The 57,671-nt window shown below is 42.2% G+C and carries 31 protein-coding genes (1 of these 31 only partly in view); 13 read left to right on the top strand and 18 right to left on the bottom strand.

All coding sequences use genetic code 11. From position 1 onward, the window contains the following. On the top strand, nucleotides 1–683 hold the 3' portion of the coding sequence (glsB, locus tag BACCELL_RS06375; RefSeq protein WP_007210815.1) for a glycine N(alpha)-acyltransferase GlsB. It extends 304 nt beyond the left edge of the window; 683 of the gene's 987 nt are visible here — the last part of the coding sequence; its start codon lies off the left edge, out of view; it ends in the stop codon at nucleotides 681–683. A gap of 21 nt (nucleotides 684–704) precedes the next feature. Here glsB and BACCELL_RS06370 read toward each other — a convergent pair whose 3' ends face one another. After that, nucleotides 705–2,030, bottom strand: a complete 1,326-nt coding sequence (locus BACCELL_RS06370; protein WP_022208470.1) for a deoxyguanosinetriphosphate triphosphohydrolase — start codon at nucleotides 2,028–2,030, stop codon at nucleotides 705–707. Between the two features lie 202 nt (nucleotides 2,031–2,232). Here BACCELL_RS06370 and dut point away from each other — a divergent pair, with 202 nt between their 5' ends. From dut to BACCELL_RS06350, 4 genes are all read left to right on the top strand, one after another. Next, nucleotides 2,233–2,667: a dUTP diphosphatase gene (gene dut, locus BACCELL_RS06365; protein ID WP_007210811.1), complete on the top strand. Its 435-nt coding sequence runs from the start codon at nucleotides 2,233–2,235 to the stop codon at nucleotides 2,665–2,667. A 65-nt stretch (nucleotides 2,668–2,732) separates the two neighbouring features. After that, entirely contained in the window at nucleotides 2,733–4,484 is a 1,752-nt protein-coding gene (locus BACCELL_RS06360; protein ID WP_081450803.1) for a tetratricopeptide repeat protein, read from the top strand. Then, nucleotides 4,481–5,077, top strand: coding sequence for a lipoprotein insertase outer membrane protein LolB1 (lolB1, locus tag BACCELL_RS06355; protein ID WP_007210809.1), 597 nt, complete (start codon nucleotides 4,481–4,483; stop codon nucleotides 5,075–5,077). The genes BACCELL_RS06360 and lolB1 overlap by 4 nt, the downstream gene beginning before the upstream one ends. Continuing rightward, nucleotides 5,074–6,387 (top strand): murein hydrolase activator EnvC family protein, encoded by a 1,314-nt coding sequence (locus BACCELL_RS06350; RefSeq protein ID WP_007210808.1) that lies wholly within the window; start codon nucleotides 5,074–5,076, stop codon nucleotides 6,385–6,387. The genes lolB1 and BACCELL_RS06350 overlap by 4 nt, the downstream gene beginning before the upstream one ends. Before the next feature lie 389 nt (nucleotides 6,388–6,776). Here BACCELL_RS06350 and BACCELL_RS06345 read toward each other — a convergent pair whose 3' ends face one another. The 12 genes from BACCELL_RS06345 to BACCELL_RS06290 all read right to left on the bottom strand — a co-directional run bounded on the left by BACCELL_RS06345 (nucleotide 6,777) and on the right by BACCELL_RS06290 (nucleotide 29,233). Further along, nucleotides 6,777–9,356: an alpha-amylase family glycosyl hydrolase gene (locus BACCELL_RS06345; protein WP_007210807.1), complete on the bottom strand. Its 2,580-nt coding sequence runs from the start codon at nucleotides 9,354–9,356 to the stop codon at nucleotides 6,777–6,779. A 102-nt stretch (nucleotides 9,357–9,458) separates the two neighbouring features. Beyond that, nucleotides 9,459–10,691: a SusE domain-containing protein gene (locus tag BACCELL_RS06340; RefSeq protein ID WP_007210806.1), complete on the bottom strand. Its 1,233-nt coding sequence runs from the start codon at nucleotides 10,689–10,691 to the stop codon at nucleotides 9,459–9,461. Between the two features lie 20 nt (nucleotides 10,692–10,711). After that, nucleotides 10,712–12,445: a RagB/SusD family nutrient uptake outer membrane protein gene (locus tag BACCELL_RS06335; RefSeq protein ID WP_007210805.1), complete on the bottom strand. Its 1,734-nt coding sequence runs from the start codon at nucleotides 12,443–12,445 to the stop codon at nucleotides 10,712–10,714. A 13-nt stretch (nucleotides 12,446–12,458) separates the two neighbouring features. Further along, on the bottom strand, nucleotides 12,459–15,587 hold the full coding sequence (locus BACCELL_RS06330; protein ID WP_236100757.1) for a SusC/RagA family TonB-linked outer membrane protein: 3,129 nt from the start codon (nucleotides 15,585–15,587) through the stop codon (nucleotides 12,459–12,461). A gap of 38 nt (nucleotides 15,588–15,625) precedes the next feature. Beyond that, nucleotides 15,626–18,379, bottom strand: a complete 2,754-nt coding sequence (locus tag BACCELL_RS06325) for an MGH1-like glycoside hydrolase domain-containing protein (protein ID WP_007210803.1) — start codon at nucleotides 18,377–18,379, stop codon at nucleotides 15,626–15,628. Between the two features lie 27 nt (nucleotides 18,380–18,406). Continuing rightward, a complete protein-coding gene (locus BACCELL_RS06320) occupies nucleotides 18,407–19,795 on the bottom strand; it encodes a glycoside hydrolase family 28 protein (protein ID WP_007210802.1) in 1,389 nt (462 codons plus the stop codon). Further along, the gene (locus BACCELL_RS06315; RefSeq protein ID WP_007210801.1) at nucleotides 19,795–20,658 is read right to left on the bottom strand and encodes a sugar phosphate isomerase/epimerase family protein; all 864 of its coding nucleotides are present in this window, start codon (nucleotides 20,656–20,658) and stop codon (nucleotides 19,795–19,797) included. Before BACCELL_RS06315 ends, BACCELL_RS06320 begins: the two co-directional genes overlap by 1 nt. A gap of 14 nt (nucleotides 20,659–20,672) precedes the next feature. Continuing rightward, entirely contained in the window at nucleotides 20,673–22,250 is a 1,578-nt protein-coding gene (locus tag BACCELL_RS06310) for a glycoside hydrolase family 28 protein (protein ID WP_007210800.1), read from the bottom strand. 169 nt (nucleotides 22,251–22,419) lie between these two features. After that, nucleotides 22,420–26,490: a two-component regulator propeller domain-containing protein gene (locus tag BACCELL_RS06305; protein ID WP_007210799.1), complete on the bottom strand. Its 4,071-nt coding sequence runs from the start codon at nucleotides 26,488–26,490 to the stop codon at nucleotides 22,420–22,422. 196 nt (nucleotides 26,491–26,686) lie between these two features. After that, nucleotides 26,687–27,757: a M20 family metallo-hydrolase gene (locus BACCELL_RS06300; protein ID WP_007210798.1), complete on the bottom strand. Its 1,071-nt coding sequence runs from the start codon at nucleotides 27,755–27,757 to the stop codon at nucleotides 26,687–26,689. A 148-nt stretch (nucleotides 27,758–27,905) separates the two neighbouring features. Beyond that, complete coding sequence (locus BACCELL_RS06295) at nucleotides 27,906–28,511, bottom strand: porin family protein (RefSeq protein WP_007210797.1); 606 nt, start codon at nucleotides 28,509–28,511, stop codon at nucleotides 27,906–27,908. 98 nt (nucleotides 28,512–28,609) lie between these two features. Next, complete coding sequence (locus BACCELL_RS06290) at nucleotides 28,610–29,233, bottom strand: porin family protein (RefSeq protein WP_007210796.1); 624 nt, start codon at nucleotides 29,231–29,233, stop codon at nucleotides 28,610–28,612. A gap of 226 nt (nucleotides 29,234–29,459) precedes the next feature. Between BACCELL_RS06290 and BACCELL_RS06285 the strand changes: the two genes are divergently transcribed. Both BACCELL_RS06285 and BACCELL_RS06280 read left to right on the top strand, forming a co-directional pair. After that, nucleotides 29,460–31,265 (top strand): AMP-dependent synthetase/ligase, encoded by a 1,806-nt coding sequence (locus tag BACCELL_RS06285; protein WP_044153650.1) that lies wholly within the window; start codon nucleotides 29,460–29,462, stop codon nucleotides 31,263–31,265. A 179-nt stretch (nucleotides 31,266–31,444) separates the two neighbouring features. Continuing rightward, nucleotides 31,445–33,463, top strand: coding sequence for a family 43 glycosylhydrolase (locus BACCELL_RS06280; RefSeq protein ID WP_007210794.1), 2,019 nt, complete (start codon nucleotides 31,445–31,447; stop codon nucleotides 33,461–33,463). On the opposite strand, the gene BACCELL_RS06275 is transcribed toward BACCELL_RS06280, so the two are convergent. Further along, nucleotides 33,457–37,815 (bottom strand): hybrid sensor histidine kinase/response regulator transcription factor, encoded by a 4,359-nt coding sequence (locus tag BACCELL_RS06275; protein ID WP_044153648.1) that lies wholly within the window; start codon nucleotides 37,813–37,815, stop codon nucleotides 33,457–33,459. The genes BACCELL_RS06280 and BACCELL_RS06275 overlap by 7 nt on opposite strands. Before the next feature lie 279 nt (nucleotides 37,816–38,094). Between BACCELL_RS06275 and BACCELL_RS06270 the strand changes: the two genes are divergently transcribed. The 3 genes from BACCELL_RS06270 to xyl3A all read left to right on the top strand — a co-directional run bounded on the left by BACCELL_RS06270 (nucleotide 38,095) and on the right by xyl3A (nucleotide 46,136). After that, a complete protein-coding gene (locus tag BACCELL_RS06270) occupies nucleotides 38,095–41,373 on the top strand; it encodes a SusC/RagA family TonB-linked outer membrane protein (RefSeq protein ID WP_118402094.1) in 3,279 nt (1,092 codons plus the stop codon). Nucleotides 41,374–41,396: 23 nt separating this feature from the next. Further along, nucleotides 41,397–43,421, top strand: a complete 2,025-nt coding sequence (locus BACCELL_RS06265; protein WP_007210791.1) for a RagB/SusD family nutrient uptake outer membrane protein — start codon at nucleotides 41,397–41,399, stop codon at nucleotides 43,419–43,421. 126 nt (nucleotides 43,422–43,547) lie between these two features. Beyond that, a complete protein-coding gene (gene xyl3A, locus BACCELL_RS06260) occupies nucleotides 43,548–46,136 on the top strand; it encodes a xylan 1,4-beta-xylosidase (RefSeq protein ID WP_044153646.1) in 2,589 nt (862 codons plus the stop codon). A gap of 465 nt (nucleotides 46,137–46,601) precedes the next feature. Here the strand turns inward: xyl3A and BACCELL_RS06255 are convergent, their stop codons facing one another. The 3 genes from BACCELL_RS06255 to BACCELL_RS06245 form a co-directional block, all read right to left on the bottom strand. Further along, the gene (locus BACCELL_RS06255) at nucleotides 46,602–49,037 is read right to left on the bottom strand and encodes a glycoside hydrolase family 95 protein (protein ID WP_007210788.1); all 2,436 of its coding nucleotides are present in this window, start codon (nucleotides 49,035–49,037) and stop codon (nucleotides 46,602–46,604) included. Between the two features lie 77 nt (nucleotides 49,038–49,114). Further along, the gene (locus BACCELL_RS06250) at nucleotides 49,115–50,590 is read right to left on the bottom strand and encodes a glycoside hydrolase family 28 protein (protein WP_007210787.1); all 1,476 of its coding nucleotides are present in this window, start codon (nucleotides 50,588–50,590) and stop codon (nucleotides 49,115–49,117) included. A 189-nt stretch (nucleotides 50,591–50,779) separates the two neighbouring features. Next, complete coding sequence (locus BACCELL_RS06245) at nucleotides 50,780–53,698, bottom strand: M16 family metallopeptidase (RefSeq protein ID WP_044153645.1); 2,919 nt, start codon at nucleotides 53,696–53,698, stop codon at nucleotides 50,780–50,782. A gap of 103 nt (nucleotides 53,699–53,801) precedes the next feature. Here BACCELL_RS06245 and prfB point away from each other — a divergent pair, with 103 nt between their 5' ends. Next, a complete protein-coding gene (gene prfB, locus BACCELL_RS06240; protein ID WP_007210785.1) occupies nucleotides 53,802–54,917 on the top strand; it encodes a peptide chain release factor 2 in 1,116 nt (371 codons plus the stop codon). A 212-nt stretch (nucleotides 54,918–55,129) separates the two neighbouring features. Beyond that, on the top strand, nucleotides 55,130–55,558 hold the full coding sequence (locus BACCELL_RS06235; RefSeq protein WP_007210784.1) for a hypothetical protein: 429 nt from the start codon (nucleotides 55,130–55,132) through the stop codon (nucleotides 55,556–55,558). Nucleotides 55,559–55,723: 165 nt separating this feature from the next. On the opposite strand, the gene BACCELL_RS06230 is transcribed toward BACCELL_RS06235, so the two are convergent. Then, nucleotides 55,724–56,134 (bottom strand): HU family DNA-binding protein, encoded by a 411-nt coding sequence (locus tag BACCELL_RS06230; RefSeq protein WP_007210783.1) that lies wholly within the window; start codon nucleotides 56,132–56,134, stop codon nucleotides 55,724–55,726. A gap of 285 nt (nucleotides 56,135–56,419) precedes the next feature. Between BACCELL_RS06230 and BACCELL_RS06225 the strand changes: the two genes are divergently transcribed. Next, on the top strand, nucleotides 56,420–57,671 hold a 1,252-nt coding region (locus tag BACCELL_RS06225), incomplete at its 3' end, for a beta-L-arabinofuranosidase domain-containing protein (protein ID WP_007210782.1).

Below are 57,671 nucleotides of genomic sequence, written 5' to 3'. Positions count from 1 at the left end.
CGGACGTTCGGTTCGATGAACAGGGTGCCCCTATTCTGGCTACAGCCCACATGTTCAATTTCTCTGAAAAGTTCCTGAAAGAGTACCTTCCCACTACAATTGAGTTAGGACGTTCATTTGTTACGGTAGAGTATCAGTCCACCCGTGCCGGTAGCAAAGGCTTGTTTGCGCTGGATAACCTATGGGATGGTTTGGGTGCGTTAACGGTAGTTATGCCGAATGTGAAGTATTTTTTCGGTAAAGTGACTATGTATCCGAGCTATCATCGTCAGGGACGCGACATGATTCTTTATTTCTTGAAGAAGCACTTTGAGGATAAAGATAATCTGATTACTCCGATGAAACCGCTTGAAATGGAAGCTAAAGAGGCCGATTTGGCTGCTTTGTTTTGTAAGAAGACATTTAAGGAGGACTATAAGATACTGAATTGCGAGATACGTAAGTTAGGCTATAATATTCCGCCGTTGGTAAATGCTTATATGAGTTTGAGTCCGACGATGCGTATGTTCGGTACTGCCATTAACTATGGTTTTGGCGATGTGGAAGAAACGGGAATTCTGATTGCTGTGGATGAGATTCTGGCAGAAAAGCGTATCCGCCATATCCAGTCATTCATCGAGAATGAGCCGGAGGCTTGCAAACTTACCTCCGGAGCTAATAAAGTGTTCTTTCCGAGTAGATGATAATTGTGCCTGAAGCACAACTTATACTGCCGGCAAACTGTTTCCGTTGATCTTTCTATAGAGATCAAGTGCATAAACGTCTGTCATGCCGGAGATATAATCCAATACCGCCTGTATTCTTTCGTAGAGTACGGGCGCTTTTATATTGTATTGGCCGGATACCCGGTTGATGAGCAACTGTGAATAAGCTTTTTCCGGTGAGCAGACGGCATCGATCATCAGATCGAGCAAAGTACTGATGATGCGGAAACCGGCAAGTTCGATGTCCAGTACATCACGCGAGCGATAGATTTTCTTTAACGAAATATCTGCACTGTGCTTATAAGCACCGGCTGGCAATTCGGAAATATGCTTGATGAGGCTTCCTTCAAATTCCCCCTTTAATATCTTTTCCTCATTATTCAGAAAGGCTTGGGTACATTCTTGGATGAGCAGTCCTATGACGCAGGAACGCAGATAGGCAATCTGCTCATTGACATCACTGACAAGCTTCAGTGTTTTGAGCATATGCGTTTTACGTTCTTCGGGGAAATAGGAAAGAAGTAAATCTTGTGTTTCCTGTGTGGTAAGTATCTTCAGCTTGTGGGCATCTTCAATATCCATCATCTGATAGCAAATGTCATCTGCCGCCTCTACCAGGTAAACCAACGGATGACGGGCATATTTCAGTGGAGTTTCATTCAGCTTTTTCATACCCAGTTCTTCAGCTATCCGGTGGAAACTATCTTCCTCCGTGGTGAAGAAGCCGAACTTTGATTTCTTACCAGCTAAACTCGATGAAAAGGGGTATTTTACGATGCTGGCCAGGGTGGAATAGGTTAATACGAATCCTCCTTTGCGTCTTCCTTCAAACTGATGGGTAAGCAATCTGAAAGCATTGGCATTTCCTTCGAAGTGTATCAGGTCCTCCCACTGCTCTGCGGACAGTTGTCCTTTTAGAGGCATACCTTTTCCTTCGGAGAAGAAAGTGGAGATGGCTCGTTCTCCGGAGTGACCGAAGGGAGGATTCCCTAAGTCGTGTGCCAGGCAGGCTGCCGATACGATAGACCCAATTTCGGGTAAATACGAATCTTTCAATTCAGGCTGACGGGTAAGAATGGCTTTAGCGACATCATTTCCCAACGAACGACCTACGCAGGAAACTTCCAGACTATGCGTTAGGCGGTTGTGTACGAAGATACTACCCGGCAAGGGAAAAACTTGTGTTTTGTTCTGCAAGCGGCGGAAGGGGGCGGAGAAGACGAGACGGTCATAATCCCGCTGAAATTCCGAACGGTTTTCGTGACGCTCCTGGTGAAACTCTTCAAGCCCGAAGCGTTTGGCAGATATGAGGGTGTTCCAATTCATGGCGATAATTACGAATTATGAATTACAAATTATAAATGGCAAAAAAGAGGGGACATTTGCCCTTTGTTATTATTTAACTGCAAATGTATCACTATTTTGCTTTAAAAGCTGTATTTTCGCCCAATTAAAAAAGAAGAACTGCTATTAAATACTGAAATAGCTGCAGTTCGTAATTTATAATTCGTAATTTGTAATTAATGTCATGAACGTACAAATCATTAATAAATCGAAACATCCGCTTCCGGCTTATGCCACCGAATTGTCCGCAGGAATGGATATCCGTGCTAATCTTTCAGAACCTATTTCTTTAGCTCCAATGCAGCGTTGCCTGGTGCCTACAGGATTATATATTGCCCTGCCGCCGGGGTTTGAGGCACAAGTGCGCCCTCGCAGTGGTCTTGCTATCAAGAAAGGTATCACGGTGCTGAATTCTCCGGGAACGATTGATGCCGATTATCGTGGAGAGGTTTGTATTATCCTTGTAAATCTTTCATCGGAGACTTTTGTGATAGAAGACGGAGAACGCATTGCGCAGATGGTAATAGCACGCCACGAACAAGCTACATGGCAGGAAGTGGAAGTGCTGGATGATACGGAGCGTGGTGCAGGCGGCTTCGGTCATACAGGAAAGAGTTGAGGAATTAAAAATCAAAGAATTTAAAAACTAAAAGGGGCTGAGTTCTACTAACTGACTGAATGAAAATGAAATTTAAAATAGTATCTCTTTTCGTATTGTGCGCGATACTTATATCGTGTGGTACTTCCCGTCAGGGAGGAAAAAAACAGCGGAAAGGAACCAAGGCGCAGGTTGTGCTTACGCCCGAGCAACAGCGTAAATACGATTACTTCTTCCTGGAAGCTTCCCGCTTGAAGATGAAAGACGATTATAGTGCTGCCTTTGACTTATTGCAGCATTGTCTGACCATTAATCCGAATGCTTCATCGGCTTTGTACGAGATTTCGCAGTACTATATGTACCTTAAACAAGTTCCGCAAGGACAGGCAGCATTGGAAAAGGCTGTGGAAAATGATCCGGATAATTATTGGTATAGCCAGGGATTGGCCAGCTTATATCAGCAACAGAATGAGATGCAGAAAGCCACGAATCTGCTGGAAAGCATGGCAACTCGTTTCTCGGATAGGATGGATCCTCTGTACAGCTTGTTGGATATATATAACCGTCTGGAAGAGTACGATAATGTGATTACCACCTTGAATCGTTTGGAAGAAAAGATGGGAAAGAACGAGCAACTCAGTATGGAGAAATTTCGTATCTATTTACAGAAGAAAGATAATCAGAGCGCTTTCCGTGAGATAGAGAGTCTGGTGGAAGAGTATCCGATGGATATGCGATATCAGGTGATACTGGGTGATGTTTATATGCAGAACGACAAGAAGGACGAAGCCTATAACATATACAAGAAAGTGCTTGCCACCGAACCGGATAATGCCATGGCGATGTATTCATTGGCCTCTTATTACGAACAAACCGGACAGAAAGAACTCTACGAGCAACAACTGGATACCCTTTTACTGAATAAGAAAGTGCCTTCTGATACAAAGTTGAACGTGATGCGTCAGTTTGTGGTTGAAAATGAACGGGCAGGTAGAGACAGTACCCGCGTGATCAATCTTTTTGACCGTATTATGGAACAAGATCAGGATGATGCACAGATGCCGATGCTTTATGCCCAATATCTCCTTGCCAAGAAAATGAATAAAGAGACCATGCCCGTACTGGAACGAGTGCTGGACATTGATCCGACGAATACGGCTGCCCGTATGACACTTCTCGGTGAAGCAATACGGAAAGAAGATTATAAAGAAGTAATCCGTCTTTGCGAGGCCGGTATCGAGTCTAATCCCGATATGCTGGAGTTCTATTTCTATCTTTCCATAGCCTATAATCAGGCTGACCGCACTGACGATGCACTTGCCATTTGCAAGAAAGGATTGGAAAATATCCCGGAAAAGAGTGATAAAGAATTCGTTTCGAACTTCTATGCCATCATGGGCGATATCTATCATACCAAGAAAATGAATACGGAAGCCTATGCAGCCTATGACTCTGCATTGGTTTACAATTCGGCAAATCTGGGAGCATTGAATAACTATGCCTATTACCTCTCGCTGGAACGCCGTGACTTGGACAAAGCGGAGGAAATGAGTTATAAAACGGTGAAATCCGAACCGAAGAACCCCACTTATCTGGATACCTACGCCTGGATTCTGTTTGAGAAAGGCAACTATGCCGAAGCCCGCCTCTACATAGACGATGCAATAAAGAATGATAAAGACCAAAGTGATACCATTCTTGAACATGGGGGTGATATCTATTATATGACCGGTGATGTGGATGGTGCTTTGAAGTATTGGAAGCAAGCTCAGGAAGTGGGCAGTGAGTCCAAGACATTGAAAAAGAAGATCGAGAAAAAGAAATATATACCCGAATGAGAACGTTACACAGCAAATACAGAACGGTAGGCAGTATTCGTATGCTGCCTTTCATGCTTCTCCTGACCCTGGTAATAGGTCTTTCCGGTTGTAAGACTTCCCGGAAAGTGACTTCTTCGTTGGGAGAACCGCGCTTTTTATCTTCTAAAGTACAGTTGACCATTCCTAACAAGGGGGGCACAATTACAGTGAACGGTACCATGAAGCTTGTAAGCGGTGAACGTATGCAGCTTTCCCTTCTGATGCCTATCCTCCGCAGTGAAGTGGCACGATTGGAGATTACTCCTGACGATGTGTTGGTAGTGGACCGCATGGGAAAACGTTATGTACAGGCTACCCGTAAGGAATTGAAAGACGTTTTGCCCAAGAAGGCCGACTTTGCCCATTTGGAGAAGATGCTTTTTGAGGCTGCCAAACCCGGTGGCAAAGCTTCTTTGACAGGTAAGGAGTTGGGGATTCCTTCTTTGGAAAAAGGAAAAATCGTTCTTACCGACTTTTCGGACAAAGAGATATCGCTGACCCCGACTCAGGTGTCTTCCAGATATACTAAGGTTGAATGGACTGAATTTTTAGAGATGCTGGCTAAGTTATGAGACAGTTTCTTTGTATTTTCATAAGTTGTTTCTGTCTGGCTCTGCCACTTTGCGCCCAATCCAACAAGATGATTAAGGAGTTGGAAAGCAAACGGGGCGCTTTGCAAAAGCAGATAGCCGAGTCGGAAACACTTCTGAACACTACAAAGAAAGATGTCGGTAGCCAGTTGAATGGTCTTGCCGCCCTTACCGGGCAGATTGAGGAACGAAAACGGTATATCCTCGCCATTAATAATGATATGGAGACTATAGATCGTGAACTTTCCAAACTGGAACGTCAGTTAGTCCGCCTCGAAAATGATCTGAAGGATAAGAAGAAGAAATATGAGTCTTCAGTTCAATATCTGTATAAGAACCGTTCCGTCCAAGACAAACTTTTGTTTATTCTTTCCGCCAAGACATTATCGCAAACTTATCGCCGTTTGCGCTATGTGCGTGAGTATGCCGACTATCAGCGCCTGCAAGGCGAAGAGATTTTGAAGAAACAAGAGCAGGTCAATCAAAAGAAGACGGAACTTCAACAGGTAAAGAAAGCCAAAGCCAGTTTGCTGAAAGAGCGTGAAGTGGAAAAAGAAAAGTTGGAAAACCAGGAGAAGGAGAAGAAAACCTTAGTTGCCAATTTACAGAAGAAGCAGCGTGGGCTGCAAAATGAGTTGAACAAGAAGCGTAGGGAAGCCGACCAGCTGAATGCGCGTATTGATCGCCTGATAGCCGAAGAAATTGAGAAAGCCCGTAAACGTGCTGCGGAAGAGGCGCGTAAAGAAGCGGCTGCCCGCAAAAAGGCTGCTGCAAAAGAAACGAAACCGGCTGCAACTTCTTCTTCCGAAGCAGCCGCCGCCAAGAAAGCAGCACCTCTCGAAACCTATACGATGGATAAGGCAGACCGGGAATTGTCCGGTAGCTTTGTCAACAACCGTGGTAAATTGCCAATACCTATTACCGGACCATATATCATCACCAGTCGCTACGGTCAGTATTCCGTAGAGGGGCTTCGCAATGTGAAACTGGATAATAAAGGGATAGATATTCAAGGTAAGCCCGGTGCACAGGCGCGTGCTATCTTCGACGGAAAGGTAGCTGCTGTTTTCCAACTGAACGGACTTTTTAATATTCTTATCCGCCATGGAAACTATATTTCCGTTTATTGTAACCTGGCTTCTGCTTCAGTGAAGACGGGGGATACTGTTACTACCCGGCAAGCCCTCGGACAAGTATTTTCGGATGGTGCGGACAATGGACGTACGGTGCTTCACTTCCAGTTGCGCAAAGAAAAGGAGAAACTGAATCCGGAACCGTGGTTGAACCGCTGAGTCAAGTCTTCTTTGTGCTGTATTATCCTGCCGTTCTGCGCTTTCATCTCTTTCATCGTCTATAGGCCCTTGTGTGTAAGGCGTTTATACTGAAATGTCTGGTCGTGGACGGTTTTCAGTGCTTTCAGCCTGTTAGCAAGCGCAAGGTATACTCGTAAGATTACGCCTTTCCTTTTTATTTCTTCCTATTGAAACAAAAGTGCCTTGCCTATGGAACAAAAGTTTCTCGGTTAAGAAACAAACGTTTCTTAGGCAAGAAACTTTTGTGCCACAGTAAGGAAACAAATGTTCCTCTAAAGTGAAACTTACGCTTCTTCGTAATGGAACAATATCTGATTAAGGTACTCTTAATCTGCCTTCCCGGTATGCTTGCTCAAAGTAAATCGTTTCTATTGCCTGATAAGATGAGCCATTGTTTGCTTCCCGTTTTCTCCTGTCAGACGTACAAGATAGTATCCTTTATTTAATTTGCTGACATTGAAAGAACGGTTTGCGGGAGTCTGTTCGTCTACTATGATTCCATTCATTGCAATAATCTGCACTTTGACAATTCCGGATAATAAAATCCAAACATCCTCTTGGGCAATTGTAGGGGCAATAGCGATTTGCCGGTTTTCTTCCGGTATCGTTTCTATGGAAGTAATTTCTACAGGCTTGTTTATATACAGTCTGAACTCTCCGGCAGGCAAAGAGAAGGGACCTCCTGTTTCGGATTTACCGGTCATGAAATCATACCAGTCTTCTCCGTTATTCAAATTTGGGATACATATATTAGTGGCAATACCGAAGTTGCCTACTAAAACAAAGTGAAGATCCGGATGTGTTATTTCAATACGTCGGATAGGCCAGTCTGTCTCATCCACATTTCCTACGAATTCTCCGTCGGATATCACATGGGCATACTGTTCTCTGAAATTTAGTAATTTGCAATAAGTCTCAAATAAATTCTTTCGTTCCGGAACCTCCAGGAACTCCCAATGAGGAGGTTTCGTTTCACCTTCATAGCTGGAACTAAGTTCGTCCGTACCTTCTTTTGACTGAATAGAGATGTCGTACCCCATTTCGCCAAATTCCCACATCATCTTGGGACCGGGCATCATAAATAAAAAGGCTGCGGCAGTTCCACATCTTTTCATACGTACCTCTAATTCCGTTCGAATTTCTCCAATTCCATTCACTGAAGCATTGTATGCAACACGCTCTTCGTCATGGCTCTCCATATAAGTTACCCGGTTGTTTTTACTCCATCCTTTAGATGAAGCCATGGCTCCCTTAAACGAACTACCTTTCTGAACTCCATTGATCGCATTGCTGAAAGGAGAATTTTGCTTTCCCCATAGCATCAGATCGTGTTCGGCAAGTTCTTTTTCTTCTTGATCGCCAGCTAAATGCTCGTAAATGAGGTAAGCGTCACTTTTTCGCTTCCGTATTTCATCCGATAATCTCTTTATAATGCGGATCCGATCCGGATCGTATGCAGAACCATCTCCCGGAGTATTGGTAAAACCTTTGGAGAAATCGAAACGGAAACCATCCAGTTTATACTCTTTTAGCCAGAAAGCGCAAATGCTGTCTAAAAGAATCTGCGTTTCTTTACTCTCATGGTTGAAATCGGCTCCCCATGAATATTTAGTATTGGGAGAAACCATATTGAACCAGGGATTATCTGCTGCCGGCTGTGCTTTGGTATTTCCCGGAGGATCAGCATACAGTCTGACTAAGGAACAAGTACCATATGCATGATCCAATACAATATCCATGATCACTGCTATTCCACGTTTGTGGCACTCGTCTATAAATTTCTTATAATCCTCTTCTGTTCCATACACTTTTTCTGTTGCAAAGAAGAAGGTGGAGTGATATCCCCAATTGGTTATTCCGTCTATCTTGCAGAAAGGCATTAATTCGATTGCATTGATTCCCAATGATTTCAGATAATCCAGTTTCTCAAGGGCCAGTTTCAGATTTCCTTTATATTCACCGTTGCGTGTGAAATCTCGAAGCAGGAGTTCGTAAATTGTCAGTCGGTCTTGGCGTACGCCTTTAAAATCAGTCACTTCCCATGGATATTCCGGTTTTGCCGTTTGCCACACAGATACAATATCAGCTTTACATTTTTCCGGAAATTCCATGAGGTTAGGATATGCGACGGGAGATATTCCTTTGTCGAACTTCCTTTCGAGTATCTTATTGGCATAAGGGTCTGCGATATCCAAAAGACCATCGACCAGGTAATAAAAAGCATATTCTTTCCCGGGAATGAGATGATTCAGAGTAATCCAGAAGTAGTCACCGTCTCTTTTCATCCGATAATCCTCTTTCACTTCCCAGTTGCTCAGTTCGCTCATTAAATACGCAAATTGCTTTCCCGGAGCGAACAGTACTAAAGTGAGGCTTTCGTCATTGTGGTAGTTAATACCTCTTTGTACTCCTTCCGGGCGCGGATTATCTTCTCCCGGAGTTATTGTATGGGACAACAGTAATTTAATATTCGATTTTTTATCACTGGTAGCCCTCCCGTCCATGGTGCCATCCGCATTACGCAACACAAACTCGATACTCAGCAACTGTTCGTCTGCTTTAAACTCGTAAGGTGGTTCCATCTGAGTGTTTTGCATAAAGAACTCTTTGACGGACGGGGTGATTTTAAGCTGCCAGAGGTTATCTCCGACTTTCTGGAGTTTAACAGCATCAATATTACATTTGTCGGGTGTTGTCTTATCCGGCCACAAAGCAATTCTGGATTTCCATTCAGTACCACTCGGACTTTCGGAAGTGATAACTCCCATATGTGAATAAATCGGTCCTTCAAAATCGACTAAAGAAGCTTTCTGAAAGGAACACTTGGTCAGATCAAAAGTCACAGTAACTTCATCGTCACCTGTTGGCTTAGATGGTGTACAATCTACAATCTGTGCTTTTAGAGATAAAGTGCACAGAAGTGTGATAAACAATATATAAGTTCTCATAAGGATAATTTTTAATTGTTTCAATGTCAGTATTATAAAAGAATGGGCTGTATCGGAAATATACGATACAGCCCGATTCTAATCACTCAATTAACCTGAAAACTACTCATCAGCACTGGGGACCAGTTCATACCGGAAAGGATATTCCTGCAAATACACATTGAAGTCATAATATCCTTCTGCTGCAAGAAATGGAATATTCTTTGTGCCGGATATGATACCCGATTGATTACCCTTTTCCACCTTATTGTCGGTAGCTCCCATATTGGCAGCATTTGCCCAGGTTTTGCCCACTGCATTCGCTCTGAATTTGAATTCAAACTTAGAGGTATTGGGTACACCACTTCCGTCTGTCTGATATTCCGGAACATACACATGCTTGGCAGTCCATACTTTTCCTTCTGGATCGTATGTCAGAACAGCTCCTGTTCCTTCTTCAGGATTTTGAGCTGACATGGAATTTGCCCATTGAGGATAACTCATATTACGCTGTCCGCACACGAAAAACTCTTTATAGAATTTGTAAAGTGTCATGGTCTTTGCGTTCTCCGTGATTTTAACTACCATTTTATAAAATCCCGCTCCATCGAGTATTTCCTCTTTATTGGAACCCGGTGCAAAAGAACCCGGAGCAATAACGTTTCCTCCTGCCTGCAGAGCAAGGCTTGTACCCGGAGTGAATGAAGCCGGTGCTCCCCATTCAACTTCCGGTGCCAGTTCTTCAACCAATTTTATACCTTGGTCTAATTTGGGTAAATATACATATCCTTCATACTCTCCATTCCAGCCGGGAGAATATAATACTTCTGCATTATTTGTTGTAAAGTCGGTATAATCACCTATTACATAAAGCAAGTCGGGATCACTGGAAAACGTAGTCACATTGAATTCGGATATGGAGGATGTCAATGATGCATAGGCTGTGCTGATAGTGGCTTCAACGCGCATTACAATGTCTGTAGGTCGGCGTTTGATGGCTCCGGCCGACAATAAGGCGGCATTCAGATCCTTTACTTTCACCGTATATTTGTTTTCATTGGTAATTGCAAACGTTGTGTATGTCAGATCATTTACATCTACTCCTTCCTTTTTTACAGCCAGCTGAATGGCGTAGGAAATAATAGCATCGTAGCCAAATTGGGCAGGGGTCCACTCAATGACGGCCAAGTCTGTCTCGGCAGCATTCTTATCCAGAACAAACACATCGTCAAAGGTCTGTTTCCAGGAACTGGCAACAAAATTATCAGGGTCCAGTATCAGTTTCTCATCTTGTGCGCAAGACGCCAGGCAAAGAAGAGAAATTATGCTAACTATTGAATAAACTAACTTTTTCATATTTAATCTTCTTAAAGAGGTTATTGATTGGAAACGGCATTGTCATAGCCCGGATTCTGAGTCAGATTAGGATTGGCGCCTATATCTGAAGCGGGTATAGGGAACAGTTCTCTATATTTGGGAACGGCAGAACCGGGGAAAGTTCCATTCTTGAATTCCCATGTATAATCATTCCCGGAATATTTACCAAAGCGGATTAGGTCTGTGCGGCGGAATGCTTCCCAATAAAGCTCGCGGGAACGCTCACCGAAAATATAATCGAGAGTGAAAGAGCTCAGATCTTCGGCCTGTATTTTTGCGCGATGCCTCAGTTCGTTGAGCTTTTCCAGAGCCAATGCATCCGTACATGTTCCTCCGGATTTTCTCACCGCAGCTTCAGCGTAGTTCAGATAGGCTTCGGCAAGGCGCATCAAGGGATAGTCCAGACTTGGATATTCAGTCAAAGAAATCACATTCCCATTTTCATCCGTATATGAGGGCGGTATGCCTTCACGTGTCAGGTTGGTCCATTTATAGGAAGGCCAGCCATAAATGAAGGTGCTCGAACCGGCATTTTTGGACATAGGCAAATGGCAAGTCGGGGTAAAGAAAATAGCCCGGTTATCTAAGGTGTTTACATACTTTCCCAATGATCCGTTTCCGTCATCAACCACCTCATCCATTGTTCCGAGGAAATCATCAATTCCCGGGTAGAAGTGACGGACGAAAGTCAATGTAGCGCGAGAACCTTTGAAACTCTTTGAGATACCACTCGTTTGGGTAAAGTTAGGATCGTTGGGACCTCGTGAACCTGCTACCAGGAATTGTGTTGCATAAGACTGAGTCCAGCGTCCGTCAAAGTTGATCGTGAAAATCATCTCTTTACGTGCATCTGTATTTTCACCGTTGTCAGCCATGAAAAGTTCTGCATAGTTGGGACATAAATCATATCCTGCACTGATCACGTTGCGGGCATATTTCATGCACTCATCATATTTAGGTGTCTGAATATACACTTCTGCATTCAAATATAAGCGTGACAGCAACATCCAGACAGCTGCCTTGTCGGCACGCCCATACTCATTCTGTCTCGGTTCGGTCATATGCGGATCGTCTGATAATTCCAGAAGTTCGCTCTCAATGAAACTGTAGAGTTCGGCACGTGAACGTTGTGGAGGCAAATAAGTACCGATTGGATCGTTTTCTGTAATGAAAGGAGTATTCCCAAACATATCCATAGCGTGATAATACATCAAAGCACGGAGAAAACGGGTTTCGGAACGATAATACTGTATGTTAGCTCTGAGAGCATCATCTACTCCACGGTCATTCAAACGCTCGTCTGTGGTTTGTTTCAGATAATCATTGCACATGGTAATAGTGAACAAGAGGCGATAATAGAGACCTGAAATTATCGGATTGTTCAAGGTGCTGTATGTATTGTAAGAGAGTTCGGGACATCCCGGGTCGGACTGAGTGAATGTCACCTCGTCTGTAGTGAACTCCTGCATGTACCAGAATGTACGTAAGAATGGAGAGGTTCCGGCATCCACATCAGCAATTTCCGCACTGGCTGGTCCGCTTTGTCCGGAGAGGCCAAGTGCTGCATACAATTTGGCTAATCCCTGCATGTAACTTTCAGGGGTAGAATACGCTTTATCTGCCGTATACAACTTAGGATCAAGCGGGGTAGTGTTCAGGTCATCGAAGCAAGACGCAAATAGAATCGTCATTGCCGGGAACAGTATTGATAGTAAAATATATTTTAGTTTCATAACAGATCATTTTTTAGTAGTTAAGATTCAAACCTAATACAAAGATACGAGGGCGTGGCCATGCATTATTGTCAATACCACTACTTACCTCCGGATCTAATCCAGAGTATTTTGTGATAACAAATGGATTTTGGGCAGTGAATGAGACACGTCCTCCAAGTTTACTATTAAATAGTTTTTTGAAAGAATAGCCCAGGGTGATATTATCCACCTTCAGGAAAGATGCATTTTCCAGGAATAAATCACTCTTTGCCTGAGTGACGGTAATGGGATTGCGGAACTTTGAAGTTTTCACAACAAATTCAGGTATATTGCGTACTGTTTGGCCGTTGCTGAATGTATAGTCGGCTGAACAGCGTGCGGAATTGTAATCGTTGAATACCCAGTTCCCAATACTTCCATGTGCATTAAAACCGAAGTCCCAATTCTTATAACGGAATAACATATTGAATCCGAAGAATACATCCGGGCGCGATTTGTGTTTAAGTACGAGGTCTTTGTCATCGATGATGCCATCCTTATTCTGGTCGATAAATGCATCTTGAACCGGATTACCATATTCGTCGTATACCTGTTCATATACATAGAATGTATTAGGAGCATACCCTACACTATGTATCTGGATGTTATTACCCGTTCCCATGCTGATACCTCCGGTGGGCACTCCCACGTAGTCCGGATTGAAGATGGCGGTCAGTTTCGTGATTTTCGATTTGCTCCAGGTAGCGTTTACACCGATATCCCAAGAAAAGTCTTTTGTAACGATAGGAGTGGCATTGATGTTGATTTCAACACCCTTATTCTCCAAATTACCGATATTGGCGGTCATCTTATTCGTAAAATTAGAACCGGCGGGAATGGGAATGGAGTTTAATAGATCGGAGGTCTCTTTGTAGAACAAGTCGACACTCCCCGATAAACGGTTATTAAAGAATCCCCAATCCAATGCCACATTCCAGGTGGCGGTAGACTCCCACTTGATGTTTTCATTATAAGCTTCCGGTTTCAATATCTGATAGAATTTATCTCCGATCTGATATTGTGAAGTAGAAGTGATGGTTGACAAATTATAGGTTGCAATGTAAGGATAGTAATCTGAACCAATATTTTGCTGTCCCGTCACACCATAACTGGCGCGTAGCTTTAAGTTACTCAGCTTATCGAATTTCTTGAAAAAAGCTTCATCGGACATTCTCCACGCTAAAGCTACAGAAGGGAAGAGGCCCCAACGGTTAGAAGGAGAGAAACGGGAAGTTCCGTCATCACGCAATGTGAAAGTAATCAGATACTTGTCCATAAATGTATAATTCAAACGTCCAAAAAGTGAAATCAAATAATATTCTTTAGGAGCTGCACTTTCCGAAATAAATACCGATTCATAATTTTCTAACGGATTGGAGTAGGTCTGACTCTGATCATCTCTTTTAAAATGTTGCCATGAATAACCGGCCATGACATCAATCTTACTGCGAATTGCCTTTATATCTTTTACGTAATTCAAATAGAAATCCAAGAGATAGTTCTCGCGGGTCGATTTAGAATCGGTATACCTTCCTTGTCCCGGAGGTAAGATGGCATCTGTATACGAACTGTACGATCCGGGATAATTACCTTTATCACCATCATTTTTCGTGTAATCATATCCCAAGTTCAGGTTGGCACGTAATTCCGGTAAAAAATGAAAGGAATAATCAAGCTGCATATTACCGAAAGAACGGAATACTTGGGTCTCATCCCAGTAACCACTGAGTCGTGATACAGGATTCTCCGAGCCATTACGATTGATAGAACCATCCGGATTCAGCCATTGAAAATAACCGTTATATTTATTGTAATCAATCGAGCCGTCGGCATTATAAAAGTGTACCGGCTTTGTAGGATCAAATGCTGCGGCAGCGTTGATGGCTCCGGTAGATACATATTTATTCTTATTCTCCGTAGCTTTTAGATTGATACTCACACTTAAATGCTTATCGAAGAATTTAGGAGTAAATGTGACTGCCTGGGTAAAGCGCTGGAAATTGGAACCTTTCAAGGTACCATTCTGATCAGTATATCCGAGAGATACGCGGAAAGGATATTTATCACCTCCTCCGGATATTCCTATATTCTGGTCGGTAGACAGACCTATCCGGTAGATTTCCTTTTGCCAGTCTGTATTATAATATCCTATTGTACCATCCGGATAGGTATAATTGATGGCTTTGTGAACTGCTGCCCCGGATAACGTGTTTTCCGGATAATACTCGTCAATATAGGCACGGAACTCATCGGCATCAAGGACCGGTACTTTACCCGAATTTACGTTGGCGTTGTATGTGCTGCTGTATTCCACTTTCAGTGCCTTGCTTCCTCCTTTTTTCGTAGTGATGATAATGACCCCATTAGAAGCTCTGGAACCATAGATGGCTGTTGCGGAAGCATCTTTTAAAACACTGAATGATTCTATATCCTCGGGATTTAATGCTCCCAGTACGTTCGACATACCCACTCCGGCATCATCAGATGTAGTAACTCCGTCAATCACTATCAAAGGAGAATTGCTGGCAGATAGAGAGGAGCCGTTACGGATGCGGATGGTGGTACCGGACCCCGGTTGCCCATCGCCCGGAACAATCAGCAAACCCGGCACTTTTCCTGTCAGCATATCCTGAGGAGTGGTGATTGCACCTTTGTTCATGTTTCCGGCTTTCAGGGTTGCCACTGCTCCGGTTGCATCTTTTTTAGTCACCTGACCATAACCGATGACTACTACTTCTTCCAAGGATTGAGCGTCTTCGGACATTTTTACGTTGAGTACCGAACCCGTATCGACAGACAGAGTCTGTGTCTGGAATCCAATATAAGAAAAAGACAGTTTTGCACCGGCAGATACCTGTATTGAATATTTTCCGTTTACATCGGTTATGACACCCGTTTGTGTACCAACCGCTTGTACATTCACACCAATCAAAGGATCTCCATTGTCATCACGGACAATACCTGTCACTATTTTCTGACCGGTATGTTGTCCTCCAACTTGTGCTGTCTGTTTTGCCCTCGGTTGTTTTGTATTATTTTGCTGACCAAACAGCATCACTGCCGACAGGCAGAAAAGGACTGTAAACAGGCTACGAATTAAAATGATTTTTTTACTTTTCATAGGTTGTGTCTCCATAAAATTAAAAATTAACATCGATATCATTTAAGAGCACTGATGGTAAGTACTCCTGTTTTATTGCTATTCGGGAGGGTGATTTCCACCACTCCGGTATGATAAGACTTACTTTTAACCGGTCTGCCATTGAATTGTACTTCATACGTATGATCCGGATTCATACATACAATCATACAACGCTCATGAGGCAGTGTAGAATCGTCAAAAGAAATCTTGGCGCGATACTGAGAACAATCTGTATTAAAATGATTCTCGGCAATCCATATTTCAAAGCCGGTTGACACCTTGCCGGGCTTATAATAAGCAGCAAACCAATTTAGTATCGGAGAAGAAAGGCCGGAAAATTGATGCCATCCAGCTCCTCTTCCTGAGGAAATTATAAAGTGTTCGAAAGTGTAATAACTTTCCTGGCACTCTTGTTCCCATTTGTCTAAGGCGGTTTGTGCTATCTGATAGGCTTGTTCACCTTTTCCTATGTCTAAAAGAGCTTTCCATATAACCCATTGATGGGGAAACCAGACTGCTCCGTTCCAATATCCGTCTGCCTGATAATAAGGGGCCGATTGATCGACAGTTGAAAGACCGGAAGATGTCCACAATTCTTTCGGTGAAAACAAATGTCCCACCAACCTGTCTACTTGCTCAGGTGTACAAATACCTGCTGCCAGCGGGGTTACTCCGTCTAATCCCTTATTGAAGTTGGACTGATCCTTGTATCGGAAAATTGCTTTGGCATCTCCGGATGCATCATGAGTCACATATCCGAAATAACCACTCTCTTCATCCCAGGCGTAGGTTTGCAGTGCTTTAGAAAGATTCTTGATAATCCGGTCGTAGCTCTTTATATCCTCTTTCAATCCCATCTCTTTAGCAGCCAAACGCAAAATTTTGGCGGCACGAAGATAATACGCTGAAGTTACTACAGGGGTTACAAACGGATATTGACTCTTATCACTGCGTAGTGCCTGCTGCGGTGGATAGTCGTCCCAGCCTCCGGAATTATAAAAATAATCCCAGGTTCGGAGCAGACCGGAGCCTTTCATGCGCGTAGTAGAGTTCGGGTTGTTTCCTAACATAAAATCAAAGTATTGTTTCAGCCTCGGATAGAGAAACTTCAGTACTTCACGCGATTGGCTATTGTTCCACAAATCATAGTAAGCATACATCTGGATAGGCAACGGAGTACCATGATGAATAAAAGCAGATTCACTTCCCACCGGTGTAGTATAAGCTCTGATACATTCGAAGGCTTTCGTTATATCCACATCAATCATGCCTAAAGCGATGAAGCCAAGGTCCCATGTATAGAGGCTATTCCAATTCTTCCCGGGTGTAAAATGCCGGATATATTCTTTCTGAGTGTAAACCGGATAAACAACATTGGAAAGTAATGCGGCCTGCAATAACTGATGCCCAAAACTATACTTCTTTCCTCCGGGTAGCAGGGCTTCCTCTGGTTTTACCGGTTGCTGAGACTGAGCTAGAGAAACAAACTTTTCAGGAGTGGAATGAAAAAGCTCTAAATCTTGTCTGACTTTCTCACGGCTGCCGGTACATACCAACATATACAGTGTTTGTTCTGAATGAGGAGCTAATACTACCGGTCGCAAAAAAGCATTTGTATAGTGCCATTGTTTGTCACCAATCAGTTTTCTGGCTAAATGATCGTGTGTTTTCTTTCGGAAAAATGACTCTAACTCACTATTCAGCACTTCCCGGATAAACGATTCTTTATAATTCCAGGCTACTCCATAGAAATTCTCACAATCTTCATATTTTAATATGAAATCCTGCTTCTCGTTTCCCACTTCAATTATTGGTGTAAAAGGTATTGCGGTGGGGGTGAACTTCAGTTTGCCCATATCTTCAGCAGTCCCGATAAAGAATCCGTCCAAACAAATCTCGGCAGTTCCTTCGGAAATAAGTTCCAGAATGTATTCACCACTCTTTCTGCCATAATAGGAGATCGGGAGAATTGTAAAATCTCCGGTTCCGGTGAATTTTACCACTTCATCAGTCAGTCCTTTCAAGCGTAAAGTTGCAGTTTTCCCTTTTTCAACTTTATATCTGAATCCTATAGCCCCATCTTCCATACCTGAAGGTATATCTATCCGGTAGCTTACCCGATCGCCCGCGTCTTTTCCAAATCCTTTTCCCAAAACGGACCCATCCAGTGAAAAACTGCTACGTTCTTCATTTCTGTACCACCCGTCATACACCAGTCCATACTGAGGAGTTTTAAAAGCAGGTTCATTCTCTGTATAATCTATCGCACTATACCATTGCAAACGAGAAGCTCCTGAAGCTTTCACCTGTGGGTGTGCTTCCGGATAATCGATATAGGCCATTTGATTCAGGGCCAGATTTTGATAAGTCTCCGTATTGTTTACACAACGTATACCTACCAGTGTGCTGCTTTCATCCAATATATAATAAGTAACATCTGTAAATACCCGGTCTTTCCACTCCAACTCATAGCGATAGGTGATGCGATTCATGGAAGGATTTATATTCCATGGATAATAGGACGATTCAAAAAGGACATGCGGAACCAACTGCCGGTTTCGGTAATAACCGGGCATTACAGAAAAGTCAAAGCGTATTCCTTTCTTTATGTCAGGTATATGCGAAATTCCTGCATAACGCTTTGAATAAGGTCCCCAGGATGTTAATGAAGTTATATCATGACTATCATTGAAACAAGATGGAGGGACGATCGCCCCCAACTGTGGAATCATTAATCCACTCATCAACAGCCCTGCTATAAATCGTTTCATGATGTGATTAGATTAAAGTTATACAGATTAAAGTACTCTAAGTTTCACCAATTCTTTGGGAGTTGGTTTTTCATCCAGCTTTTTACCGTTTACCTTTACACTTTGAAATCGAATATTTTCTCCGTTCTGGAAACAGTAGGGGGTAGGTACTTTACCGATTGTTACGTTTTTCAATACAATGTTCTGAAGAGGACGTTCTGCAAAACCGGCCATGTAAATACCACATTCATTGGATTGCTTGCAGGTTACATTCTCAATCAAGAATGAGTCAAATAACGTTGGATGGAAAGCTGAGCGTTCCCCTTTATAGTTCGGTTCAAAACGTATCAGGGCAGTACGTACTGTATCTGCTTGTACATTACGTACATATACATCCTGTATGTAAGCTCCACGGTCAAGATTCGATTTGAAATAGATGGCATTGGAGGACTTCGGAATTGTAATATTTTCAATAAAGATATTCCGGACTCCACCGGCAATCTCGCTACCAATACATACACCATTAATTTTAGAGCGGAAAGAACAATTACGTATCACAACATTTTCCGTCGGCTGACCGATGCGCCATGCGTCATTATCCCGTCCTGATTTGATGGCTATTGCATCGTCGCCTGTGGAGAAAGTACAACCTTCAATCAGTACGTTCCGGCAGGATTCCGGATCACAACCATCATTATTATAATTATGACTGTCAACTGTTACATTACGGACAATTACATTGTTACAGAAAATAGGATGAATCACCCAGAACGGAGAATCCATGATAGTGACGCCTTCTATTCTTACATTAGCACAGCCAAAAGGTTCGATAAAACCGGGACGAAGTTTATAGCCTTCGCCGAATATACGACGATAAACCGGTACATTGGTACGCCCCATCTTACGAAGCATTTCCTGTTCTACTGTCTGAATATTATTCCATGGTGAGAATTTTTTTGAGCCATTTCCATTTACGGTGCCCTCACCTGTCAGAGCTATATTCTGCACATGATATGCGTATATCAGCGGAGAATAGTTGAACAGCTCGGTACCTTCCCAACGAGTAATGACAGCCGGTAAATAGTCACTTTCATTAGTGCTGAAATCAAGTATCGCTCCTTTTTCCAGATGTACATTTACATTGCTTTTGAAGACCAGAGGCCCATTCATATAGTAAGTACCTGCAGGAACAGTGATTTTTCCTCCACCGTTGTCGCTACAAATTGTAATAGCCTTTTCAAAGGCTTCTTTACACAATGTTTTTCCGTCTCCGACTGCACCAAAGTCCGTGATGACATAAGTTTTGTCGGGAAATGTCACAGGATCTAGGCTCTGCACGATGGCATCTGCTTTATCCCAAGGTGATTGCTGAGCGCAGATATTCATAGCAAATGTCAACGCCACAGATGTGATCATTAAAGAGATTTGTTTCATCATTATTTATTTTTTAATAGGGTTATACTTTCTTGAATAGTACTTTTCAAATTCTTTTCTATCCTGTCGGGTTCTAATCCAACATAACCTTGGTAACCGACCTTTTTCAGCAATTTCATGAACTGTTGATAATTAAAGGAGTCTGTCCGGTTAAGTCCTTTCCGTTCTGGAATGCCCGCAATATGATAATGAGAAATATAAGAATGATATTTTTTTATATCACTCATTATATCACGTCCCATATCGTTCATATGCCAGACATCATATAAAAGTTTGAAATTCGGTGAGTTTAGTTTTTTACATAATGCTACTCCCCATTCCGGATTATCACACTGATAATAAGAGAAACGCTGTTTTGTGAAAATCTCTTCAGTATTACGGCTGCTGAGTAACTCCATTACCAAAGTCACATTTGCTTTTTCTGCGATATCCAATAGGGGCTTTAATCCTTCCACACATGCTTCCAAAGCCTCTTCATCCGATAAGTCTGTATTTATTCCGGAATAACATACCACTTGCTTAATTCCTTTTTCTGCTAATAGGGGAATGAAGCGTTTATAGTTTTCAATTAGTGATGAATGCCACCTCCGGTCGCAAAATCCTCGTTCGATTCCCATATCTATACCATCAGCCATGGCAACGGTTAGTCCTTTCTCTTTCACAATGTCCCATTTTTCTGGATCTACCATATCAATAGCTACAGCTCCGTTTTCTTTTGCCATATCACATAGTATAGCAGTCTGTGTACGAAAACTCCACTTTACTAAAGATATGCCTATCGGGTCCTTTCCGTAAACTTCAGTTATGGAATTTATGGATAACCAGCAGATGAATATTACTTGAATATAGCGCTTCATAATTTTCATATATACTTAAGTTTTTATTTGTTTTCAAATAGATTGCCGGCTTCTTTTACCTCTTGCTCGATTTCTTCATTGTACAACTGGGATACCTTACTGAAATCATTGCCAATCAACTTTATACCGGAAGATTTGCCGCTGTTTTCCAAAAAAGACGGTAGAGCATTTTCTGTTGAGAATCCTCTGATCATAAGATTTTCCACATTATTTGTCCTGATATAGGCAGATTCGCTCAGGTGCGAAATCGTTTTCACTTTATCTATGGTAATATCACGGCAATCGTCAAGGTACAGCGCATGCCTATCATCTTTATTGTCTAAATTAAATTGTATATCTTCTAAGGTCAGATGGCGTACATGACGGATAAAAAAGCCATATGCCGGTAAGTTTGCACCAAAAATCTTATTTTCCGGATAGCTGTTTTCCACTTCGGGGATAGTGCGCAGTGTATGTTCTTTACGCCCGCCACCAGGACAATTCAGTATTATATGGCTCAACTTTATATTTTCTGCATACTGGTCAGGAATACCTGTAATGGAACAACTCATCAGGCTATTGCTTGTGGCTGTAATGTTACTGATTATTATTCCTTTCATCATACCAACCAGCGGACTATGTCTTTGTCCGTAACGAATAAATATAGGGGTCAATGTATTGAACATGGTGATATTATTAATCACTATCTGCTCCATTGTTCCTCCATCGACCATTTCCAATGCAATGCCCGAATTGTTTGTATAATTGGCTGTTACACCAGGTATAGTATACTTTTTATAATCAAAATAATCATTTTGTTCCGGGCGCTTTATAACACAGTTGGATATGGCAATATTCTTGAATCCACCTCTGGAAGCTGTTCCCAATTTTATAGCATTACAATTACTGGAAACAATACAATTGGAAATGGCAATATTTTCACAAGGGCGTTCTTTGTAGTAGCTCTTCAAGCATATCGCATCATCAATACAATCGATTATACAATCGGATACGGTAATATTTCGCCCATCGAGATCTATTCCATCATTATTAAAATAGCTGGTAGAACGAATTGTAATCCCTCTTATTTGTACATGGTCACAATCGCTGATACGCAAAGTCCAATAAGAGGCATTGATCAGGCTTACATTACGAATATCTATTTGTGAACATCCTTCAAAATTAGCGGCATAAATACGGTCTGGGGATTTGGCACCTCCATGAAAAACAGTATCATTGCCATTCGCATCGATCACTCCACTCCCACAAATACCTGTATTATGGACATTTTCTGCATGAATAAGTCCCTTACGATGAGTTCTAAGTTCAGGATACTCATTCAGGTCCGAACTTCCTCTCAGTACGGCTCCACGATCTAAAAAGAGCATTACATTGTTTTTCAGAAATAATGTTCCACTGATATAAGTACCTGTAGGTATACATACCGTACCTCCTCCATTTGTGGAACATAAGTCAATAATTTTCTGTAAGGAAGCTGTCTCGGATCTTCCTGAATTGGCTTTCACTCCATAGTCTGTTACATTATATATAAAAGACGTAGCCTTTGACGGATGACTTATACAGACTAATAAAACCAGAATACTAAAAAGTGTCTTTTGCATATCGTATCATTTAAAGTTTCAGAATAGCCGGATTTAACTCCGATTGTTCGCTGACAAAGGTATGCGCAGAACTACTTTTTTGTTTGAAGCTATGTTACGGATATTAACACAAATGATACAAGCACATGATATAATCGCTTAATAATCGGATATTTCTGTATTTATTCAATTATTTATGCTGGTAGTCGGATGGTGAAACGCCATAGCTTTCCTTAAAAGTGCGAGTAAAATAAGAAAGGTTATTAAAGCCGACCTGATAGCAGACATCAGAAACAGAAACACCTTCCTGACGAAGCAAATCAGCTGCCACTTTAAGTCTTACATTTAGAATGAAACGGCTGGGAGATAAATTCGTAAGATACTTTATCTTACGATAGAGATGCACACGGCTTACTCCTAACTCTTTCCCGAAATCCTCAATGGTTAGTTCTGAATTAGTAAGGTTCTTTCGCAGAAAGTCATAGCATTTCTGCAAAAATTGCTCATCATAGTCAGTTACCTCTACGTTCATATCTTTCGGACTGATTCTTTTCTGGAAAGATTGTCGTAACCGTTCATTGTTATCTAATAAGTTTTGAATACGCGCCAATAATAAATCAAAATTAAACGGTTTGAATACATAATCATTGGCACCCGAAGACAATCCGTCTTTTACGTGTGTGTCCGATACATGTGCTGTCAGTAAGATTACTGGAATATGATTAATCTCAATATTACTTTTTATAGCTTTACAGAGTTCTATTCCGTCCATAACCGGCATCATTACATCACTGATGACCAAGTCGATCTCTCTCCGGTGTATGATTTCTAATGCTTCATGGCCATTATCACAATCGAATACATTGTATATAGTGGCAAGCTTACTTTTCAGATACTGTCTGATCTCATTGTTATCTTCTACAACTAACAAAGTTCTAAGCTCTTTTTCCACCTTTGGGCGTTCCATAGCAGGCTCTGTTTTGGGAGCGACTGAAGGAGTCAGAATCAAACGATGTTCCTGTTCTGTTTCATCGCATAACTCATCTTCCCGCAAATGGTCTTTACCTATTGGAATCAGGAATTTGAATACAACACCTGTGTCACCGATATTTTCAACCCAAATATCACTATGATGCAGGCGCATGATCATACGATTGAAACTTAGACCGATCCCTGTTCCCTGCTGGCTCTTTGTGTTTTTAAGCCGATAGAAAGGTTCGAAAACTTCTTCAAGTTTATCTTCCGGAATAATATCTCCTTCATTGAATACAGAAATAAGTATAGCTTCCTTTACCCGTTCATCTACCCGTTCCCGATAGGGTGACTTATTCAAAGTTATCACATCAACGTTTAGGGAGATGACACTTTCTTCATTGGAATACTTGAAAGCATTCATCAGGACATTATAAAAGACTTTCTCCAGTAGCTGAGGATTATACCAGGCTATTAGCTCTGTTTCAGGTAAATGTATCTTTAATGGATGATTTTGGATTCTGGACAATTCGCTAAAAGCAAGTATCACCTCCTTGATAAAAGGAATCAGGTGTTGTTTGGATGCTAATAATTCCATACGCCCTTCATCATGCTTGCGAAAATCCATCAACTGATTTACTAACTTCATAATTTTCATGACATTGCGTTGAACTCCCTGTAATACTCCTTTTTCCATCTGTGAAGGAGTGTTGGATGCCAATAGGTCAGTCAATGAACCGGAAATCAGTGTCAGTGGAGTACGTATCTCATGGGAAAAGTTTGTAAAAAGATCAAGTCGGAATTTATGCATCTTATCTAAATTCTTCTTTTCTATATTTTTGATCTCTAAGTCGTGTTCCAACTGCATCTTAATGCGCAGGTAGTAAAAGAACAAGGCCAACAATGCAAGTATTACAATCGTATATGCCAGATAAGCCCACCATGTACGCCATGGTGCAGGTTTAATAATGACAGAAAGCAGATTGGACGGTTCAGACCAGGTTCCATTACTGTTGCAAGCACAGACCTGGAACTGATATTCACCTGCTCCCAGGTTACTATAAGTCACCTGTCTTTGTGTACCGGCTAAATTCCATTCCTTGTCGATACCTTGTAATCGGTAACGATACAGGTTCTTGTCCGGATAGATATAGCTTAATGCAGCGAAAGCAAAAGTAAGATTATCTTGATTATACTTAAGTTCAACCCTGTGGTGGGTACGTATATTTTTACGGGATAGAGTATCTATTGACTGATTATGAACTAGAAAATCTGTCAGAACAACCTTAGGAGCCTTCTTATTAACATGCATCACATCTTTTGGAACGACTTCAACTAAACCGTTACTTCCCCCAAAGTATAGCAAATTGCGTTCTGAAACAAAACAAGACATAGACTTTACGTGCAACAATGGAAATCCATTGTAAGCATCATATCTTATAAATGTATGGTCTTCTTCATTATAATAAGCTATTTCATAAAATGAGCTGATCCAGATACGACCGTCATTATCCTCCAGTATACCGCAAATGTTGTTACCAATGTGATCGCTATTTGTATTGAATACCTGCTTCACTTCACCCGAACTGTCCATACAGACCAGTCCTTGCCCGAATGTTCCTATCCAAATACGATCTTTCTTGTCTTTATAAATGTAACTGACAGACAAGTCTTCTCTACCCATAACAGGAATAGGTGTGAAAACATTCTCTGCGATATTATAGCAGAACAGACCATTATTACGAGTACCAATCCATAGCTCATTATCGGAAGCTTCATAGATAAAATACACGTCTCTTACCTTATGAGAACTGTTTGATGGATAGAAAGTCGTAAAGCTTTCATTCTGTTCGTTGAAACGGCAAATGCCACCCGGACCGCCGTTAAAACCAATCCAAATATATCCATTGGAATCCTGCAATGCACAGTTCACTCGATTTCCGGGAATGCGTCCGGTTTGTGAAGTAGCTGTATAATGTCCGATGAGTTGTTTTGTTTTCAAATCAAAAAGGTGGATGCCATGAGATTCTGTACCAACCCATAACGCACCCTTATGAATTAACAGAGGCTTACATTCCACTAGAGGAGTCTCTCCGTTGTATAACTCATAATATTGTTGAGTCCTCGTAACCGGGTTGTAATAAGTGATTCCAAGATCATCACTTCCAAGCCATATTCCTTGCCCATCGGGTACCATTGATCCGATTATTCCAGTGGAGGCTTTACCAGTCCGTTCGATTGGGATGTGAGTGAAATGATTCATATAACGTGAATGGAGAAAGAGTCCCATATAATATGATCCCACCCAAATATTTCCATTATTATCTTTATAACCGCTGGTAAGCATGATCCTTTCTTTCACATCTGTTCCGAGAGGATTCAGAGAATAGGTATTCCGTGTTTTGAGTAATTGCCCGGTCTGTTTATTATAAAAGAAGATTCCCCGCCGTTTACTGATCAACCACAGAATCTCTTTTTGTTCTATAATACAACAGATATTCTGATCGTCGTTCATACGTACCTGTCCGAATGGAAGAAGTGAGATAACGCTTCCACCTTTGGGCACTTTAGCCAACAAAGCTAAATTGTTTCCAATCCAAGTGTCTCCTGCTGTATCTTGCCAGACAGAAAGTACATTAATATTGCCACCTCCATGCTCTAACTGGATGCGTCGTACATTTTGGGTATGAATATCATAAATGTATAATCCATTATGTGTGCCAATATATATTTCCTTGTCACCATATTTCCCTACGGTATTGGTTTCCTCATTGAAAGCTCTGTGGTTTTCCGGAGCTATAAATTTTCTGGAATCTGTATCATACCATGTAATTCCTTTATCTGTTGCAATCCACAATAAATGGGTGGAGGGATCAAAATAGAGTTCATTAATCTTATTGCTTTTTAGTGGGGAAAGTTCGTTAGGGAAGAAAGAAAGAATATGCTGGCTGAGAAGATTTATACAATTAAGGCCATTGTCGGTTCCTACCCATATATTTTTATGAGCATCTTCAGCTATGCAACGTACCTTACTGTTGGAAATAGATTCTTTAACTAATGACTCGCAGTAAACAATAAAATTATAGCCATCATACCGGCATAGTCCATCTTTAGTTGCAAACCACATATAGCCTTCGGAATCCTGAAAGATCTTTTGAACTGTATTATGAGGTAGTCCTTTAGTGATATCAATGTTTTCAAACAACGGTTCAAATGTCTCTTCTTGTGCCACCGAATTATGGATGGGCAACAACAGCAACAGGAGAAAAAGAAATCTGTGTGATATCATTCTAATTAGGATTAGTAATTCAAAGCAAAGATGATACAATATTAGAGAAAAAGTACTATATATCCAAAAAGGAAATCTTAAAAAGAAAATTCCGGCTCTCCGTACGCTTTTAAATCGATAAAGAGCATGATTAAATGGAACAGCCTAAATAGGAAAGGCTGTTCATGTGTTATGAAAGAAAGTAGAAACTGACGAATTATAAGATAGCTCCGTCCAATAGTTTCAGATATAACCCTATCGCTTCTTCTATTTCCTGAATGAAAATAAACTCATCTGCTGTATGGGAACGACTGCTTTTCCCCGGTCCCATTTTGAGAGAGGGGAATGACATCAGTGCCTGGTCGGAGAGGGTAGGAGAACCAAAAGGAACACGCCCCATTGCCACGGCACGCTGTACTATTGGGTGTCTTTCTTCTACATGAGAAGAACTTAAGCGGAACGAACGTGCTTTAGCTTCGCAAGAAATATGTTTTTGTATTTCGGCAAACAGTTCCTGATTACTATAACATTCATTACTGCGAATATCTACCACAAACGTACAACGGTCTGGGATTACATTGTGTTGCGTGCCTGCATTGATCTGCGTTACACTCATCTTTACAGGACCTAATAATGGAGATACTTTTTCAAAATGATGGTCGCGGAACCAGGCGATATCTTCCAATACTTTATATATGGCATTGTCTCCTTCATTGCGTGCGGCATGTCCGGCTTTTCCGTAAGCGGTCACGTCCAGTACCATTAATCCTTTTTCCGCAGTGGCAGGTTGCATCTCGGTAGGTTCGCCTACAATAGCAAAATGTATCGGAGGAAGTTCAGGCAATACGCATTCGATGCCTCCTTTTCCGGAAACTTCTTCTTCGCAGGAAGCGAGATAGATGAGATTATACTTCTGTGTGGTGCGGCAAAGTTGCAAAAAGACTTGCAACAGACTGACAACGCTTGCACCGGCATCATTGCTACCCAATCCGTATAGTTTTCCATTATTTTCCAGGGTTGGGGTAAACGGATCTTTCCGCCAGCCGTTCACAGCTTTCACTGTATCAATATGTGAATTCAGTAACAAGGTAGGCTTATTTAAGTCGAACATCGGACTAAGACACCATACGTTATTGCCTTTTCGTCCGGTTGCCATGCCTTGCAACTCTATATAATTCTGTAGATAATCAGCCGCTTTTTCTTCATCGCGGCTAAGAGAAGGGATAGCAATCAGAGATTTAAGAACTCCGGTCGCCTCAGAAACCATTGTCGGTATATCGTAAGCCATATCTCAATCAGTTAAATTATTGTGATGCAAACTTACGGATAAATACTGAAATATGCTTAATCGATAGGATAAAAATCCCCTTCCACTGTTGCTGCAGATAAATATAGAGAGGGGCAGAGTGCGGAAGGGGGAAGAGCATTTAATATTTTTAGAACATATAGCTCAAGGAAATCATCATGTTACGGTTCTTGTTATCTATGTGATCGGCGTTATCTATTAATCCCCAGTCATATCCGAAAGCAACCTGAATCTTTTTGCAGAATTCTACACCGAACTTCAGCCCGAGGCCGAGATCAAAACGTTTCATGCCACCACCATCTTCATCAAAAACATTATCAGAAGGATCTGATGATTCGATTCCATCTGTTTTAACTTTGCCAAAGAGACCGATAGCGACATAAGGACCTGCATTGCCGAAAACAGCGAAATTTTCATTCACTGCATATTTATAACCCATGTGTACGGGAATTTCTAAATAGCAAGGATTATACTTGATATCGTAGGAACCAAGATTGACTTTTGCACCTTTTAGTGACAATAGGGCACCTAAATCCAAATATACTCCTTCGGCAATTTGTGGCAATCCCACTTCAGCCTTGACTCCGGCATGGAATCCTATTTTACTACTGAATGCATCACCGGAAAAATTACTGGAGTTCATACCGAGAGTTGCTCCCCATTTGAGGTTCTCTTGTGCATTTACACTTGCGAAACTTACCGCTAATAATGCGAATATTACTAAAATCTTTTTCATGTAATTAAGTCTTTAATTTGGTTTATGTAATTGTAAATATAAGGATTGAGTATGTTGAAAAAGGCGTTATTCAACGCCTTTTTTTATTCTTGATATCATTAAAACATAAGTCCTAAAGAAATCATTAGGTTTCTATTCTTGCAGCCCATCAATTCCTCAGCTTCAATGAATCCGAAGTCGTAGCCGATGGAGAACTGATACTTCTTACTGATTTCTATACCTGCTTTCAGTCCCAATCCAAGGTCAAAACGTTTGAATCCGTCATCGCCAAACACGTTCTCTGATTCGGAAACCTTGGAACCTCCATCTACCAAACTGCCGTCGGCGGTAATTTTTGCTTTGCCGAACAGACCGATTGCAATGTAAGGACCTGCATTGGCAAACAAAGAGAAATTATCATTTACAGCATATTTATAGCCAATATGTACCGGAATCTCCAAATAGTACGGGTTGATCTTGAAACTAGCCATACTGCCTGCTTCAACTTTGGCGCCTTTTAGCGAAAGTAGCGCTCCGAAATCCATATAAAGACCTTCCGTAAACTGAGGCAGTCCCAATTCAGCCTTAACGCCTGCATGGAAACCTATGCGACTGTCCAATCCGGTTACGTTGAGGCTGCTTACATTCATACCTGCCGTGACACCCCATCTGAGGTTATCTTGTGCGTTGATACTCCCTAAACCTATCGCCAATATGGCGACTAATGCTAGAATCTTTTTCATGTCTGTTAAGTTATTGTATTGATATTTAAAAACTATCGGATGCAAATATATACATATATTTGTATTTCTTTGGAAAAACGAACAAAAATGTAGGGTAATCACTTCTTTTTATAGTAGGATAGTACTAGTATTGCGGAAATATATACTAAATATTTAATTCTCAATATAGAAATAGTTTCAAATGAAACCACTACCTTTGTGCCGTATTTACCAATATATGAATAATATGACTTATCATCATTTATCTGTCCTCGTACATCGACGGGCAGAGAAGTATGGCGACAAGGTGGCTCTGAAATACAGGGATTACGAAACGTCGCAGTGGATACCCATTACTTGGAATCAATTCTCACAGACAGTTCGACAAGTTGCGAATGCACTCGTAGAGTTAGGAGTGCAGGAGGAAGAAAACATAGGAATCTTTTCTCAGAATAAACCGGAATGTCTTTATGTAGATTTCGGGGCATTTGCTAATCGTGCGGTGACCATACCTCTGTATGCTACCAGTTCACCGGCACAAGCGCAGTACATTATCAATGATGCTCAGATACGTTATATCTTTGTAGGCGAGCAATTCCAGTATGATGCAGCTTTCAGTGTATTTGGCTTTTGCCAATCATTACAGCAATTGATCATTTTCGACCGTGCTGTAGTACGCGACCCTCGTGACATGACTTCTATTTATTTTGACGAATTCCTGGAAACAGGAAAAGGTTTGCCGAACAACGATATAGTGGAAGAACGTACTTCCCGTGCATCGGATGATGACCTTGCCAACATTCTTTATACATCCGGTACAACTGGTGAACCGAAGGGGGTGATGTTGCATCATTCTAACTATATGGAGGCCTTCCGTATCCATGATATCCGTCTGGTAGATATGAGTGACCAAGATGTGTCCATGAACTTCCTTCCTTTGACACATGTTTTTGAGAAAGCATGGACATATCTTTGTATCCATAAAGGTGTGCAGATTTGCATCAACCTCCGTCCGGTAGATATCCAGACTACCATTAAAGAAATCCGTCCGACATTGATGTGCAGTGTTCCCCGCTTCTGGGAAAAAGTATATGCCGGTGTGCAGGAGAAGATTGCTCAGGAAACAGGGTTGAAGAAAGCTATGATGCTAGATGCCATCAAGGTGGGTAAGATACACAACATCGATTATCTGCGTAAAGGTAAAACTCCGCCGTTGATGAATCAACTGAAATATAAATTCTACGAAAAGACGGTTTATGCTTTACTGAAAAAGACGATTGGTATTGAGAACGGTAACTTTTTCCCTACTGCTGGAGCTGCCGTACCTGATGAAATCTGTGAATTTGTTCATTCGGTAGGTATCAATATGTTGGTTGGCTATGGTCTGACCGAATCGACTGCTACTGTTTCTTGTTTCCTTAACCAGGGTTATGAAATTGGTTCCGTAGGCACCGTGATGCCTGATGTAGAAGTGAAGATCGGTGACGAGAATGAAATACTTCTGCGTGGAAAGACTATCACGAAAGGCTATTATAAGAAGGCGGAGGCTACTGCCGCTGCTATTGATAAAGATGGTTGGTTCCATACCGGTGATGCCGGCTATCTGAAGGGTGACCAACTTTATCTGACTGAGCGTATCAAGGACTTGTTCAAGACTTCCAATGGTAAGTATGTCAGTCCGCAAGCTTTAGAAACGAAACTGGCTATTGATCGTTATATCGATCAGATTGCCATTATTGCCGACCAGCGTAAATTTGTGTCTGCCCTTATTGTACCGGTCTATGGTTTTGTGAAAGATTATGCCAAGGAAAAAGGCATTGAATATAAGAATATGGAAGAACTGCTGCAACATCCTAAGATTCTCGGTCTGTTCCGTGCTCGCATAGATACCTTGCAGCAACAGTTTGCCCACTATGAGCAAGTGAAACGTTTCACACTTTTGCCCGAACCTTTCAGTATGGAACGTGGCGAACTGACTAATACTTTGAAGTTGAAGCGTCCTATAGTTGCAAAGAATTACAAGGAAGTGATAGATAAGATGTACGAAGAATAAAGATATAATAAACCTATCTATTGAAAATAAAAAGCTCCCGGTTAAGAGTCAGAACTTTTAATCGGGAGTTTTTTTATATATCCGTGTGCCTAAAAAGTGCACGTATATTACCGGTTTATCCCCTCTTGATGGCCCTGTACCGCATATATTTGCATCCTCACTTTATATATTTATGTAAGATGTATAACTTATCTATTACTACAGGAAAAATAGCGGATGGCTTTTCCGCGTTGTTAATGCTTTGTTGCATACTCATGGTACAGTCGTGCACTGTTCCCGTACAAACTACAGCTTCTTTGTCGTCTGACAATGGAGACGGTACTTATACCAATCCGGTGATTAATGCCGATTATCCCGACCCTGACATTATACGGGTAGGTGAAGACTTTTATATGGTCAGTTCCTCATTCGTTGCTATGCCGGGTATTCCTATCTGTCATTCTAAAGACCTTATAAATTGGCGTATCATAGGGCATGCCTACGACAGCATCACTTTCCGTCCTCAATATAGGATGGAGAATGAGCAGACCGCGTATAGTCGTTTGTGTTGGGCTCCTTCCATTAAATATCATGACGGCACCTATTATATAGGAGTTAATATTGCCGATGATGGTTTTGTAATGTTTAAGAGTAATAAACCGGAAGGGCCGTATTCAATGCATAAGTTTGACAAGCGTTTGTATGATCCGGGATTTTTCATTGATGATGACGGTAAGAAATATGTCACACATGGAAAGACGAAAATATACCTGACACGTTTGAAAGATGATGGAACCGGTGTACTGGATCCTAACGATGAGGGTACCCTGATTATAACAGCTCCCAAGGGATATGAATATCTTTTTGAAGGATGTCACACTTATAAAAGGAATGGCTGGTATTATATTTTTAATCCGGCATTGGGATACAATGGGGTGCAGATGATCAGTCGCTCCCGTAATCTTTACGGTCCGTATGAAACAAAGGTCCTTATTGATGATGATATCAACTATGCTGATGCCGGTGTACATCAGGGCGGATATGTGGAGACACTTGAAGGCGAGTCGTGGGCTTATACTTTCCAGGACAGGGATTATATGGGTAGGTGTGTGATGCTGTATCCGATGAAATGGGAAGAGGATTGGCCGGTGGTAGGCCCGGAAGGTAAACCGGGAAAAGGAGTGGTAACTTATAGAAAACCGGCAGTCAAGGCCAAGCAAGAGATTACATTTCCCCAACATTCGGATGATTTCAGTTCTTCGAAACTGGCTCATGTGTGGGAATTCAATCATGTACCCCGGAAAGATAAATGGAGCCTGACGGATCGTCCCGGCTATTTTAGGATTTATGCGCAGTATGCAAAGGGATTTGAATGGGCGCGTAATTCTCTGACACAGAAAGTGTCTGGGCCTTATAGTACCGGAACTGTTTCATTAGATTTGACCGGACTCCGTGAAGGGGATTTTGCCGGAAATGGCATAATGGGGAGAGTCATGTACCAACTGGGAGTACGGAAGAAAGCGGATGGCTTTTGGCTTGAAATGAGGCAGGGAGGAAGAGAAGGAGAGACTGTTGTCGATAGTCTTCCTGTCAAAACTGATAAGATATACCTGCGCACTGAAGTGACAAAGCAAGGATCTTTACTGTTTTATTATAGTCTGGATAATCTTGAATATAACCGTTTGGGTCCGGAAGGAGTTTCTAACTTCTGGGGATTTCTGGGTATCCGTCATGCTTTATGTTGTTATAACTTGAATAAAGGTGCTACTGGCGGCTATGCCGATTTTGATTATTTTGAATTAGAAAGTAATCGCAGGGGAAATCACTACGATGCATTTACCGAGATAGACTTTTCTCAGTATGACGATCGTGAAGGAATGAAATTAGTACGTCCGGTAGCAAAACGCCCTATGCAGTTTATTTCCGGAGTACGGGATGGAAACTGGCTCGTATTCAATAATATGTACTTTAAGCAGAGCCCTCAAAAAGTAACTATCGAACTTCAGGCGGAAACTCCCGGAACAGTGATTGAGATAAGGGAGGGAAGTCTCGATGGGAAGTTGATAGCCACTTGTCCGATAAATCAGAACCAGACTCCGGGAGAATGGGAGAAGCAAGCCTTTGAGGTCAGTGGAGCAGTGAAAGATAAGTCCAAAATTTATTTCCTGTTCCGTGGACAGAGTCAGGGACTTGCTATAAAGAACTTTGTCTTTTACTGATCCGGATTATTCTCCTCGTTATTAATGGAGTTTTTATACTCACTTGGAGTAACTCCCATGTGTTTTTTGAAGCATCTGCTGAAATACTTCGGATCGCTGAAACCGGTCATATAAGCTATTTGAGAGAAGTTGTATACATCACTTCTGATCAGCTGGGCGGCTCTTTTTACACGAATTTCCCTGATAAAATCTACCGGAGGCATTCCTACAATGGACTTAAGCTTCCGGTAGAAAATACTCCGGCTTAGCAGTAGCTTGTTGGCGAAATCGTCGATCACCAGATCCGGATTATCTATTTGCTCTTCCAGGAAATCCATCACTTCTTTCATGAATAACTTATCATGCGGCATCACTTCGGGTTCCGAAGGAGTCCATTCCTTAGAATTATCGGTTTCATTGTTTGCTGATAACTGCTTCATGAATATTTCCTGTAACTGCTTACGCTTGGTAAACAGAGAAGCAATACGGGCTTTGAGGTACGAAGAACTGAATGGTTTCGTAATGTAATCATCGATACCTTGTTCCAAAGCGGTGATACGGTCATCCAATGATGCTTTTGCTGATAGAAGAATGATTGGAACATAGCAGATATCTTTGTTTTCCTTGATACGTTTAATCATTTCCAATCCATCCATGACAGGCATCATTACATCACTGATTATCATATCGGGTATGGCTTCCGATGCAAGTTTCAAACCTTCTTCTCCGTTTGCTGCTTCCAGGATAGTGTATTTCTTTGATAGTATATTTCTGAGCAGGCTTCTCAGCTCACGATTATCTTCTACGATTAAAATGGATAAAAAATCCTCTTCCGAGCTATTCCCAGATTCAGCTATGCCGTTCTCTACAGTTGTGGTAATATATTCTGTATTGTCCGAACTATCAGCAAGGATTAATTCGGCCTGTGCATCTTTCTCAAACACTTCACGTTCCAAAGGTAAAGTTACACTAAATTCGCTACCCGTTCCCGGTTGGCTCTTGACCTCTATATCTCCGTGATGCATATCCACCAATTCTTTGACGAGTGATAAACCTATGCCTGATGAAGGTTGCAGAATATTGTTGTTCTTGCTTAGTGTCTCAAAGCGTTTGAAAAGAGAACCTATCTTATCAGGAGCAATACCGATACCTTCATCAATAATGGAAATGTGGATATGCTGATCCGACTTCTGTACTGTAATCTTTACGGTTTTCCCAGGTAGAGTATATTTGAATGCATTGGATAACAGATTGAATACTATTTTTTCCACTTTGTCCCTGTCTATCCATATATATACTTCTTCTTGATCAGCTTTGAATGTGAAGTCTATTTGTTTCTCTTCAGCTATCAGACGGAAATTTTCTGTAATTTTCATCAGGAACGCAATCAATTCTGTTTGTTCAACCATTACTTTCATCTTCTTATTCTGTATCTTCCGAAAATCGAGTATCTGATTGACAAGACGCAACATACGTTCTGTATTTTTATGTACAACGGTCAGGTGTTCCCGCACGGAAGGAGAAATGGTCTGGTCCTCCAGAACTTCACTGACCGGACTGGAGATAAGAGTCAATGGTGTGCGTAGCTCGTGTGAAATATCGGTAAAGAATTTCAGTTTGATATTTGATAATTGCTGTTCCATATTCACTTGGTGACGCAGTCGATAGATGTAAGAGAAGATATACAGAATTAATCCTGTGAGAAGGATGAATGCTGCAAGATATGCCAGTAAAGCCCAAGGAGTCTCCCAAAAGGTAGGAATGACCTTGATGGAAAGTGTACGGATATTGTTTACCCATACTCCGTCACTGTTTGTTGATTTCACTTGGAGACGATATTCGCCTGCGGGTAGATTGATGTAGCTTGCTGATTTGTTTTTATCGCTATAATTCCATTCTTTTTCAAGACCTTCCAGGCGATAGGCATAGCGTATGTCATCCGGTCTTGTGAAGTCTAATGCTGAAAATTGTACATTAATATTTCGTTCCGAAGGATGTAAGGCTATCTCTTTCAAATCATCGGTGGAGACAGTTGATTTCTTTCCGTTGACTTTCAGATCTGTAAAGACGATAGGAGGTACATAATCACTCTTCTTCATTTGTTCCGGAACAATTTCCAGAAAGCCCATATCTGTGCCGAAAATCAATTGTTGCCGGGCGTTTATGGTGGGTATCGCTTCGCTAAAGTTCATCTTTTGTCTGAGAAATCCTGTACTATAGTTTTCGAATGCCTCTGTTTCCGGATTAAATTTGGATAAAGCATTTTCTGATGCTATCCACAGATTCTTTTGGGAATCTTCTATCATGGATAGGACCATATCGGATCCTAGCCCTTCCTGCTCGGTGTAATACTGAAATTCAATGTTTTCGCTAAGTAGGGTTCTGGATGTGATTTTGTTGACTCCTCCGGTGAATGTCAATATATAGATGTCTTTATGGCTATTTTTGTATATATGCATAATGTCATTTCCTGTCAGACTAAAAGGATTGTTCCTGTTTTGTATATTTCTGTAGAACTTGATTTCTTCCGGTTGTGCAAAGTCATTTGAGAATGTAACTAAACCAAAGGTGGTTCCTACCAACAGGATACCATTTTCCGTACCTGTAATATAGCGGATATTATGGCAGGTGCTGAACGGATAGTTTTGTAGCTTATTCCTGTGGTTGATAAAATACACTTTTCCCTCAGGTGTTTGTTGTAGCAGATTTAATCCACCACCGTAACATCCTACCCAGATGTTGTCATGATTATCGGAATATATGGTAAATATGTCATTGTAACTCAAACTATATAGGTCTTCAGAGTCATACACATAATTTTGTATGTTGTAATTTCCATCGGCTTTCTTTGTGAGTTGGAATAGGCCGTTTCCTTTGGTTCCTATCCAGATTGTTCCGTTCTTTCCTTCGCAGATGCTGTAAACACTGGCATTGAATGATACTTTATCTTTACTTATCTTTCCCTGTGAAGACAAGTAACCGGCCAGGCTGCCATCAGGGTGGTATATCCTGACATATTCGCTTTTGGAAGCTACCCACAATCGTTGTGAACTATCCAAAAGGAAAGCACGGATTTCGAATCCCCTGTCTATTCCTTTCAGATTATAAATTTGTGGATAGAAAGACATTTTCTTTATTCCTCTGGCGCTGGCTAGCCAGTAGTTTCCTTGTCTGTCCTGATAATGGTAGCGAACAAGCGGGGCAAATAGCGATTGAGGATTGTCCGGGTCTGTATAAAAAGCTTTCAATTCTTTACTTTTCCTATCATAATAACAGAAGTTTCCATTATGGGGAATCAGCCATAAAGTACCTTGTTTATCTTCAAATATGGTATTTTTGTTCTCTCTGCCATAATTCACGACCTCTTTTGGGGGTGTAAAGAGGTATTGCTTTTCACCTGTTGCCGGATTAAAGCGTATCACTCCGGGAGTAGTGGGGAATATCCATAGCTCTCCCTCTTTATCTTCATAAATGGAGATAGCTTCATTGGAGGATTGCATGGGAGTACGGATATCAATTAGCTGAGAAGTCTTATTTTCCGGATTGAACAGGATGACACCATTATCAGTGGATATGGTGAGTAGCCCGTGGTTGGTTATGTCTAAAGAGCTTATTTTGTTGATGGGGTAAGGAAACTCTATAAATTTTATGCTTTCAGTTTGTTGGTTATAATAGGCTATCTTTTCAGAAGCGGAAGCAAGGTAAATTGTACCGTTGTATTCCTGAATAAACTGGAAAGGAAAATCACTGTCGATCTTTTTGTTGCCTATAATGGATATACCTTTGTCTGTCAATATCCACTCATCCTTATCGGAATCCTGGAAGATAGTGAAGATGTGCTCGCCTTTTAAAAAGCCATTGAATGTGCTATAGAGTGTAATTCCGTCTTTTTCTTTATATCTCTTTTCATCGATTCTGTAACAATAACCCTTGTCGCATGTTACCCAGGCTATGCCTTCTTTTAGGGGAAATATTTTCTGAACAAAGTTTCTTCTTTGCATATCTTTATCTACTGTTTGCAGAACATCATAGAAGATTTCAAGATGCGTGTCGAATATATAAGCCTTGCTGTCATACGTCTGGCACCAGATATCGCCATATGCGGTTTCTGAAATAAAGGTTATCCGATTGTTGGATAGTGTATATTCTTTATGTGGCGCGGATTTGTAGTTCTTGAATGTATATCCGTCGAACTTATTGAGTCCGTTACGGGTACAGATCCAGATAAAGCCTTTCTGATCTTGTAAAACTGCTGATGCGATATCTTGGGGTAGTCCGTTCTCTGCTGTAAAATCAGTAATCTGGCAGATGGGCTGCGCCGATGAAAACATCGGTATCATTAAGTATAAGAAGTAGATAATCAGTCGTCTCATAGTACTGTTTTGAATAGTGCAGAACAAATGTATAGAAAAAAGGGAATAAATGAAAAGTATAGGATTTGTTTGACCGAAAAAAACGATATTTCGCCCGAATAGTCCACCTCCTTTTTGTTCCATTTTGAAAAAGTACACTCTTGTTACCTGATTTTATTCCGTTGCTATGACACAGGTTGGCTACTTTTGCGGAGTGAATCATTTTAATCATTAACTATTAAAAACACATTACTTATGAATTTTGAAAGACTTGTTCAAAGGACAGCTGCTACTCTCTTGATGAGTATGATCTGCCTTATCTCTCTTGCACAGAGTCGTACTGTTTCAGGTGTTGTGCTCGATAGCAGAGGTGATCCTGTTATTGGTGCTAATATCAGAGTAGTAAGCGACGCTTCTATCGGTACAATTACAGACCTGGATGGTAAATTCTCCCTTGCCGTGCCGGGTACAGCCAAACAATTGGAAATAAGTTTTATCGGAATGCAGACGCAAACAGTATCTATTGTTGCAGGGCAGCCGGTTCATGTGACATTGGCTGAAGATGCTGAGATTCTGGATGAAGTTGTAGTAATCGGTTATCAGACGGTAAAACGTAAAGATCTTACCGGATCGGTAGCCTCTGTTTCGGGTGAGCAAATTGCAGCTATGCCTGTTGCCAATGCAGCTCAGGCTTTGCAGGGTAAGCTGGCTGGTGTAAATGTAACAACGCAGGATGGACGTCCCGATGCCGCTGTTTCTATTCGTGTACGTGGTGGCGGTTCTATCTCACAGAGCAATGATCCGTTGGTGTTGATTGATGGAGTCAGTGGTTCGTTGAGTGATATTCCGGGCGATCAGATTGAGTCGATTGACGTTTTGAAAGATGCCTCATCAACGGCTATTTATGGTGCCCGTGGTGCTAATGGTGTAATTCTTGTTACCACAAAGGGGGCTAAAGAAGGACGTGTTGTTGTTAGCTACAATGGTTATGCGAAGTTCAATACACCGACTAAGTATATGGATGCGCTCAATCCTTATGACTACCTGGCATATAGCTGGGCAAGTGCGGCTTCGGTTGGTGGTAACAGCTATATGGAACCATTGGAGAAACTGTATGGAATAGGACGTTATACGACTACCAATCCCGGTGGTATAGAAAGCTATCGTAATGTAAAGACGGATAATATCCAGAAAAAGATTTATGGAGATTCTTTTTCTCATAATCATGACCTTTCTGTTACGGGTGGTACTGAAAAGACCAAAGTATTGTTTGGTGTTAACTACATGGATGAGGATGGTATGAAACTCGCTTCTTACTACAGACGTGCCAATGTTTCGTTGAAAGTGAACCAGAAGATTGCCAAGAATCTAGATTTGAGTCTTGATACCCGTTATACCAATATTAAAAAGATGGGTGATGAAGGTGTTACGAATGGTAGCGGGTCTATCCTGTCGTCTTCTTATCGCTTCCGTCCAATTGCAACAGAAGATATTTTGGGTGATCTATCCGCAATGAATGAAGGTATGATTGAGAACTATGCCAAACAGAGTCAGTGGGACAGATATAATCCGGTAAACCGTATCAATGATAAGTATGCACCGAATGCTCAGCAGTCATTGCGTGGTATTCTTTCGCTGAACTGGGGAATTGTGAAAGGATTAACCTATCATACTGACCTGTCTCTCAGCCAGACTTGGAATCAGAATAAGGAATGGACGGGAGCCATCATAAATAACTATCTGGATGATAATACCGGTGAGGTCCTATATGCAGGTAACGCGAATCTGGAGAAAAAGAATAGCTGGGGACTCCGTTGGACAAATACTTTGAGCTATGACTTTACTTTAGGTAAGATACATCGTTTGAATATACTGGCCGGTCATGAAGTTTCCGATTCGGGCGGTGACGGGCTGAAAGCCTCAGGAACTTATTTCCCTGCAAACTTTACGAAAGAGAATGCATTTGCCATGATCAATCAATACGATAGTACTAAGGGAGTGGGGGATTTCTCTTCAAGTGTTTCTACGCCGAGCCGTATCCTTTCTTTCTTTGGTCGTTTGAATTATAACCTTATGGAACGCTATCTGCTGACGGTTACGTTCCGTGCGGATGGTTCATCTAAATTTGCTCCCAGTAACCGTTGGGGATATTTTCCGGCTGCCGCTTTGGGATGGCGTATGTCTGAAGAAGCATTCCTGAACGATGTGGACTGGCTGGATAACCTTAAACTTCGTGTTTCCTATGGTGAGGTAGGTAACGATGGTATAAATTCCAGTTTGTGGTCACAGAATTGGGAGGCTACCAGTGACAAGAGATACCAGGGAGCCGTGAATGGTGCCTTCTTGCCTTCTTATTCACTTGGTGCAGATATGGCGAACAAGGACCTGAAGTGGGAAACTACGATTACCCGTAACATCGGTGTTGATTTCGGTTTCTTTAATAGCCGCTTGACAGGTACGATTGATGCCTATTGGAATACCACCAAGGACTTGTTGATGAAAACGGCTATTCCGGGTATCACAGGTTTCACTTCAACCTACGCCAATGTAGGCCAGACCAGCAACAAAGGTATTGAAATTGCTCTTCAGGGTGTACTCGTGAAAACGAGGGACTGGAATGTAACGGCTGGTTTTAATATTAACTTCAATCGCGGTAAAGTGGACAAACTGGCTGATAATGTCACTGGACTTTATGGTACGGAATGGGCTACTTCATCTACTTTCCCGAAATCAGATTATGTCTTGAAAGAAGGGCGCCCTGTAGGCTTGGTACGTGGCTTGACTGCTGATGGCTTCTATACTACCGACGATTTCACTTATGAAAATGGGGTGTATACTCTAAAAGAAGGAGTTGCGGATGTTTCTTCTGCTGTATTCCCTAACTATCATTTACACAATGGTATGAACGAACGCCCTGCAGGACAGTTGGCTTATCCGGGTATGGCAAAGTTCAAAGACCTGAACGATGACGGTATTATCAATGATGATGACGTGGACGTTATCGGCGATATGACACCTGTCCATACCGGTGGTTTTAATATTAATGCTACTTATAAGAACTTTGATTTAGGTTTGTATTTTAACTGGAGCTATGGTAATGAAATTTATAATGTAAATAAGTTGGCAGCACTTTATGGTTATAAAGAAGGTGCCGTTTACGAGAATAAGCTCTCTATAGTAAAGGACTGCTATAAAATCTATGATGTAGTGAATGGCGAATTGGTTGCATTGACCACTCCTGAACAGCTGAATGCTGCCAATGCGAATGCTAAGTTACCACTGGCATACAGTGAGAATGGCTATGTGTCTACATTGGGTATTGAAGACGGCTCTTATCTGCGTTTGAATACACTGACTTTGGGGTATACTTTACCGAAGAGTATGCTTCAGAAGGCGGGTATCAGTAATCTGCGTGTTTACGGAAGTATCTATAATGTCTTTACAATTACAGGATATTCCGGAATTGATGCTGAGGTAAGTACGTCTACTTCTACAAAGACCTATCCTCAATTAGGTATGGACTGGGGTACTTATCCACGTGCCCGTTCCTTCGTACTGGGTGTAAATCTTAGCTTCTAACCATTTAAATAAAAGATGAAATTATGAATAAGTATATAAAAATGGCATTTGCGTCAGCCTGTTGCGTCTTGTTTGCACAGTGCAGTGACTTTCTGGAAACTTCTTCTCCTTCTAATACAGATGACGAGTTTGTAACTTCCAGTCCCGCAGAAACTCTGAAGACTTTGTCAAGAGCTTATGCACTTTATCGTGAATCGTGTAATGGGGCATACGATTGGAACGACCATTACCGTTCGGATATCGAATATTTCCCCGAGAATAATACTTCCAATAATATCAATGCAAAGCTGGTTCCCGAACAGATTCCTTGTGATCACATGAAAGGTAGCTTCAATGCTCTGTACAATGTGATTTCCTATGCCGGAAAGACCGCTGACCTGATTGCTGCCAAAACAGCTTATCAGGATGATATCGCAGCAGGCAGGACTTCTGACTGGACACATCTGAAAGGTGAAGCCGAAGCATTACGTGCATTATGTTACTTTGACTTGATTAAACATTGTGGTGATGTACCGTATGGCTATGAGAATAATTATGTAGATGATTACGGGCTGACTTCACGTTTTGATATTTATGATGCATTGATTGAAAAATTGAAAGCAGCGGAACCGTATATGTATAAAGTAGGTGAAGGCGGTTTGAACGGTGAGCGTATTACGAGGACATTTGTTGATGGACTGATTGGTAAAATGGCTCTTTATGCCGGAGGCTATCAAACAATCCGTACTGATATGCCTGAACTTTATGGAAGTGTACAGTTCGAAACTCTCAGCACGGATGCTAAACGTAAATGCGCTTATGCCCGTCGTTCCGATTACAAGAACTATTACACTATAGCTGAAGACTATTTACAGAAAGCTCTTTCAACCAATGCAGGAACTACCAAACTGGTTACTACGGATGAGCGTAGCTATGCGAACAATCCTTTCCAACGCCATTTTCAATACGGAATGGATCTTCTGATGAGTCCTGAAGCTATCTTTGAAATAGGTTGTGTACAAAATCAAGCTACAAGCCGTATGTATTGCTATGATTTCGGTCGTGGCTCTAACGGTGGTAACAATACTGCCCCGAATAAGGTATTTGCCGGTATACGTATGGTGCCGAGTTTCTATTACGGTGGTTATGATAACGCTGATAAACGTCGCGATGTCAGTGCGGTGGTTACCGGGCTGGATGGTAAAGGCAATGAGTTGGCATTTACTTTTAAGGCGGGTGCTAAGATTGATGGAGGTATTTGCTTGAATAAGTGGGATATTTGCCGCCAAAATCCTTACTTTGTCGGTCCTCAGATGGGCGCGGGTTTCAATATACCGATTATGCGTGTAGCTGATGTCATCTTGATGTTAGCGGAAGTGAAAGCAGGATTGGATGCAGATACTGAAGCTATAGGCCTGGTTAATCAGATTCGTGAAAGAGCTTTTGGAGATGATTTGCATAATATTTCCGGTTTGTCCGGTGAAGCACTAAAAGAAGCTATTCTGATGGAACGTAAGTTTGAACTTTTCGGTGAAGGGCATACCAGTTACGATCTGGTTCGGAGTGGTAAATTCTCACAAAAAGCAATGGAAGTACGTAATGAGATGTCAACCCTTGCTGAAAATCTGAAGACTAAAGGTTATCATGAATTTGAGAATGGCAACATCTTACCCGCTTACATCTGGACAAAGCAGGTTGCAGGTGCCAAACTGACTTATGACTGTACGGATGAAAATGATCCTGTACTTTTCCCGGGGTGGCGTGGTGTATTGGATTTTGCTGAGTTAGGATTGTCTGTAAATGGAACCAACCATAATACCGCTATCAAAGGGTTATTTGAATATATTGCTCCGGATAGTGAGACTGCGGCAGAATTAGAAGCGGAAGGATATGTGAAGACAGAGTGGGGAAGCACTCTTGCTGCCAATATTGATATATATCTGAGCAATATTCTTCCGGGCATTACATCGGAAGAGAGTGTTCCGTGTTATTACTGGCCTATTCCTTATGAAACAATCAGTCAATCCAAAGGAAAAGTGACAAATGGCTATGGACTGCCACAGCAATAATAGGTATTTGGTATAGAGCTTTGAGAAAACTGCAGGATTTCATTTCCATCGGATTTAAAATCTTGCAGTTTTTGTCGTACTATTTCCTTTGATATATTATTTTTGTAAAAATATAGAATAGAAATGATGAAAGAAAAACTTTTTTACTTACTGCCTCTCCTTGCTTTGGCAAGTTGCGGAGAGCCATCCTACAAGGATGCTTCTTTATCTCCTGAAAGGCGGGCGGAACTTCTGGTGAAGGAACTTACACTGGAAGAGAAAGCGCATCTTATGATGGATGGTTCCCGTTCTGTGGAACGATTGGGTATTAAACCGTATAACTGGTGGAATGAGGCGCTGCATGGCGTTGCCCGGGCAGGCTTGGCTACGGTTTTTCCCCAGCCGATAGGTATGGCAGCGTCCTTTAACCCGGAAATGGTGTACGAAGTGTTCAATGCCGTGTCGGATGAGGCACGTGCGAAGAATACCTACTACGCATCTCAGGATAGCCGTGAACGCTATCAGGGTTTGACCATGTGGACTCCCACAGTGAATATCTACCGTGATCCGCGCTGGGGCAGGGGTATTGAAACCTATGGTGAAGACCCTTATCTGACAAGTCGGATGGGCGTGATGGTGGTAAAAGGTTTGCAAGGACCTGCCGATGGAAAATATGATAAACTGCATGCCTGCGCCAAGCATTTTGCCGTACATTCGGGACCGGAGTGGAATCGTCACTCTTTTAATGCGGAGAATATAAAGCCACGTGATTTGTATGAAACTTATCTGCCACCCTTCGAAGCATTGGTGAAAGAAGGAAAAGTGGAAGAAGTGATGTGCGCTTACAACCGTTTTGAAGGTGATCCTTGCTGTGGAAGTGATCGCCTGCTGATGCAGATATTGCGTGGAGAATGGGGATTCGACGGTATAGTAGTATCTGATTGCGGTGCAATAGCTGACTTCTACAACGATCGTGGTCATCACACTCATCCCGATGCAGAGTCAGCCTCTGCCGCGGCGGTGATCAGTGGAACAGACTTGGAGTGTGGTTCCAGTTATAAGGCTTTGATAGAGAGTGTGAAAAAAGGATTAATTTCAGAAGAGACCGTAGACACGTCTGTCAAGCGACTGATGAAAGCCCGTTTTGCATTGGGGGAAATGGATGAACCGGAAAAAGTATCCTGGACCAAGATACCTTTCTCCGTAGTAGCTTCTGCTGCTCATGACTCTCTGGCATTGAATATGGCCCGTGAATCCATGACATTGTTGATGAATAAGGATAACTTTCTGCCGTTGAAACGTGGTGGACTGACGGTAGCCGTTATGGGGCCGAATGCGAATGACTCAGTGATGCAATGGGGAAATTATAACGGAATGCCGGCGCACACCGTCACTATTCTTGATGGAGTGCGGAATTTGCTTGGCACTGATGATAAACTGATCTATGAGCAAGGCTGCCCATGGGTGGAAAGAACTCTGATTCAGAGTGCATTCAGCCAGTGTAAGTCAGACAAAGGTCCCGGGTTCACAGCTCGTTACTGGAATAACCTGAAGCGTGAAGGCGAACCGGTGACCACAGCACAAGTCACCACTCCTTTCCGCTTTTGTACTTCGGGGGCTACAGTGTTTGCTCCGGGAGTGAATTTGACGGATTTCTCCGCAACCTATAACAGTGCATTTACTCCTAAAGAATCAGGAGAAATTGTTCTTGAGGTTTATTGCTATGGGAGCGGAAGACTTCGTGTGAACGGAGAAGAAGTGAAAAGTTTCTCAAACAAGCACGGTGCAAGGAAATCTACTCATGCGATGAAGGTACAGGCTGGTAAATCGTATGATCTGGAACTTGATTTTGAGTATCTGAGAAGTGATGCACAGTTGAACTTTGATCTTGGATTTAAGAAAGATGTGGATATAAGGAAATCTGTTGAACGTGTGAAGGATGCAGATATCGTTATTTTTGCGAGCGGTATATCTCCCAGCCTTGAAGGAGAGGAGATGGGAGTAAATCTTCCCGGTTTCAAGAAAGGAGATCGTACGGATATTGAGTTACCTGCCGTTCAGCGTGAACTGATTGATGCTCTGCATCGTGCAGGTAAGAAGATTATTCTGGTTAACTGTTCAGGATCGCCTATCGGTTTGGAACCTGAGACTCAGAAGTGCGAAGCTATCTTGCAGGCATGGTATCCCGGTCAGCAAGGTGGTAAGGCTGTTGCCGAGGTATTGTTCGGTGATTATAATCCGGCGGGGAAATTACCGGTTACTTTCTATCGCAATGTGTCTCAGTTGCCTGACTTTGAAGATTATAACATGACCGGAAGAACTTACAGATATATGCAGGATGTGCCTTTGTTCCCATTCGGTTACGGTCTTAGTTATACCACCTTTGGCTATGGTAAAACCGTACTTGACAAGAATGAACTTACAGCCGGACAGTCTTTGAAACTTACTGTACCTGTTACAAATACGGGCAAGCGTAACGGAGAAGAAGTGGTGCAGGTTTATCTTAGAAAACAAGGAGATGCAGAAGGACCTATCAAAACCTTGCGTGCTTTCAAGCGTGTATCTATTCCGGCAGGAAAGACCGTCAATGTGGAGTTTGACCTGAAAGATAAAGAATTGGAGTGGTGGGACGATCAATCCAATACAGTAAGAGTTTGTCCGGGTAATTATGATATTATGGTGGGAGGAAGCTCTAAAGAAGAAGATTTGCAGCGAACAACGATTGCTATAAAATAATTGTTGGAAAGTGAGAAAAATCCCAATATACTTGACATCGCCTTTCTGATGTCGTATATTTGTATTCGTAAATCTATTTAATATTCAATTTTAAATTAGCACGAACGGAGAAGCATTGCTTCTCCGTTCTTTTTTTATCCCTATGGCTTGTCATTTGAAATGCCACATGTTTACTTCCCCAATGCTACAGCTTAGCAGCTTAAATGCCACACTTCAACAACCTAAATGCCACACTTCAACCGTTTTAAGCCCAGCCGTTTCACTTGCTGAGGTGTGGCGTTTCACTGATTTACCCCAGCGAAACGGACGATACATCTGAGGTAAACAGACGATACGTTTGAGGCATACTGATCATGTGTTTGAGGCAAACAGACGGTCTGTTCCGAAAGTAAAACGGGAGGTCTATGCCTCCCGTCCGTTAATCTTCTGTAAATATGCTCTTGACAAAGAACGTCCGGTTACCTGTTACCGGACATCCGTAAAAGTATAAGTTTCTCCTGCTTGGGTCGCGATCTCATAAACGTATGATTTCTTTAGCTCAATACCTTTCAAAGGAGCTTTCTCACTAATCAAGGGGCGGCTTATGGGCTGCTTGGCAAAGAAAGGATTGGCATTACCGTTGTCAGTAACAGATAAACTTTTTCCATCCATAGCCAACTCCTGATGTACACGTAGATGAAGATTGCCTCCGAGAGTCGATTTGATCACGGCAGATTCTATCTGCCCGTTTTTCCACTTCAATGAAATGATTTCAAAGCCTCCGCGTGCCCGAAGTCCCTTTATTTCACCGTCCTTCCATACATCTGGCAAAGCTGGTAGTAAGTGTATGGCTTCATCATGGCTTTGCATTAACATCTCGGCAATACCGGCTGTACAACCGAAGTTTCCGTCTATTTGGAAAGGAGGATGTGCATCGAAAAGATTAGGATAGGTTCCTCCTCCTTGTCCTTTCTGGATTTCGGGGGAGACCAGATTGAGTTGATCAGTGATAAGTTTGAATGCATGATTCCCATCCAAACATCTTGCCCAGAAACAAACCTTCCATCCCATAGACCAACCGGTAGAAGGATCACCACGTTGGATTAGGGTGTTGCGTGCAGCCTCAAAGAGTACGGGTGAGGAGTATGGAGATATCTGGAATCCCGGAAAGAATCCCCATAAGTGAGAAATGTGGCGATGATGATCTTTGGGGTTATCCCAGTCCTCAAACCACTCCTGCAATTGTCCGTATTGCCCTACTTGCATAGGAGGCAATTGTTTTCTGAGTGAGAGGATCGTATCGCAGAATAGCTCATCCTTCTCTAATAGCCGTGCGGCTCTTTCTGTATTTGTGAATAGATCAAATACTAGCTGATTGTCCATGGTGATGCCTGCAAAGAGATTGGCTTTTGTTCTCCATTGTGGAGGTGAATTCTCTGGTGAATTACTTGGGGTGACTACCATATAACCTGTGTTGGGGTCTTTGACAAGGAAATCGACAAAGAATTCGGAAGCACTTTTCATGATCGGGTATGCCTGGGCCAGAAAATCTTTATCTCCCGAATACAGATAACGATCCCATAAATGATGGCATAACCAAGCGTTGCAAGTGGGCCAGGGACCGCAATATGCTTTGTCTACCGCCCCGTTCATGCGCCACAGATCGGTGTTATGATGCAACATCCATCCACGGCAACCATACATTTCGCGAGCAGCTTCCTGACCATTCTCATAGAGTTCCTTTATCATTTGCAGGAAAGGTTCGTGCATTTCGGGCAGATTAGTTACTTCAGCCGGCCAGTAGTTCATTTCGGCGTTGATATTCGTAGTATAACGGCATTTCCATGCCGGATTTAGCTTCTGATTCCAAATGCCTTGCAGATTGGCCGGCTGCCCTCCCGGCTGTGAACTGGAGATTAGAAGATAACGTCCAAACTGGAAGTATAGGGCTACCAGGTGAGGATCATTGGCTGTGGCAAACTCTTTGACGCGTATATCGGTTGGCTTGTCAGCCTGGGCGGTACGGCCTAAATCCAACGATACACGATTATAATATTTCTGATATTCACTTATATGAGCCTGAAGTGCTTTGGTATAATTCTTCCCAGCATTCTTTAAGTATACTTTGTTACGTTTGACAGGATCGCCGGATATGTCTTTGTAATTGATGAAATTGGTGGATATCGCCAGGTAAATTGTGGCGCTGTTTGCACGAGTTACTACCAGGGTAGAATCATTTGCAGAGGTTTTCCCTCCCTGTACGTTGAGCTTTAAATCTGTACGGAAGCGGACTGCCCCTTCTACAAACTCATTTCCTTTAGTCACTCCCTCCATAGTCATGGCGTCTTTGCCGGAAGTTGTGACGTCGACGTCTTGCGGGCATGTTAGAGCAGTGGTGAATGTCAGTTTCCCCGGTTGTGAAGCGGTCAGCCGGATGATGACTAATTGATCTGCAAATGAAGTGAATACTTCACGTTTGTAGTCGACGCCATCCACTGTATAAGTGGTTGATGCGACGGCTTTTTCCAAATCCAGCTCCCGGCGGAAGTTTGTATAACCTTCCTGATCCTGAAACCTTAACCGTAAACTACCTGCTGTTTGATAAGGCATGCCAAAACCATTCTTCGAGAGAAGCCTCTCACCCGCCAATGTCTGGGCTTCAGGATATTTTCCTTCAAAGATCAACTGTCTTATTTCAGACAGATAGTTTTTAGTTTCCGGATTGTAGTTCTTGTAAGGAGCACCGGCAGAAATCGTTTCTTCGTTCAATTGGATTTCTTCATTTACCGGATTTCCATATACCATTGCTCCCAATCTTCCATTACCTAAAGGGAGAGCTTCTTCCCAATATTCAGCCGGGCTGTCGTACCATAAGACCGGCGCTTGCTGGGCTTTTAAGTCTGTACTTGCTATGATTGCCATACAGACTAATGAGAGTTTTAAGAAACGGTGTGCCATATTATAGATTTTTTTTGAGTGGTCTATTTGTTTTTCTTCTATTATTTCCTGACAATTTGTGTGGAATCACAATGAATGATTGACAGGTTTTCTATTGCTTCTAAATCCACTACCGGCTGACCGGCTATCGGTTGCTTTGTCCGCACGTCATTCAGGAATATATCCTTGCATTGTCGGATGTTGAGTGAAGGTCCTTCTTCTACGGTGAAACTTACGTTGTTAAAACGGATATCGGTGGCTGTTTCTGCTTGAAATCCTTTTCCGGCTACTATGTTCATGTTAGAGAAAGACAGTTCCGATATAGGCATTTCCTCAATGCCTTTTATATAGCCTATCCGCTTGATATCATTTCCCGTAACATTACTTAAATGGATATTCCGGAAAATAGGAGTACGTTCGCTTACCGGTTCCACTTTCGATAAACGGTCATAAAATAAATCGAAAATAAAGGCATCTCCTTGTATATTCTTCATTACGATATTGTCTACCCGTATATCTTCTACTACACCACCGCGTCCGCGGGATGCTTTTAACCTGATACCGGCATTCGTTCCATCAAACACACAATTGGATATAGCTATCCTTTTTACACCGCCCGACATTTCGCTGCCGATGACCACTCCACCGTGACCGGAAAGCATGATACAATTGGTGATTGTGATGTTCTCGCATGCTTTCCCATATTTACGTCCGTCGGCATCACGTCCGGACTTGATGGTAATACAATCGTCTCCAACACTGATAAAACAGTCGGAGATACGTACATTTCGGCAGGAACTCGGATTGATACCGTCCGTATTCGGCCCTTTAGGATTGCTTGACGGGTTATTGATGGTTACTCCATGTATTGTAACGTTATCACAGAAGGCCGGATTGACTGTCCAGAAAGGAGAGTTGATGATCTTCACATTTTCAATAAGGATATTCGTACATTCGTAGAACTGAATAAAAGGCGGACGGAACATTTTACGTTCCAGAGAAGGCTTATAGTAATCGGATATTTCCAGGTCATTATTGGCATCCACCCACATTTGCTGTAACTTATCCAGAGAAGGTAGCTTGCCACCGTTCTCTTTTATCACCTTACGTGTCTCAAATTCCCATAACCACCATTTCAGTCCGTTCCCATCCAGCGTTCCGCGTCCGGTAATGGTCAGATTATCTGCCGAATGAGCGTAAATCAGTGGGGATAAGGTTTGCATAACGGTTCCTTCCCAACGTGCGGTTACAAAAGGCAGATAATCCTCGAACCTGTCTGAGAAGCGCACAATGGCACCTGATTCCAGATGCAATGTAATATTACTTTTCATGTGGATAGTAGCAGTCAGATAAGTCCCGGCAGGAAAATAGATGGTTCCACCTCCTTCCGAAGCTGCTTTTTCAATAGTCTGGTTAATCAGTTTCGTACATGGCTTGATGCCTTTGGCATCAGCCCCCAATTGTTTCATGTCGAACGTGCGGGACGTGGCTACCACAGCCATCATTACTCCCATAATAAAGATGAATAAACGTTTCATGGTCTGTCTTATACTCTTTTAGATATGTGATACAAATTAGAATACGGGGCAAATGTACGTAATCACAGTGCGGGGAGGGTGGACTTTTTGTGTAATAAAGAGTATTTATAAATAGAACCGGTAGAAATTATAAAAAAAGAAAGGGTTACATGACAATGCAACCCTTCCCTGTTTTACTGCTCAGATATATTAATATCCGAAGATATCTTCCTGTTTCAGTTCAATTACCGGACCTACTTTTTTCAAAGCATTTATATCCAGCTCTTTTTTGTCACCAAGGATACAATATGTATAGGTGCGTCCCTTGATCCATTTATTCTGGTAGTCGATAACATCCTGTAACGTCATGTTCTGCACATCGTTATACAGCTTGATACGACTATCTACATTCTGTCCCAGATATTGAGCGCTGATATAATCCCAGATAACATCCATCTTGATGGTGCGGTCGGTACGCATACGGGCAATCATGCCGTCTTTGGCCAGTTTGAAGGCAGCTTCCGATTCAGGCATATTGTTGATGATGTCATTGAATGTATTGATGGCGTCTATCATCTTGTCATTCTGCGTAGCAATTTGTGTGCGTAGCATATAAGGATCTGTCAAATAGCTTGGCTTTAACATACCGGCCCATGCCGAGTAAGCCAAACCGCGGCTTTCGCGCATTTCCTGGAATACGATGGAATTCATGCCGCCACCGAAGTATTCGTTGTATAGTTGACGACCGGATTCAGCAGCAGGATCAAATTTCTCTCCTTTGTTGGAGATTTGCGACATATAGATTTGTTTAGCATCATACGGAGCAATGAAAATCTTCGTTTCGGGTGTCAATAGTGCTTCAAAGTTATTTCCTTCAGGAATTTCTTTCAAAGCCTCCGGTGCCTGATGCTCTTTATTAATGATGGCAAGCAGGTCATCCTGATTGCTTGGCCCATAGTAAAGAATACGGTGCTTGAAGCTGCTCAACTGTTTGATACGGTCCACAAGCTGTTGCGGATCCATAGAGATCAGTTCAGCTTCGGTCAGCAGATTGGTTGCCGGAGATTTCGGACCATAAGTAGCATAAGACACCAGGCGCGAGAAGTTTTGCATCTGATTCAGCTTAGCGTCTTTGCGGGATTTCAGAATATCGTTAGCCATATTTGCATAAGCCTCTTTATTTACCTGGGCATTTGCCAACAGTTTTTCGAAGAGAGCCATGGCAGCAGGCATATTTTCGTTGAGGCCGGAGAGTACAACATAAGTACGTTTGCTACCCGGAGATACAAAGAATGAGCACGCAAGACGATAGAATTCGCTCTTAACCTCTTCCGGAGTCATGTCGGCTGTACCGAGGTATTCCAGATATTGGGCAGCGGTACCGAGTGCCTTGTCATTGTTGTTACCCATATCAAAGAGGTAAATCAACTGGAAAATATCATTCGTTGTATTCTGTTTGTAAAGTACAGGAATATCCGATTTTGCTTTCAGTTGGGTAAGATCTTTGGAATAGTCCAGGAATACCGGTTCGATAGGAGTCACTACGCTTGCCTGTATTTCTTTCAGGAAGGTACTGGCGGTGTCGCGATTCATCACGATAGGAGTGATTTCGGGTTTCGGCATCTTCTTTTCATTTGGGTCTTTACCTTGTCTTTTGTAGATAACGGCATAGTTATCATCTTTCAGATATTTATTGGCAAAGGCTACGATATCATTCTTAGTCAGTTTGGACATACGGTTGAGGGCGGTAACTTCGTCTGCCCAGTCACTACCGTTTACGAATGACTGTACAAACATGTCGGCACGCGCATCATTGTTTTCCAACTGCTGCATCTGATACAGTTTGAAGTTGTTGATATTGGCTTCCAGCATCTTTTCGTCGAAGTCGCCGTCGCGGAGTTTCTTCAGTTCACCCAGCATGAGGTCTTTCACTTCGTCCAGAGTCTGTCCTTGTTTAGGGCGTCCCTGCATCAACAGTGCGCTGTAATCGCTCATGGTCAGAGGATAGCAATAAGAACTTAACGTCTTCTGTTGTTGTGTAAGATCAAGGTCGAACAGGCCGGCTTGTCCGTTATAAAGTATCTGGGAAACCACTTGTAATGTTTCCACATCTTTGTCGGCCGCTCCGGGGAAACGCCATGCAAGGGCAACGCTTTCGGCATCCGGGCCGATTACTTCACGTACAACAGGTGCTGTAATCGGGGTTTCTTTCGGCAGATCCAGTTTCGGCAGATCAGTGTTTGGTTTCAAACCACCAAAATATTTGTCAATGGTTGCAATCATCTGATCGGGATCAAAATCACCGGAAAGACAGATAGCCATGTTGTTGGGCACATACCATTTCTTATAATATTCTTTGATGTTGGTGATTGAAGGATTCTTCAGGTCTTCCTGAGTACCAAGTACGGTTTGTGTTCCATACGGATGGTGTGGGAAAAGAGAAGAAAGTACTGCTTCGTAAACTTTGCGCGGGTCGCGGGTCAGCGACATATTCTTTTCTTCGTAAACCGTTTCCAACTCAGTATGGAAACCGCGGATCACGCAATTTTCAAAACGTTCTGCCTGAATTTTTGCCCAGTTGTCAATCTGATTGCTGGGGATATCTTCCGTGTAGCAAGTAACGTCGAAACTGGTGTAGGCATTTGTTCCGTTGGCACCGATGGCAGCCATGAGTTTGTCATATTCGTTGGGGATGGCATATTTGGAAGCCTCGTAGGAGATGCTGTCAATTTTTGCATAAATAGCTTTACGTTCAAGGCTGTCTGTTGTCTTGCGATAAACTTCGAATTGTTCTTCGATCTGGTCCAGCAAAGGCTTTTCAATCTCATAGTTCTGAGTACCGAAGTTTGTGGTACCTTTAAACATCAGGTGCTCGAAATAGTGAGCCAATCCGGTAGTTTCTGCGGGGTCGTTTTTACCACCTACACGTACTGCAATGTACGTTTGTATGCGCGGAGTTTCCTTGTTTACAGTCATGTAGACTTTCAAACCGTTGTCCAGAGTGTAGATACGCGCTTTCAGCGGATCATTGGGTACTGTTTCGTAGCTGTACTTCGAAGTACAACTTCCTAAGCTTATCGCTACCAGTAGGATAAACGTTAAACCAATTTGTCGGAATAGTTTGTTCATAAGCTGACTTATTAGATTGATAACTGCAAAAATATGCGTTTTTTTCATACCTTTGCACTCAAAAAGTAAATATTTTAAATAAGAAGGTTTATTTTCATAGATTATGATTACCATAGAACAACTGAAAAGCATTAAAGAGCGCACCGAGGCACTCTACCGCTATCTGGACATCGAAGGAAAGAAGATCCAGGTAGAAGAAGAACAGTTGCGCACGCAGGCTCCGGGCTTTTGGGATGACCAGAAGACGGCTGAGGCACAAATGAAGAAAGTGAAAGGTTTGCAACAGTGGATAGCCGGTTATAATGAAATAAAGACATTATCGGATGAATTGCAATTGGCTTTTGATTTCTATAAGGACGAACTTGTAACCGAGGAAGAGATAGATGAAGCTTATGCCAAAGCTTCCGTTGCCATTGATGAGCTTGAACTGAAAAATATGCTTCGTGATGAAGCTGACCAGATGGACTGTGTGTTGAAAATCAACTCCGGTGCGGGTGGCACGGAAAGCCAGGACTGGGCAAGTATGCTGATGCGTATGTATTTGCGTTATGCCGAAACCAATGGCTACAAGGCTGTCATTTCTAACTTGCAGGAAGGTGATGAAGCCGGTATTAAAACCTGCACTATTGAGATTTCAGGTGATTATGCTTATGGATATCTGAAAGGCGAGAACGGTGTACATCGTCTGGTGCGTGTATCTCCTTACAATGCGCAAGGCAAGCGTATGACTTCTTTTGCTTCTGTTTTTGTAACTCCGCTGGTTGATGATACTATTGAGGTGAACATCAATGTTGCCAATATCTCATGGGATACTTTCCGTTCCAGTGGTGCCGGTGGTCAGAATGTGAACAAGGTAGAATCCGGAGTTCGTCTGCGTTATCAGTTCAAGGATCCGTATACGGGCGAGGAAGAAGAAATCCTGATTGAAAATACGGAAACTCGCGACCAACCCAAGAATCGCGAGAATGCAATGCGCCAGTTACGTTCCATTCTGTATGATAAGGAACTTCAGCACCGCATGGCCGAACAAGCCAAGGTGGAAGCCGGGAAGAAGAAGATCGAATGGGGTTCGCAGATACGAAGCTATGTATTCGATGATCGCCGTGTAAAAGACCACCGTACTAACTTCCAGACTTCGGATGTCAATGGAGTGATGGATGGTAAGATAGATGGTTTCATTAAGGCGTATCTGATGGAGTTTGCGGGGCAAGAGGATTAAAATTTATTTCTATATAAAGAGAATGGGTGTCACTTGATGAATGAAAGTGGCACCCATTTTTGTTTTCAAGAGCGTGAGGGGAAACGATATTGTTCTTTGTAAAAGACGTTTCTTAAGAAAAAACGTCTTTTGAAAAAAACACTTTTCTTGCGAAAACGTATTCTTTAAAAAACATTTCTTATCTTTGTTCCTAACTCAATAATTGCTTTTGCATGGAAATAGCCGAAAGCATAGAAGCCACTCGTCAGTCGGTTATCCGTATGTTTCAAGTTCTGGAACGTGCAGCTTTACTCATCATGCTGTATTCCGGGAAAAACAATATGCAGCAACTTGCCAAACCGGAAAAAGTTTATTTGGACAATATGAACTTGATGTATGCTCTTTCTTCCTCTGCGGATATAGGTAATATTCGTGAAACATTCTTTGCCAATCAGTTGAAACAAAATCATCAGATAGCTTTTTCCGGGCAGGGAGATTTTCGGATAGATGATGTTTATACTTTTGAAGTGGGAGGAAAGAACAAGACGTTTGAGCAAATAAAGGATGTACCGAACAGTTATCTGGTCATAGACGGGATGGAATATGGAACAGGATTCCTCTTTGGCTGTTTGGATTTCTGTATTAGCCTACATTATTCATAGTAGGAGTTAAAGCCGATTTCTCATGATATTTAAATTTTATTCAAAGTAAAATAGAGTACTATAAAATATTTTGTGTAAATGCAAATACCGGATTCAGTAAGAGTTCCGTATTTGAAACATAACCCCACAGTGTACAATACCTTGATAGATCCCTGCATAAAAAGACTACTGTACCGCTGCTACACCTGATCTATGTCTTTCTCTCTTCTCGTATTTAATCTCCGCCAATACGCGGCGCATTTCCGGATTGGCTCTATAGCACACCCGCATGGGTTTCACTTTTGCCGGAGTGCACTCCTCGGGCGTTTGGCACCCTTCACTGCTGGCCGACACCGTAAATATGCCTAAACCGGGTAGAGTCACAGAATCTCCCATCGCCAAATGCTTCCGCATCAGTCGGGCCACAGTGCCAACGGCTGCAATTACATCTTCGGGGGGTAATGAGCTCCGCACGGAAGCCTCTGCAGCAATATAATCCAAATCTATCACTCCCGAACCCACGGGAACACCATAATAGAGCCCCTTTTCTCTGTTGCCCATTACGCTTTTTTTTGTGCGTACCACGTATTTTGCCATAGCATGCTTGTTTTGTTAGTTAAACGTTTCTCTTATCTAAATAGTCTTGACATGTACATCTCGACAGTTTTATGCTTTGGTCAAGGTAAACAAATAAAGCGCGGTAACCGCATTTTCGATGAGTTATTTTAGGAAAACAGCACCGTTTGTACGGCGTACAAGGCGGTTAGAAGTATTTATCCATCTATTTGAAGCATTTGTCCATCTCCGTAATAATAGGAATATCTACTTTTGCCCTCGGAATTAAATAAAATCTAATAATAAATTTAATAATTAAACAGAAGAATGATCAGATTATCTCTTACCGTGGTGTTGCTATGCAGCTTGTTTTTCACAACATCTTGCTCGCAACAAGTAAGCACAAACAAGGATCAAGGCTTTGAGTTTAACCGAGCTCCTTTAATCGAAAGCCATTTTGCAGAACTGCCCTTAGGCGCCATAAAGCCTAAAGGATGGCTGTTGGAAATGTTGGAAAGACAAAAAGATGGTGCAACCGGAAAGTTAGACGAACTGTACCCGGCAGTAATGGGTAAAAGAAACGGATGGCTCGGAGGCGACGGCGACCAATGGGAACGCGGACCGTACTGGATCGACGGATTGTTGCCGTTGGCCTACATTCTAGAAGACGAAGCATTGATAGCCAAAGCAAAACCGTGGGTGGAATGGGCGATACAAAGCCAACAGGAAGACGGTTACTTCGGCCCCGTACAAGACTATCCGTACGAAGACGGACTGCAACGAGACAATTGCCGAGACTGGTGGCCCAAAATGGTGATGCTGAAGATACTTCAACAATACTATTCGGCAACGGGCGACGAACGCGTCATTACGCTAATGACGAACTACTTTAAATATCAGTTGAATACGTTGGAGGAGAAGCCGCTCGATAACTGGACGTTTTGGGCCAGAATGCGCGGGGGCGACAACTTGATGAGTGTGTACTGGCTGTACAACATCACCGGAGACAAAGAACTCCTGAAACTCGGCGAACTTATATACAAACAAACCGAAAACTATACGGACATGTTCCTCGACCGCGACAAACTTACCCGCGAAGGATCGATACACAGCGTAAACTTGGCACAGGGCATGAAGACTCCGATCGTGTACTATCAAGCACATCCGCAACAGAAGTACTTGGAGGCCTTGGAAGTGGCACTTAACGACCTTGAACGTTTCCACGGATACCCAACGGGCATGTTCAGCGGCGACGAAGCCATTCATGGCAACGACCCCACACAGGGCACAGAGTTGTGTACCATCGTAGAATATATGTTCTCGTTGGAAACCATGTACAAGATTACGGGTAATCCCCGCTTTGCTGATATATTGGAAAGAGTGGCCTACAATGCACTGCCCGCACAAACGGACGATGAATACATGGCTCGCCAATACTTCCAGCAAGTGAACCAAATAGAACTGTCGCAACAACAACGCAACTTCGACGTTAACCACACCGGATTGGACAACTGCTTCGGACTACTTACCGGATATCCTTGCTGTACATCCAACATGCACCAAGGCTGGCCCAAGTACG

Origin of the sequence: Bacteroides cellulosilyticus DSM 14838, from assembly GCF_000158035.1 — a bacterium.
Taxonomy (GTDB): domain Bacteria; phylum Bacteroidota; class Bacteroidia; order Bacteroidales; family Bacteroidaceae; genus Bacteroides; species Bacteroides cellulosilyticus.
This window is presented reverse-complemented; position numbering and strand designations above follow the sequence as displayed.

Bases quoted from the DNA above. Each gene is read 5' to 3' on its own strand.
- BACCELL_RS06370 (WP_022208470.1), bottom strand. From the start codon at position 2,030: ATGAATTGGAACACCCTCATATCTGCCAAACGCTTCGGGCTTGAAGAG.
- dut (WP_007210811.1), top strand. From the start codon at position 2,233: ATGAACGTACAAATCATTAATAAATCGAAACATCCGCTTCCGGCTTAT.
- BACCELL_RS06360 (WP_081450803.1), top strand. From the start codon at position 2,733: ATGAAATTTAAAATAGTATCTCTTTTCGTATTGTGCGCGATACTTATA.
- lolB1 (WP_007210809.1), top strand. From the start codon at position 4,481: ATGAGAACGTTACACAGCAAATACAGAACGGTAGGCAGTATTCGTATG.
- BACCELL_RS06350 (WP_007210808.1), top strand. From the start codon at position 5,074: ATGAGACAGTTTCTTTGTATTTTCATAAGTTGTTTCTGTCTGGCTCTG.
- BACCELL_RS06345 (WP_007210807.1), bottom strand. From the start codon at position 9,356: ATGAGAACTTATATATTGTTTATCACACTTCTGTGCACTTTATCTCTA.
- BACCELL_RS06340 (WP_007210806.1), bottom strand. From the start codon at position 10,691: ATGAAAAAGTTAGTTTATTCAATAGTTAGCATAATTTCTCTTCTTTGC.
- BACCELL_RS06335 (WP_007210805.1), bottom strand. From the start codon at position 12,445: ATGAAACTAAAATATATTTTACTATCAATACTGTTCCCGGCAATGACG.
- BACCELL_RS06330 (WP_236100757.1), bottom strand. From the start codon at position 15,587: ATGAAAAGTAAAAAAATCATTTTAATTCGTAGCCTGTTTACAGTCCTT.
- BACCELL_RS06325 (WP_007210803.1), bottom strand. From the start codon at position 18,379: ATGAAACGATTTATAGCAGGGCTGTTGATGAGTGGATTAATGATTCCA.
- BACCELL_RS06320 (WP_007210802.1), bottom strand. From the start codon at position 19,795: ATGATGAAACAAATCTCTTTAATGATCACATCTGTGGCGTTGACATTT.
- BACCELL_RS06315 (WP_007210801.1), bottom strand. From the start codon at position 20,658: ATGAAAATTATGAAGCGCTATATTCAAGTAATATTCATCTGCTGGTTA.
- BACCELL_RS06310 (WP_007210800.1), bottom strand. From the start codon at position 22,250: ATGCAAAAGACACTTTTTAGTATTCTGGTTTTATTAGTCTGTATAAGT.
- BACCELL_RS06305 (WP_007210799.1), bottom strand. From the start codon at position 26,490: ATGATATCACACAGATTTCTTTTTCTCCTGTTGCTGTTGTTGCCCATC.
- BACCELL_RS06300 (WP_007210798.1), bottom strand. From the start codon at position 27,757: ATGGCTTACGATATACCGACAATGGTTTCTGAGGCGACCGGAGTTCTT.
- BACCELL_RS06295 (WP_007210797.1), bottom strand. From the start codon at position 28,511: ATGAAAAAGATTTTAGTAATATTCGCATTATTAGCGGTAAGTTTCGCA.
- BACCELL_RS06290 (WP_007210796.1), bottom strand. From the start codon at position 29,233: ATGAAAAAGATTCTAGCATTAGTCGCCATATTGGCGATAGGTTTAGGG.
- BACCELL_RS06285 (WP_044153650.1), top strand. From the start codon at position 29,460: ATGACTTATCATCATTTATCTGTCCTCGTACATCGACGGGCAGAGAAG.
- BACCELL_RS06280 (WP_007210794.1), top strand. From the start codon at position 31,445: ATGTATAACTTATCTATTACTACAGGAAAAATAGCGGATGGCTTTTCC.
- BACCELL_RS06275 (WP_044153648.1), bottom strand. From the start codon at position 37,815: ATGAGACGACTGATTATCTACTTCTTATACTTAATGATACCGATGTTT.
- BACCELL_RS06270 (WP_118402094.1), top strand. From the start codon at position 38,095: ATGAGTATGATCTGCCTTATCTCTCTTGCACAGAGTCGTACTGTTTCA.
- BACCELL_RS06265 (WP_007210791.1), top strand. From the start codon at position 41,397: ATGAATAAGTATATAAAAATGGCATTTGCGTCAGCCTGTTGCGTCTTG.
- xyl3A (WP_044153646.1), top strand. From the start codon at position 43,548: ATGAAAGAAAAACTTTTTTACTTACTGCCTCTCCTTGCTTTGGCAAGT.
- BACCELL_RS06255 (WP_007210788.1), bottom strand. From the start codon at position 49,037: ATGGCAATCATAGCAAGTACAGACTTAAAAGCCCAGCAAGCGCCGGTC.
- BACCELL_RS06250 (WP_007210787.1), bottom strand. From the start codon at position 50,590: ATGAAACGTTTATTCATCTTTATTATGGGAGTAATGATGGCTGTGGTA.
- BACCELL_RS06245 (WP_044153645.1), bottom strand. From the start codon at position 53,698: ATGAACAAACTATTCCGACAAATTGGTTTAACGTTTATCCTACTGGTA.
- prfB (WP_007210785.1), top strand. From the start codon at position 53,802: ATGATTACCATAGAACAACTGAAAAGCATTAAAGAGCGCACCGAGGCA.
- BACCELL_RS06235 (WP_007210784.1), top strand. From the start codon at position 55,130: ATGGAAATAGCCGAAAGCATAGAAGCCACTCGTCAGTCGGTTATCCGT.
- BACCELL_RS06230 (WP_007210783.1), bottom strand. From the start codon at position 56,134: ATGGCAAAATACGTGGTACGCACAAAAAAAAGCGTAATGGGCAACAGA.